Source organism: Ignavibacteriota bacterium (genome assembly GCA_016212665.1).
Classification (GTDB): Bacteria; Bacteroidota; Ignavibacteria; order UBA10030; family SZUA-254; genus FW602-bin19.
The window spans coordinates 1-57,671 of sequence record JACREZ010000027.1; the positions used below are offsets into that span (position 1 = coordinate 1).

The following is a 57,671-nucleotide window of genomic DNA, read 5'->3' on the forward strand; positions in this document are numbered from 1 at the left end:
TCAATTCATACAAAAAAAATATTGTTGATGAGATAAAATGCCTTGACTTTTCCCTAAAATTACGTTATCATCAATCGTTCGTTACCTCATTACTTTAAGGTGTATCTATGTTCTTCAAAAAATTTTTTCTCTTGAAAAATCTTTTGCTTCCAATAAGCATTTGTATTTTCCTATTCTCTTTCCATCTTGATGCTCAACCGTTAAGCGGAACATCCGGCAGAGAAGCCATGCGTGCAACAATTACGTGGCAACAAGCAGTAACCGCATCCGCAGTTTCGACGATTGGAATTACAAAGAACGCGAAAGTCCCGAAGAAACATAAACTTCCTCGTAATCTTCCAGTCCCGTTCGATGCCGGAAATGCAAGCGATGTTGCACAGCCGGAAGTTATCACGCCTGCAGAAATCAATTCTCCCTCTCCACCCACAGCCGCGAACTTTGAAGCGCTCCCCGATAACAACACTTCTATTCCTCCTGATGTCCATGGCGCTGTCGGGGTGAATCATTTGATGACGACATTAAACTCTCAGGTTCGTATTCAGGATAAATCAGGAGTAACAGTCAGCACTGCTTCGCTCGATGGTTTTTGGACGACGCTTGGTACGCCTGACGCGTTCGACCCGAAAATTATGTATGACCCGTACAACAACCGGTGGATGTTCACGTGCGTAGCGAACGCGTGGGAAGCAAATTCTGCCATCCTGATTGGAGTAACAGCAACGAACGACCCGACAGGTACTTGGTATTTATTTTCTGTTGATGCTCATGGAAGTAATTTGTCGTGGGCTGATTATCCGAGCATCGGTTTCAATAAGGATTGGATTGCTGTGCAAGTGAACATGTTCACGATGGGTGGGGCGTTTGATAATTCCAATGTTTATATTTTTAAGAAATCAGATTTGTATGCAAACGTTGCGGCAACACACACGCTTGTCGCGCTTGATGCGAGTTTTGGCGGCACTCAAGTTCCTGCGCATACGTTTGATAATTCGTTGACAACACTTTACCTCATTCAAGATTGGAACGGCAACTCAAGTGGAAGCGGATACTTACGCCTCTACACAATTACGGGAACTGTTGGTTCGGAAGTAGTAACTCCGGGCGCGTTTGTTGTAACAGCGAACCCGTGGCAGGAAGGCGCATCGAGCGGCACTGATTTCGCACCGCAACTTGGAACGGCAAATAAAATTGCTACCAACGATTCACGCATTCAAAATGTCGTTTATAGAAATGGTTCTCTCTGGACGACACACACAATATTTTTGCCGGCAAGCGGAACGACAACCCGCAGTTCTGTTCAATGGTGGGAAGTTTCAACTGCGGGTGCAATCGTTCAGCGTGGCAGAGTGGACGACGCAACGAATACAAACTTCTACGCGTTTCCAAGCATCGGCGTCAACAGCAGTGAAGAAGTAGTTCTCGGATATTCAAAATTTTCTTCTTCGATATATGCAAGTGCGTCTTATTCTTATCGTTCTTCTACCGATGCCGCAAGCACACTGCGTGATGAGGCATTGTTGAAAGCCGGTGAAAATACGTACTACAAGAAATTTACAGGTACGGAAAATCGCTGGGGCGATTATACAAACACCTGTGTTGACCCAACCAATGATTTGGATTTATGGACGATTCAGGAATATGCTTCGGCAACTGCCAATCGTTGGGGAACTTGGTGGGGAAAGATTGCAACGCCTGTTGTTCCGTTCAGCGGAGCGAGCGCGCCGGATTACAGGAACGACAACGCGTCGAGCGGAGTCATCAATCTTGGTTTTACTTTTACATTGTACGGAACTTCTTACACGCAGGCGTACATCAATAACAACGGTAATATTTCTTTCGGCTCGGCGGTTGCAACTGCTACGCCAACTACCTTTCCGGCAGTTTCTGCTTCACCGATGATTGCTCCTTTTTGGGCTGATGTTGATACGCGCGGCGCATCGAGTGGATTGGTGTATTATGTTCTTGGTTCTTCAAGTTTGTCAGTCATTTGGAACGGTGTCGGGTACAACAATCAACACGCTGACAAGGTGAATACTTTTACATTGACAATCACCGACGGGACAGATGCGACAATTGGTGTGGGGAATAATGTCCGATTCACCTATGGCGATATGCAGTGGACAACCGGGGATGCATCGGGAGGAAGCAGTGGCTACGGCGGAACTGCGGCGACGGCGGGAATCAATAAAGGAGATGGTTCTGCTTATATACTTCTCGGTCGGTTTGATAATTCATCGGAGGCGGACTTTCTTGATAATAAAACATTCACGTATGATGTTTCATCAACTTCAAGTATTGCTGATTGGACAAACCGGTACGATTATTCACTCAAGAAAGCGGAGGATGTTGGATTCGCAATTCCGACAGTTGCGAAGAAGTTAGCGCACAGTCTCGCAGTTGACGCGGCGGGGAACAGTTACGTTGCCGGTTACAGCGACGGCGGAACAGGGAAGAAGTTCGACTACGTAACAATTAAGTATGATGCGTTTGGAAATAAGTTCTGGTCATCACGGTACAATTACAGTTCGGTCAATAAAGATGATAAAGCGTATGCGGTTACAGTAGATGCAAGCGGAAATGTTTATGTAACCGGTGAAAGCGATGGAGGTACATCAAAAATGGATGCACTCACTGTGAAGTACGACCCGCTCGGAAACGAACTTTGGACGGCAAGATATAACAACGGTACTGTAAATAAGAAAGAAGCAGGATACGCTATCGGACTTTCACCCGCCGGAGATGTTGTTTATATCGCCGGAGAGACGGATGGCGGAACTGCAACAAAAAATGATTATTTGATTGTAGCGTATGCGACTTCTAACGGCACACAACTTTGGGCAACAACATACAACGGATCGAGTAACAAAGTGGATAAAGCATATGCGCTAGTTGTTGATAATTCCGGCAACGTAATCGTGACTGGGGAAAGCGACGGCGGAATTACGAAAACTGATTATGCAACAGTGAAATATACAGGAGGCGCGGGCGGTGGTTCGGTGGTTGCTGGATGGCCCTCACGGTATAATCAATCAAGCAAAAAAGATTATGGCTTTGCCGTTACGGTTGATGGTTCAGGAAATGTGTATGTTACCGGTGCGAGTGAAAGTTCAACCAAGTTTGATTATGGAACAGTGAAGTACAATTCAGGCGGAGTTCAACAGTGGGCGAGTGTGTATAACAGTTTTGCGAATAAGAACGATGCCGCCTACGCACTTACACTTGATGGAAGTGGAAATGTTTATGTAACTGGCGCGAGCGAAGGAAGTGTAACGAAATATGATTATGCAACAGTGAAATATAATTCTTCCGGCGCTCAACAATGGGAAGCACGGTATAATGGTGGGAAGAATGATTATGCCCGTTCAATCGTCGCGTGTGATGCTGAAGCGGCTGTATTTGTCACCGGTGGAAGTGAGCAAGGAAGTACAAAGAAATTTGATTACATCACCCAAAGACTTGCAATGATGGACGGAACATCCGAGTGGGTAGGGGATTACAACAGTGCTTCATCAAAAAATGATGTTGCATACAATATCGCTGCTGCCGCATCAACATGTGCGTTGATTGTTGCCGGCACAAGCGATGGAGGAACGACGAAGCTTGATATTGCAACTGTTCATGGTTCACCTGATGCGGCATTACCGGTTTCTAAAACAACACACAAAGATATTTCATCGGAAAGTGAATTAAACACAGAGGATTTTATTTTGTCAAGCAACTATCCTAATCCATTCAACCCTGTGACAGTTATAAGTTATCAGTTACAAGGTAAAAGTGTTGTCAGTCTTAAAGTGTTTAACGTGCTTGGACAAGAAATTGCTACGCTGATAAACAACGAGGAAATTGAAGGAGGTAGGCATGAAACAACCTTCAATGCAACCGGATTATCGAGCGGGGTGTACTTTTATCACCTACATGCTGGAAATGAATTTGCAGTCAGGAAAATGTTGCTCGTTCGATAAAGGTAAAAATCGCGGAGGGAGATTTCATTTAAGATGCAATTTCCCTCCAAAACAACGACATACTTTTTACAATCGGAAAACCGATTCTCATTTCTGAAATTTACAAAGGGAGTTTTCATCAGGAATGAAACAAATTTGTATTAAAACTAATATATTGTTTCATTTTTGTTCATTTTCATCTATAAAATTTCTATCCAGGTGGCACGTTATTAGGTTTATTTCAACCCTTTAGAACTACTTTTTTTTGAAAGAAAAATATGAAATGTTCCTTGTAATTTTATAAAAAAGCAGTTATACTTAATCGCGTTTTCAGGTTCGTTTAACGCAAGATTTTAGTCTTACTTATTTTAACTTACATTAATAACAATTTATACTCACGAGGAGAAAAACAATGAAAATAGTTACTCTCATTTTAGTGACTCTTCTTGCATTTAACTTTGTGTACGCGGATGATGTTGAATTCCGTGTGAACATGAAGATAAAAGCATTGAAAGGCACCTTTAATCCCACAACCGCGACAGTTTCTGTTCGTGGTAGTTTTACTGATTGGGGAACTAATCCCGTAACCATGTTAGATGGGAACAATGATTCCATCTATACAGTTACAGTTGATATTCCAGCTTCTACAGCAATCCAATTTAAATTCCATTACAATCCGGATGATCATTGGGAAGGCGTTTCTAATCGCCAGTACACTGTTCCAAGCGGCGGTGGTTTTTATGAAGCATATTTCGATAACGATGAATGTCCGCCAACAGTTGCAAAAGATATTGAAGTTACATTTTCCTGCAACATGGAATTAGAAAGACTTTCAGGAAGATTTAATCCCGGCACAAATGCAGTTCAGGTACGAGGAAACTTCAATGATTGGGGTGGCACACCAACTGTCATGACACCGAATCCATTAAATCCCGACATCTATGAAGCAACGATCACAAGAAGTTCGATGGTCTGTGATGAGCTTCAATTCAAATTCTGGTACCAGAGTGACAACTGGGAGAGTGTTGATAATAGAAAGATTGAAATCACTCAAGGTGTTTATGATGATGGATTTGTGAGCTTCGAAGGTTCGTTCAACAATGGAACATTAGAAACGGTCTTAAACCAACCTTGTATTGTAAAGTTCAAGGTTTATATGCCGGGTGCAATCTCTGCAATTTCTGGTAATCCATTTCCAGTTATCAATACAGTTCACATTGCTGGAAGCGCTGCACCATTACAGTGGCCCGGCACTGGTTGGCCCGATAGCCATGCAGTGAGAATGATTCAACTATATGATGACGCAACCAACGGTGATGAAACTGCTGCAGATGGTTGGTATTCAAAGGATTTGACAATTCCTGCTTATACTGTTCTCAGCGCTCAGTTTAAATATGGTGCCAATTTTGCTGATGCAGTTAATAATGGAGGTGGTAATGATAATGAGAACGGTTTCGGTAGTAATCATATCTTGAATATGACTCGCTACATGACTCAAGTTACCGTTTCTGATACATTCGGAAAGATGGGGAATTCACCTAAGTCAAATGCAAAATATGCTTATACATTTAATGTTGATATGAGCATAAAGGCATTAAAAGGAACATTTAATCCCGTAGGTTCTACTGTTAGTGTGCGAGGTAATTTTACAAATTGGGGCACAAATCCAATTACCATGACTGATGGTAATAACGATTCAATATATACTGTAACAGTGGATATAGCAGGGAACGAAGTTCTTAATTTTAAGTTTCATTATAATCCAGGTGATGTTTGGGAAGGAGACCCGCATCGTACCATCACAAACGTAGATGGTGGTTCGTTTACTGATTTCTTTGACAGAGATGCATGTCCGCCAACAACCGCAGTCAATGTTGACCTCGTCTTCTCCTGCAATATGGAATTGGAACGATTGTCAGGAAGATTCGACCCGAACACTGATACGGTTTCTGTAAATGGTAACTTCAATGGCTGGGCTTCTATGACTACTATTATGACTCCTAATCCATTGAACCCGGATATTTATGAAGCGATATTCCCCAGAATGTCCATGCTTTGTGATGAAATCCAATTTAAATTCTGGTATCAGGATAATAATTGGGAAAGTATTGACAACAGAAAGTTCAACATTTCACAAAGTCAATACGACGCAGGACTTGCAGAATATTCTGGCTCGTTTAACAATGGAACGTTGGAAACAGTGTTGAATCAGGCATGCACGGTAAAGTTTACAGTGTATATGCCGGGCGCAGTTTCTGCAATTAGTGGAAATCCATTCCCTGTAATTAATACTGTTCACATCGCCGGAAGTGCGTTACCGTTACAGTGGCCCGGTGATGGTTGGCCCGATAGTCATGCAGTGAGAATGATTCAACTCTATGATGATGGAACAAACGGTGACGTAACTTCATCTGATGGTATCTTCTCAAAGGATATTACCTTTAGCGCATATACAACATTACAACCGCAGTATAAATACGGCGCTAACTTCGCTGATGCAGTAAACAACGGAGGTGGCAACGATAACGAAAATGGATTTGGTAGCAACCACATACTGAATTTCACTCGCTTCATGGTCAGTGCGACCGTTGTTGATACCTTTGGTCAAATGGGTAGTTCGGAAATGACGAATGCAGTAGAAGGTACAGTCCTCTCAATTGCAGATAAATGGAATATGGTTTCCGTTCCTCGCGAAGTTACAAATTATGCAAAGACAGCAGTATTCCCGACAGCAACAACCGATGCATTCGGATTCAGTAATGCCGGTGGATATGCCGCAACTGCAACATTGGCAAATGGTCCAGGCTACTGGCTAAAATTCTCAGGCGCTCAATCTGTTCAGGTCAATGGTACAAGCATTCTTTCCGATGATTTTACAGTAGAAGCAGGTTGGAATATGATTGGTTCTATCAGCACGAACGTGTTGACAAATACCATCACCAGCACACCCGGTGGAATTGTAACATCACAATTCTTTGCATATGACAATGGCTACAACGTAGCAAGTGTTATTGAACCAGGAAAAGCATATTGGGTGAAATCTTCATCAGCAGGAACTCTGACTGTTTGCAATCCCTGCACGTTTAATGCAAAGAACGCAATCAAGATTGTCCCGACGAATGAATTACCTCCGCCTCCGCCTCAGGCATCAGAAAATGTAGTTGATGCAAAGCCGACAGTATTTTCACTGAGCCAGAGTTACCCGAATCCCTTCAACCCGACAACGTTGATTAAGTATTCATTACCAAATGATGAATATGTCACGTTGAAAGTGTTCAACCTCCTCGGTCAGGAAGTTGCAACATTGGTTGATGGAGTTCAAGAAGCAGGATACAAGTCGGTCGAGTTCGATGCATCGAATTTGCCGAGTGGTATTTACTTCTATAAATTATCCGCCGGTTCCTTCAGCGATTTGAAGAAGACCGTATTGATGCGGTAATTTACACTTGTTCTTTTTGAAACTATTGTGATGATGTTGTGTAAATTTCATTAATCACAATAATTACAAGTGAATGTTCTAACCCATCCCGTCCCGCTCCGCAGGACGGGATGGGTTTTTGTTTTGATAGTCCAACGAAATCTTTCTATATTTGACTCCCTTTTAATAATTACTCAGAATGTCCGAACAAACCCAAGAACAAAACACCATTCCATCTCACGTTGATGAGATGAACGAGTTGATGAAACGACGCCGTGAGGAGTTGGAAGAACTCAGACGGCAAAACATCAATCCCTATCCGTACGAATTTCCCAGAACACATTTCTCACACGAAATACTTTCTCAGTTCGAAGATGATGCCCCTCAACAGAATGTATCTGTCGCCGGGAGAATTATGTCCATACGTCGTATGGGAAAAGCCTCGTTTTGTCACGTTCAGGATTCTCAAGGGAAAATTCAGGTTTATCTGAAAAGGGATGAAGTAGGTGATTCATACGAATCATTCAGGTTGTTGGATATTGGTGACATCATCGGAGTGGAAGGTTATGTTTTCCGGACGAAAATGGGAGAAATTTCCATTCATGCAAAGAAATTCGAGTTACTTTCAAAATCGCTGAGACCACTACCGATTGTCAAAGAAAAAGTAGATGAGCAAGGGAACAAGCAAGTTTTTGACCCGTTTTCCGACAAAGAGTTGCGCTATCGTCAACGTTATGTTGATTTGATTGTGAATCAAGGAGTGAAGGAAGTATTCATCAAAAGAACAAAAATCATGAACACGATTCGGAAGTTCTTTGATGAACGAGGGTACCTGGAAGTTGAAACGCCTATTCTTCAGCCGATGTACGGCGGTGCGTTTGCCCGACCGTTCATTACCCATCACAACGCACTCGATATTGATTTGTACATGCGCATCGCGGATGAATTGTATCTCAAGCGACTCATCGTAGGCGGCTTCGATGCAGTGTATGAATTTTCCAAAGATTTTCGAAATGAAGGAATGGACCGTTCGCACAATCCTGAGTTTACGATGCTTGAACTCTATGTCGCATTTAAAGATTACAAATGGATGATGGATTTGGTCGAGCAAATGGTGAGTATGGTTGCGCTCGAAGTGAACGGTTCGATGAAGTGTAAGGTCGGAGAGAACGAAATTGATTTTACCCCGCCATGGAAACGCATAACAATGTTTGATGCAATCAAAGAATACACAGGAAGAAATCTTCGCGGAACGACTGAGGAAGATGTCAAGAAAGTGATGAAAGAATTGCATCTGGAAATTGAACCGGGAATGAGTTGGGGTTCAATGATTGATGAAATCTTCTCTGAGTTTGTCGAACCGAAATTAATTCAACCGACATTTATCACTGATTACCCGATTGAAATGTCGCCGCTCGCGAAACGCCATCGCACCGAAGCAGGACTTGTCGAACGGTTTGAGGTGATTGTCAATGCTCATGAATTGTGCAATGCATTCAGTGAGTTGAACGACCCGCTTGACCAACGGTATCGCTTTGAAGAACAAATGAAATTGAAAGACAAGGGAGATGAAGAAGCACAGATGCTTGATGAAGATTTCCTCCGGGCATTGGAGTACGGAATGCCTCCGACTGCAGGACTTGGAATCGGCATTGACCGACTGACAATGGTATTAACGAATCAGGATTCAATTCGTGATGTGCTGTTCTTCCCTCAGATGAAGCCGGAACATTGAGATGATAAAACATATATCTGTATTTTTTTCAATCCTGTTTTTAGGAGGTTTTCTCCATGCGGGAACGAAAGGAATTTTGGATGGGAAAGTAATTGATAAAGACACGGATGACCCTCTTATTGGCGTCAGCGTGTTAATCATCGGAACGAGTATCGGCGCTGCAACCGATGTCGAAGGAAGATTCATGATTAGTAATGTTGATGCCGGAACATACGATGTTCGATTTACCAGCGTTGGATACCAATCAACAGTCATGCGCGGCGTTGTTATTCGCCCTGATTTAAGGACGACCTTGACCGTTACGCTGTCACAATCTACTCTTGAACTGAAAGAGATGGAAATTACCGCCGAGCGCCCGTTAATTGAAAAAGATGTTACGAGCACGAATTTTTCCTACGGTGGTTCTCAGGTGGAAAAACTTCCCGTACGTGATGTTCAGGAATTAATGTCACTCTTTCCGAGTGTAACTGCTGAGGGGAACGTTCGCGGCGGTAAAGCGTCTGAGGTAGTTTATCTTGTTGATGGACTGCCGTTGCAAAATGTCATTTCCGGCGGGATGACTTCATCCCTTCCGAAAAGTTCTATTACGGAATTCTCTGTTCAGACAGGAGGTTACGAAGCGGAATATGGTAATGCCCTCTCAGGAATTGTGAACATCATTACAAAGCGCGGTAACGACAGACACTCTTCCATTCTTCGAATAGAAAAAGATAACTGGCTCGCAGGTGATTGGAATTCTCAACACAACAAAACAACAGAAGCCGAACTGACGTTATCCGGTCCGATTGTTCGCGAGCAATTGCATTATTTTAGTGCGAACACATATCACACGGATGATACACGATGGTGGCAGGACTTCACAAAGTTTTTTGATTCGCCCATTACAAATGATTTCAGTGGGATGACGAAATTGGATTATGGCATCACTTCGAAAATGAGATTGTCTGCCCAAACAATTTACTCATTCAGAAAATGGAAAGATTATGAATTTAGTTGGAGGTTTAACCTTGATGGTTTACCGGGACGGAGTCGAACATCTGACCGAACTTCAATACTGTTCTCACACACGCTTTCTGACGATGTACATTATTCACTGAATTTGAGTTACTCGTATTTATTTAACAGCATAGGCGATGGAGACAAAAATTCTCTTGACCTGACGCCGTATAATTATGATTTCTTTCTACAATATGTTGTGAGTGGAAACAGAGCGTGGTGGGCTGAGACGAAACAAAATATTATGACTGCGAAGGGCGACTTGGTAATTCAACCGAATCCACTCAACTTGCTGAAGTTCGGGTTTGAAATCAACCAGTATGATATTTTTTCCGACCTCGTAAAGTACGAACCTCAGCGAACATATTTCGGGAAAATTTTAGTTGATGAGCCGTTGTTGAATTTTAGTACAAGTTATCAATATTATCCTCGTTCGGGTGCAATTTATTTGCAGGATAAGTTACAGGTTGAAGCAGACGGAGCGACAGTGAATCTTGGTTTCCGATGGGATTTTCTTGACCCTTCGAGCGAACGGCCGGTTGTTGAAAATGTTCTTGTTGATTCGGCAAACGGTCAATATCAAACACAACTCACCAAGTTTGTGAAGGCATCAATGAAGCAACAACTTTCACCGCGTATGGGGTTGTCGTTTCCTCTGACATGGAATGTTTTGGTGGTGATGAATTACGGACACTATTTTCAATTTCCCTTGTTTGATTATTTGTATTCGGGAATTAATCCATCGCAGCTGCGGAGTGGCGTTAACGTACTTGTGGGAAATCCTGATTTGAAACCCGAACGCACACATGCCTGGGAAATCGGATTCAAGTATGGGTTTGATGAGAAAGACATGGTCAGTCTTACGTATTTCAAAAAAGAATTTATTGACCAGATAGATTCAAAAACGTTCCTGGCATCGAAAGCACGTTCTGCCGGTGACTATGGTTTTGCTGAGTACGTGAACAATGCATTTGCGAATGCTGAAGGAATCGAAGTGGTTTTTATGCGCCATCGAAGTGAAGATATTGCCGGTTCAATCGGGTACACGCTTATGCGAACGGAAGGCGTAAGCGATTATGTTGACCAAGGTATCAATTTGCATCAGTGGGGATTTCCGGTCGCGAACACTCCGTACCCGTTAAGTTGGGACCAGACTCACTCATTAAAAATTGAATTGGATTTGAATTTACCGTTCGATATTTCCGGGAACATCATGTGGTCGTACAGTACGGGTAAGCCCTACACATATTTCCCGACCCGCGATGGTTTTACAGCGCTTGATACAACAAGAGTGTTCATTCCGAACAACGAACGTCTTCCATCCAGTAGTACACTGAACATGAAATTCTCGAAACGACTTCTCCTTACTCCGGGAACTGCTCTGATGTTTTATGGAAGCGTCAATAATTTATTCAATTCGTTCAATGCTCGATGGGCTGATGCCAATGGCAAAATCGGAGGACAATTAGCCGATCCTTCAGCGTACTATGAATTACGAAGGGTTGCATTTGGCATTAAGTACGAAATGTAATCAGAGAATAGTGATGAAGCCGAGAATCAGTATTATCATCCCAACATTAAGTGAAGAAAGAGTTTTGGAGAAGACACTTTCTCAATTCACTCCACAATTACGAGAGCGTTTTCAACTTGAAATTATTGTGAGTGATGGCGGTAGTACAGACAGGACTCTTGAAATCGCTCATCAAAACGCTGATAAGGTTATTGACTCGAACGAGGTAACACCTCAGACGATTGCTATGGGGCGAAATCTCGGTGCTACAATTTCAGAAGGGGATATTCTCATGTTCATTGATGCTGATGTAATGATTGAAAACATCGAACATTTTTTTCAAACTCTCCATCAAACGCTCGAAAAACGAAATGCAATTGCTGTAACATGTAATGTTCGGGTGTATCATCAGGAAGAAACACTGGTCGATAAAGTATTTCATCAATTCTACAACAAATATTTTTATCTGCTGAATATTATTGGAATCGGAATGGGGAGAGGAGAGTGTCAAATCATAAAAAAAATTTATTTTGAACGCGTGGGCGGATTTAATGAACAAATGGTTGCCGGAGAAGATTTCGATATCTTTACTCGTTTGAAAAAATTCGGTAACGTTATTTTTGAACACGCTCTTACGGTTCGAGAGTCACCGAGAAGGTATCGGAAATTCGGTTACCTTTACATCAGTGGCTTGTGGTTTCTCAATGCGATGAGTGTGATGATATTTAGAAAATCTGCTGTCACACAATGGAAAGTAGTTCGATAGAAGAAATGACTATGATGAATTTTCAACACTCAACAACAACTCCTTTGCGTAGTGTTTTTCTTTTCTTTCTTTTCGTAGGAATGTTTTCACTCTCCTGTAAGGAAGAATTACCTGTGTATGTTCCACCGGAAAAAGTACTTTCAGTAAAGGTTGAACTTGTTGAACAACTTGCAGATAGAATTGCACCGCCGGGTGCACAGATGATTCGGATTAAACTTGTCGGTGAAAATATTTATGATGAAGTATTTTTCGATACTGTAAATATTCGCGGGACGATGAAAATCTCATGGCTTCGTAATCCAGGGCGGGAGCGGACGATTGAGTTTGGCGAGCGAGATTTTTTGAATCAAGATCTTATTTCAAACAAAAAAATGATGCTACTCCCCGGTCAACAGATTGGGTTTCAATTCTACTGGAATCTGAAAGGGGATGATAGCGTTTATTTTCCGAGAGAGATGAATTATGTCTATGCGTTTCGACGTGAATGTGCAAGACATCTCGGATATCAAGTTATCTGTTCAGACCCGGAAGAAATGATCGTTCAAGGTGAATTGTCAGTCTTTAAAAATCTCGAGGTAATTTCTGTGTCACCATTTCTCTTTACAGTTATCGGAAAAGCAATGGTCTACCCAAATGGTGGATTGCCCTGATTTAAGGTTGAATAAACTCAAATTAGACAATTGTCATTTTGGCTGTGACTTCTTCATTTGCCTTTCAAACGATTTTTAGATATACTCACATAGAATTTTTTAAAATATCATGAAAAAACGGTTTTCTTTCTCAATTACAGCCATATTGTGCATTCTTGCTCTTCTTTTAGGAATGCAACTCGATAGCCTGATTTCGGGCGATAATCTTTTCGAGCAGCTGAATAAATTTAAAGAAGTACTAAGCATTACTGAAAAATTTTATGTTGAAGATGTTGATACTCCGAAATTAGTTGAATCGGCTATCAACGGTGTACTGGGAGAACTTGACCCACATTCCATTTATATTCCACCTAAGCAATTAGAACGCGTTACAGAAGATTTTCAAGGCGCGTTTGAAGGTATCGGAGTAGAGTTTGATATCATCAATGATACGTTGCTTGTTGTTTCGCCTATTCCGGGCGGACCGAGTGAAGCGTTAGGAATAATGGCGGGTGATAAAATTGTCAAAATCAATGACTCAAGTTCAGTAGGAATAACACGAGAGAATGTTCCTAAAAAGCTACGCGGTCCGAAAGGAACTCATGTCAAAGTTTCCATAGTCCGAGCTGACGAAAAAGGGTTGATAGAATTCGATATTACACGTGACAAAATTCCGCTTTATAGTGTTGATGTTTCTTTTATGGTTGATGAAACAATCGGGTATATCCGTGTCAATCGTTTTTCAGCAACAACGCACGATGAATTTGTCAAGGCAGTTGATAAGTTACGCAGTAAGGGGATGAAAAAATTGATGCTTGATTTGCGTGATAACGGCGGTGGGTATCTTGAACAAGCGTTCAAAATGGCAAATGAATTATTACCCGGTAACAAGAAAATCGTTTATACAAAAGGACGGATTGAAAGATTCAATGAGGATTATTCAAGCGACGGAAGCGGAAAGATTACCGATGTTTCGCTCATCGTTCTTGTCAATCGCGGTTCTGCATCTGCAAGCGAAATTGTTTCAGGCGCAATGCAAGATTGGGACAGAGGATTAATTGTCGGTGAGACGACCTTCGGAAAAGGATTAGTCCAGCGTCAATTTGATTTACCTGACAAATCAGCGTTCCGTTTAACGATTGCAAAATACTATACGCCTTCAGGAAGACTGATTCAACGACCATACGATAACAAAGATAGAACTGCTTATCGTCATGCCGACATTGAAGAAGTAGAAGGGGAAAATGTAGAACATTCGGTTGAAAATGATTCGTCACGACCTGAATTCAAAACGTCGGGTGGAAGGACAGTGTTGGGTGGTGGTGGAATTACTCCTGACTATATAATTAAATCCGGGAAATTGACTAACTACACAGCAGAACTTCGCCGTAAAGTAATATTCCTTGATTACGGAACGAAGTACATGGAGAGAAACGGTAAAAAAATCCGTGATGAATTTGAATCTGATTTTTCAAAGTTTATGAAAGATTTCAAGGTAACGGATGAAATGGTTTCTGAGTGTATTGAAATTGCTACGAAGAAAGATATCAAGAAAAATGAAGAAGAATTTGTAACCGACACCGGGTTTATCAAGGCGTATATCAAGGCGCAAATTGCCCGAAACATCTGGGGTAATGAAGGCTCCTATCCTGTAATCCTTGCTGAAGATAGACAATTTCAAAAGGCATTGACGTTGTTTCCTGAAGCAGAAAAAATTGCAGGATTGCATTAAGTGTTAGTTTGAGAACTATGAAGAATATTACTCGTCAGAGTATAAATATATTTTTGATGATGCTGGTATTGCTGGCATCGAATCTCAATGCCGGAAATACAAAAAGTATTGAGTATAAGAGAACATGGGAATCGAGCGACTCATTACTGTTTCAGATCGGTGAGGAATTGACATACAACGTCAGTTACGCATTTCTTGACATCGGTCAGGTACGGATAAAGATTGTTGATAAATTTCAAGAAAACGGAAAAACTCTTTATAGCGCTATTGCATATATTGATTCTTACAAAGGCGTGCCATTTGTAGATTTGCATACAATTTATGAGACAAAAATAAGTCCTCCGCTTTGTTCGGATTGGTTTCGTGCGCGTACGAAAGATGAAAAAAAATGGTGGCACATTACGTACGAAATGGATTATGAAAAACATTCCATGGATATAACGCAAGGAGAGTTCGGGACAGAATCAATTCACAAACAGCAAACAGTTCCGTTAGATACTTTTTTTCAAGACGGATTATCATTGTTTTTCTTTGCCCGCTCGCATGTGAGGTATCAGCATAAGGTGACAGTTCCGACCATAATTCAGGAACAGAAGGTTAGTACATTCTTAAATTTTATGAATGAACGGACAACAGAGGAAATTGATGCTGTAGATTACCCTGTTGATGTTGTTCGTTTTGATGGTCGAGCAGATTTTGTCGGAATTTTCGGAATGACCGGAGATTTTGAAGGATGGTTTAGTAATGATGAGGCACGTGTCCCGATTTTGGCGAAGATGAAAGTCTTGATTGGAAACGTTCGTATTGAGTTGATGAAATGGAAACGCGCTGGTTGGAATCCGCCGCGCGGCGAGGATGATTGATGATTCACTCGTTCAAAGGGATAACACCAAAAATTCATCCGAGCGTGTTTCTTGTTGAGAGCGCGGAAATTATTGGTGATGTAGAAATTGGAAAAGAAAGCAGTGTCTGGTTCAATGCAGTCATTCGCGGAGATGTGAATTATATTCGCATCGGTGAAAACACAAATATTCAGGATGGATGTATTTTGCATGTACGGCATGAAACATACCCGCTCATTCTCGGCTCACATATTACGGTCGGTCATGGCGCGATTCTTCATGCTTGTACGATTCAGGATACATGTCTCATCGGTATGGGCGCTATCGTAATGGATAACGCACTCGTTGAATCGTATTCACTCATTGCCGCAGGAACAGTTGTTATGGAAAACATGAAAGTCCCATCCGGTGTTCTTGTTGCCGGAGTTCCTGGAAAAATTGTTCGCCGCTTACGAGACGATGAACGGAAGATGATTGAAGATTCTGCGTCGAACTATAAAGAATATGTAAAACAATATCGTCAACAAACCTAACGGTGATATTATGCGCCTAAAATTTTGGGGAACTCGCGGTTCAATTCCTACGCCCGGAAAACATACGGTTCGTTACGGGGGAAATACTCCTTGTATCGAACTACGGCTCAATGATGATAAACTCATCATTCTTGATGGCGGAACAGGCATCAGAAATCTCGGTGACAAATTGATGGAAAAAGGTGAATCCATCAACGCGTACATTTTCGTTTCGCATCCACATTGGGATCACATTCAAGGATTTCCGTTTTTCAAACCGGCGTTTGTTTCCGGAAATTATTTCACCATCGTTGGGGGTGAAAACAACAAAGTCACACTCCAAAAAATGATTGCTGACCAGATGAACAGTGTTTACTTTCCAATTCAATTAAATGAATTGAAAGCAACATTCAGTTTTCGTAAGGTTGTGGAGGAAGAGTTTGAAGTGTTCGGCGCGAAGGTTCAAACCTGTTATGTGAATCATCCTACGTTTGCAATGGGATATCGTATAACGCAAAACGGAAAATCTATCGTGTATATCAGTGATAATGAACCGTACGATAAGAGAGTTGCCCACGACTTGAAAAAAGTTGAGAAAGCCATCATCGAAAAATATTCGCGAAACCCAAGCAATCCAAACAAGGTCATTTTTGATTTTGTCAAAAATGCCGATGTTCTAATTCATGATGCAACATACACCCCGGAAGAATATGTTGACCGCGTTGGATGGGGTCATTCTCATTATCTCTTTACATTGAATGTAGCGGCAGAAGGAAATGTGAAGCGACTCATTCTCTTTCACCACGACCCGTCACACAGCGATGAACGAGTAGATGATATTTTGAAAAAATGTGAAAAAGAAATTGCAAACCGTCACTACAATTTTGATTGTCTTGCCGCCTCTGAAGGTCTGGAAATTGAAGTATAATCGTACACGGACTAATTATTTTTACATCTTTTTTATATAAAAGACTTGAAAACATCCTTGTAAGGTGTTATATTTGCACAAAAGTATTAGGATAAAAAGTGAGTGACTGAATTTTTAACAAATGTGCTGAAATCAAACAGAATTACAATAACAATTATTATTAACCCCGATAGTCTGACCTGTCAAGGCTACTGTCGGGTTTTTTCGTCTTAGCAATTGGTTTAAAAACAATGGCATTTGAATTTAAAAAATCTGATTTTAAAAAACTGGCAAAAGCATTAGGAGTCCCGGCGAAACAAATGGGAAACAATATTCGTTTTGTTGTGAAACCGAATGACCCTTCGCGGAAACTTGCTCTTGAAATATATCCAAATATTTCCATCGGAAGTTCTATCGGAAACTTAATTTCCGTATATACGCCGACGGCACATCTGCAACTTCATTTTTGTTCTGGGTTTGTCATTAGTGAATTGTTGAATGAAGTCACGTTCATCGGTGAGCAAGATGGAAAAATGTCGGGATTGATTATTGAGAAGGAAGGCGGTTGCTCGCTTTATGCAAATGTTGACCGGACGATCCTTTCGGGTGACTTTACCAAGTTAGGACCACAGGTGATGCTATCGGGAATTGCTCTTTCGCTTACCGAGCCGTTGTTCGAGGAAAAAAAAACTTCAAAAAAGAAAATCAAAAGGAACAAATAGTAACCGTCTTTTCAATGCAGAAACAATTTGATATTAGTACTCAGGAAACCATTAAATTAGTTCAAACTGTTTTATCCGGTGAAGCAAATCGAAATGCAGAAGTTAATGTTGTTTTTATAGACGATAACGTGATGACGAAATTAAATACAGAATATTTACAGCATCACTATACAACCGATGTTTTAAGTTTTTGTTTGTCAGACAAACAAGAAACGAAACTTGAAGGGGAGGTTTATGTAAATGTTATACAGGCAAAAAGACAAGCGAAGGAGTACGGGGTCTCGCTCATCAATGAACTTGGGAGATTGGTAATTCACGGGACCTTGCACTTACTTGGATATGAAGATGACACTCCGAAGAAAAAACTTCGTATGAACAAAAGAGAAGAGTATTATTTAGGGAATTCAGGATTGGAATATTTCCATGCATGAAAAAATAGTTGAAATATTAATTTATGTACTAAATGAAGTTCGGAAATCGAATAAGCCGATTGGCGAGATAGATTTCAAAGCGCTTGAGCGGAAAGGATACACGCAATCCGAAATCAGTACTGCGATTAGTTGGTTGTACGAACGCCTTAAACCGGAGCGCGACATCGCTGATAGAAAACCGGATTTTCGTCCGCCATCGTTTCGGGTTCTACATCCCGCAGAACGGTATATCTTAAGTCAGGATGCGCATGGTTATCTGATTCAACTACGCGAATTAAATATCCTGTCTGACCATGAATTGGAATTGGTGATAGAGCGGGCAATGTTAAGCGGGTATGAGCAATTGACTTCGCCCGAAATTCAATCAATTGTCAGTTCGATACTCTTCACAAGCGTGGAATCGTTCGACCAACGCCGCGGGCAAATCATGCTCAGCGGTAACGATACAATTCAATAGCGGTAATTACAAGGGAAATGGAAAAATCTTTAATCATTGTTGAGTCGCCTTCGAAAGCGAAGACGATTAATAAATATTTAGGCAAAGAATATATTGTCCATGCTTCTGTCGGACATATAAAAAATCTTCCGAAAAGTAAAATCGGAGTAGATATAGAAGCGGGATATGTCCCCACGTTTCAAACGATTGAAGGAAAAGAAGAAGTCATTCAAAAGTTGAAAGATGCCGCAGAGAAATCTGAATCTATTTATCTTGCAACCGACCCTGACCGCGAAGGAGAAGCCATCGCAGCCGACATTGCCGAAGAAATTAGCGGTAACGGTAAACCGATTTACCGTGTGTTGTTTCATGAGATAACACAAAAAGGGGTCACGGAAGCGATGAAGCACCCGGAAAAAGTCAATGAGAATTTAGTTGCGTCGCAACGCGCACGACGTATCATGGATAGGATTGTTGGATACAAAGTCAGCCCGCTTGTCTGGAAAACATTTTTCTTCGGGTTATCAGCAGGAAGAGTACAGTCGGTTGCCCTTCGTTTGATTTGTGAACGCGAGGAAGAAATTCGTGCCTTCCGTGCGCAGGAATATTGGTCTATCGTCGGTGAATTTGTTACAAGTCAGAAGAAGCCGTTCTACGCGAAACTCTTTAAGATTGATGGAAGAGATTTAATTGTTCCTGCAAAAGAAACGTTGCTCGAAATTGAACACAAAGGAACGAAAGACAGATATACATTCATTCCCTCGGAAGACGAAGCGCAGAATTATCTTGAAGATATAAAACAGCAATCGTACGAGATTGCAGATTATCAGAAGCGCGAGTCGAAACGAAATCCACTGCCACCGTTTATCACGAGTACGATGCAACAAGAGGCATCGCGGAAACTTCGCATGTCCGCATCGAAGACGATGAAAGCCGCACAAAAGTTGTATGAAGGTATTGCAATCGGTGAAGAAGGTTTAGTTGGTTTGATTACCTATATGCGTACCGATTCGACACGTATCAGCGCTGATGCTGTGAGTGAAGTGCGGGAATATATTTTCAATAACTATGGCAAGGACTATTTACCGTCGCACGCGAATGTCTATAAAAAGAAAGCATCGCAGGATGCGCACGAAGCAATCCGACCGACCTCGATGAAATACACACCGAATTTTGTCAGGAAATATTTGGACAAAGATGTGTTCCGACTGTACGAATTAATTTGGAATCGGTTTGTTGCGTGTCAGATGGAAGCCGCAGTGATTGAGACAACGACAGTAATTGTTGAAGGGGGAAAATATCAATTCAAAGCAACAGCATCAAAGTATTTGTTCCGTGGTTTCCTGCAAGTGTACGATGATAGCCGGGACGAAACTGATGTTGTGGAGGATGAAGACGCAGAAATGATAGACGAGATTCTGCCGGAAAATCTGACGAAAGGGCAGGATGCGAAATTATTGAGCGCTGTGCCACATCGCCATGAGACGAAGCCGCCGCCACGTTATACGGAAGCAAGTTTAGTGAAAATGCTTGAATCGCTTCGTATCGGGAGACCAAGTACATACGCATCCATCGTCGGAACAATTCTCGACAGAAAATATGTCGAACAGCAGGAACGAAGGTTGTTTGCTCTTGAACTCGGCATGGGCGTCAACAAAATGTTGACTGCAACATTTCCCGATATTTTCAATGTGAAATTCACGGCGAAGATGGAGGATGAACTCGACACAATCGCAAACGGTAAGCAAGAGTACAAAGAAGTGATGGACGATTTTTATTTACCGTTCAGCAAATCGTTAGATAAGGCAACGCTGAAAGTTGCTGAGATGAAAAAAGCCACACAAGAAAAAACGGAAGAAGTTTGTGAGAAGTGCGGCAAGCACATGGTTATCAAGTGGGGAAGAAACGGACGGTTTATGGCGTGTTCCGGGTATCCAACCTGTAAGAATGCTAAACCGTTACCGGGAGAGCAAGCGGCACAGCAACATCTTGTCGGATTGAAATGCGAACTTTGCGGCGGCGACCTGTTGGTGAAGTCAAGTAAGTTCGGGACATTTTTAGGATGCTCGAACTATCCGACGTGTAAAAATATCAGACCAATTGGTTTAGGGATTCCATGTCCGAAGTGTACGACCGGTGACGTTATTGAACGGAAGACAAAGCGTAAACGAGCATTCTACGGTTGTTCTCGTTACCCTGAATGCGATTTTGCTTCATGGCACAAGCCGGTGAGCACGAAATGCGATACGTGCGGTTCTTCATATATGTTAAGCAAGTATTCTGCAAAACGCGGTGAATATCTTGTTTGTCCCGAATGTAAAGCGGAAGTTGAAAAGGAACCACTTGCCAAAGCAGGATAAAAAATATCTGCAGAATCTGATGTTCGATTTCTTCGATTATCTTTTGAAAGAAAAGCAATATTCATCGCACACTGTTGTTGCCTATGAAGATGATTTGAATCAGTTCAGGGATTACATCATGATGGAATCCATCGAACTGGAATTAGTGAGTCATTACACGGTGAGAGATTTCCTTTGGGATTTACAGGACAAAGGGTTGAGTAAGCGAAGCGTCGCCCGGAAACTTGCCGCCGTTCGCTCGTTCTTCAAATATTTGAAAAAGAAAAAGATTGTTGAAATAAATCCTGCATCGAATGTCGTTTCTGTAAAGTTAGAGAATCATCTTCCTGTGTTCGTTGAAGAATCATCAATCAACAACATGATGGAAATGGTGGATACTTCAACCACGGAGGGATTGCGAGATAAAGCAATTCTGGAATTGCTCTACGGAACGGGAATTCGTTTGAATGAACTTGTCGGGTTGAACATCTATCATCTTGATGTATTCGACGGAACCATGAAAGTTCTCGGTAAAGGAAACAAGCAACGAGTCGTTCCCGTCGGAAGAAAAGCGATGGAAGCGTTGAAACTCTATCAGGCACACCGGCAGGAATTGTATTCCGAAAAAACTGATGACGATGACAGAGTAGCATTTTTTTTGACGAAGCATGGCAAACGAATTTATCCAGAAGCAGTGTACCGTCTCGTTCGCAGTTACATTGGCAAGGTTTCCGAGATTGAAAAGAAAAGTCCGCATGTGTTACGTCATACGTTTGCGACGCACATGCTAAACCACGGCGCAGATTTGAGAGCCGTGAAGGAATTATTAGGTCACGAAAATCTTTCAACGACTCAATTGTACACGCATGTTACAGTCGAGCGTTTGAAAAAGGTGTATGAGTTAGCTCATCCCAAAGCATAAAAAAATAATTATAACAGGAGTTCTTTATGGACATACATTTTACAGCAAGAAGATTTAAACCACATCAAGACATCCGCGATCATGCATTGACCGCACTGAAAAAATTAGACAAACATTACGACGGAATCGTTCGGAGCGATATCATTCTTAGTTATGAAGGCAAAGACCCAAGCGTTAAAGTCGCGGAAGTGAAAGTACATGTACTGAATGCCGTACTGACTGCAAAGGAAAAATCGAAAGAATTTCATAAATCCATTGATATGTCAATTGATAAAATCGAACGTCAGTTGGGTAAGCATAAAGCGAAAAAGATTATGAAAAATAAAAAGACGCTTCGGAAAGTCAAGGAGAAAACGCCCGTGGATGTTTCCGGAGATGATGAATGAAACTGAACAACATCAAGGAAACGCGGAAAAAGAGTATCACCGTTGGATTTTTCCTTGAGGCGAACAAAGAAAGACTGAAATTAGCTCCGTTAACCGGTGATGTCGGATTACATCGCGAAATTACAGACAATAATATTCACCGTCCTGGGTTAGCATTAGCCGGGTATGTGCAACTTTTTACTTTCGATCGCGTACAGATATTCGGGAATACAGAGATGAAATATCTCCAACAATTGACGAAAGAAGAACGCCTGAATTCGATTCGGACCTTGTTGCAGTTTGAGTTACCATGCATCATTATCACCAATAATAATCCTGTGGAAGAAGAGTTTGTAGCCCTTGCAAAAGAAAAGCAAGTTGCCATTTTTCAAACTCCCCTCGAAACGACAAAGTTAGTGTACATCCTCAGCGATTTTCTGGATGACCAATTTTCCCGGCAGTGTGTGTTACATGGTTCTTTCGTTGATGTGTATGGTATTGGTTTGATGGTAGTCGGACGTTCGGGAATCGGGAAAAGCGAAATTGCTCTCGACCTTATCGAACGCGGTCATCGCCTGGTTGCTGATGACGTAGTAACTGTGACGCGCAAAGGAGAAGGTATTCTCATGGGCGCAGGAACAGACCTCGTCAAGCATTTCATGGAGATTCGCGGGCTTGGATTGATAGATGTGCGAAGCATGTTTGGAATCAGGGCTATTCGCTTCCAAAAGCGGGTTGAAATTGTCGTTGAATTGATGGAATGGCGTCCCGACGAAGAATACACAAGAACGGGCCTTGATGATGAGACGATAATGCTCTTAGATGTCCCGATTCAATGGATAAAACTGCCAATTTTCCCCGGAAAGAACGTTACTGTCATTTGTGAAGTCATCGCGTTGAACTATTTACTCAAACATTACGGTTATGATGCAGCAAAAGAGTTCTCAAAGCGTTTAGATAAAGTACTTGCTCAGAAAAGTAAACACATTGAAGATAGGGTTATTGACTATTTTGAGCATGATTTTGAATAAAATCACAAAAATTATTAAAACCCTTGACTTGCAAGAAATATTTTATTACCTTTGACCAACTTTTTTAGAAAGTCTAACTAAGTTACACAATACTCAATCTATGAAACGAAAATTCAAATATTATTTTTATTCTCCTGAGCAGTTGGGGTTAAAAGAAATCCGTTGGTTCCGTTCGAAAGTCATCGGTGGTATATCGGTAGCAGTGGTTTTGTTTTTAATCTTTCTCTTAGGTGCGGATTATTATGTGTTTGATTTTCTGGGATTCAGCCATGAGCGGGCTGCCCAATTATCAATTGAGAATAAAATGTTACAAGAAAAACTTCTGACGATGAAACTCCAAGTAGAAGAATTGCAGAAATCGTTAGAGAAAATTGACTCGCAAGGGAATGAACTTCGTTTGAAAGTCAACTTATCGCCATTGAACGACGATATGAAACTTGGAGGTACTGGCGGTTCATTACAATATTCCAATGACGGCGTAACTACATCTGCGTTCGATGATGTGTTGAATTCTACATTCACGATGTTGGAAAAAATATCCGGCGAAGTAAAAGTGCAGCAAGAAAGTTATGCAGAAATTCTCAGGAAGCAACAATCCAATCAGGAATTCTTTAGGCATTTGCCTGCATTGTTGCCGATGGTTGGTAATTATGAACGTGGAGATTTCGGGATGAGGAAACATCCCGTTCTCGGTGTTACGAAGTTTCACGAGGGGGTTGATATTATTAATGATATCGGAACACCGGTTTACGCCCCTGCAGATGGTGTTGTAGAATTTGCCGGTCATAGCGGCGGTGGGTACGGATTGATTCTTCTTATCAAACATGGTTATGGTTATGAGACTCTTTATGGGCACCTCTCCAAAACTATTGTAAAAGAAGGTCAGCGCATCAAACGCGGAGATTTGATTGCGAAAAGCGGTAACAGTGGACTTGTCAGCGGTCCGCATTTGCATTATGAAGTGCATTACAACGGCGTGAGACAAAATCCCCTGGATTATTTCTTTAACGATTTAACACCTCAGCAATATAACAAGCAAATCGCTTCAAAATAATTCTGAGGTAATTGAAAAAGTGAACCTTTTTCAAGTATGAACAGTTTTGTAATTGAATTTTAAAAGTTGAAAGGAAAACAATGATTTGGACAATGGAACTTGCATCCTATTTGGATGACGCACCATGGCCCGCAACGAAAGAAGAACTGATTGATTATTCTATACGCACCGGTGCGCCGGTTGAAGTGATTGAAAATCTTCAGGAATTGGAAGATTCCGAAGAACCGTATGAAAAGATGGAAGATATATGGCCCGATTATCCTACGGACACAGATTACTTTTTCGGAGACGAAAGCGACGAATACTAACGTGTCTCTTGTGTACTTTGTTCAGTGTAACGGATAATTAAATCAGAAGAGTTCTATCAAACCCATCCCTTGTATTCTGAGGATGGGTTTTTTGTTTATGCCAACCTTGTGTTAATACGTCAGACAAATATTTCCTACCGGAATGTATGCAGATTGTTTTTTCAATCCGCGTTCTTCCTGTTTACCGTAGTGACTTGTGCAAGCAGTAAATTATTTGCTCAAGAGTCAACTCCAATTTCTAATTTTGAAATTGTTTCGATTTCTTTTGAAGGGAACAATGCGTTCGATGATGACCAATTAGAGGAAGTTATACTTACGAAAGAAACGCCAGGCGCTGTTTCCAAGTTTTTCTTTTCGGTGTTGGGTGAAAAATTCGGGTCAAAGCCGGAACACCTTGATGTAACCATTCTTGATGAGGATAAAGAGCGCTTACTTCTCTTCTACAAAAATCATAGTTACTTCAGAACAACGGTGGCGATAGAAACTATGTTCGATTCACTTGATGAATCGTGTTCTCTAATCTATAACATTATTGAAGGGAACAATTCGCTGATTGACAGTCTTGAATATTTAGGACTTGATAGCATTGCCACAGACTTGAGGGAACAGATTGCATTTGAGCCAATTGTCATGAAAGGAATGGCATACGAACCGCCGAAAGCACAATCTGAAATTGCAAGAATCCTGAACATCCTGTCTGAAAACGGGTACCCGCAAGCACGATTTGATAAGGAACGCTCGGGCGCATTTCATCGCGCTTCGACAAATAATTTTCAATTGACGATTACAATATTGCCAGGAAAACGTTATGCTTTTGGTGATGTTACTGTCCATGTCGAACCTGCACGAGAAGATATTACTCCCGAACTTATTATCCGGCAACTTGATTTTGAGCAGGGAGAGTTGTATAGCAAGCGGAAAACAATATCAAGCGAACGAAGTTTGAATCGCCTTGATTTGTTTGAGTCTGTGCGTATTGACCACCCACGGTTTTCCGATTCATTGACGAGTACAATGATACCGACAGATATTTTTGTCCGTCCGCGAGACCGGCATGAAATTTCTCCTGAACTCAGTGTTTCCGACGAAAACAATACCTTTAATCTTGGACTTGGACTTGGTTATACTAACAGAAATTTTCTTGGTGATGCGCGATTGTTTACCGTTCGAGCAAGAGTTCGCGCTCAATCATTGCTTGAATGGAATCTCGGCGATGTAGTGCTGAAAGGAAACGGACTCAGCGATGAATCTGTCATCGGAGCAGTCGAATTACAATTCCAATTACAGCAACCATATTTCTTTTCAAGACGACTCAGCGGTTCATGGACTTCATCCATCATTTCTGAAAAACAAATAGAATACAAGCAGGCAATCCTGCGAAATAAAATAGGATTGAGCAATCAGTTTGCAACATATACATACGGACTGGCAGAGTGGACGCTTGAACGAGTTAGTCCTGAGTTCAATGATACTTCAAAAATCCCTCTGATATTTACTTTACAGGAAAATCAAAAACAGTTCAATTCAATTTTAACTCTCACACTTCAACGCGATAAAACGAACGACATTTTTTCTCCGACAGAAGGATTCTTCAACAGCATCACGGTCGAAGAATCAGGAATCCTTCCGAGAGTGTTGCCTTCGATTAAAGGAGACTTGCCATTTACTCAATATTACAAACTGATTTTATTTGGCAGGTGGTACGATGATTTAACAACGAGTAAGTTTAACATTCTCGCGATGAAGGGACGTGCAGGATATCAGGATAAATACGGTGACAGTTATACGAGCGGAGTGAACATCCCGTTGAACAGAAGATTTTTTGCCGGAGGGAGTGGAAGCGTGCGTGGTTGGCGGGCGAGAGACCTCGGCACTATGCCCGATTCACTCCTTCCGTTGGGCGGAAATTTTATTTTTGAAGGAAATCTTGAACTGCGCATCAATCATTTTCGCGGATTTGGTAAAGCGCTTTGGTTCGACCTTGACAATGTTTGGGGCGTGTATTATTTAGACGTAGGGAATGTGTGGAGTGACCTGAAAGATTTTACTCTCAAGGATTTAGCCGTTGCCGCAGGCATAGGGTTCAGGTATGAAACGCTGTTCGGTCCGTTTAGGATTGATTACGGTTTCCGCGTCTATGACCCGAAAGAACCGGCAGGACATCAAACAATTTTTCAAAAAAGATTTTGGGGTGATGTTTTCTCCAACGGCGTTCTTCACTTCGGAATCGGTCACGCGTTCTAATTACGAATCACAAATCACGAGTCACTAATTAACCAATCACAAATCACGAATTAACGAATCCATGTCTTGGAAATCAATCATAGGGCAAGAGCGGGTAAAGAATCAACTGACGACGATTCTTGAACAGAACCGCCTCGCGCACGCGTATCTTTTCACAGGTCCCGATGGAGTCGGTAAAGATGCAACTGCGATTGAACTTGCAAAAATAGTCAATTGTGAAAAGCAAAAAGCAAAGGCGTGTGACAAGTGTTCGAGTTGTCTTCAGGTGATTTCTCTCCAGCATCCAAACCTCCATTTGATATTTTCTTTGCCTGTCGGAAAAGGTGAAACATCGGAAGATTCGCCGATTGAAAAACTTTCGAACGATGACATTCAGGCGATTCAGGAACAGATTGAATTAAAAAGTAAAAATCTGTATTACGACATAGTTGTTGCAAAAGCGAACAACATCAAAGTGAACAGCATCCGCGAAATGCGAAGACAATCGTCCATGTCAACGCTGACGAATGGGAAGAAAGTATTCATCATTCTTGATGCAGAAAATCTGAGGGAAGAATCTGCAAACGCGATGTTGAAGACGCTTGAAGAACCACAGTCGAACACGCTTATCATTCTCACCTCATCCCACAGCGACCAACTGAAAGCGACCATTGTTTCGCGCTGTCAGTTGGTAAAGTTTGATTATTTATCGGAAGACGAAATAAAATCGGCATTAGTCGAAAACAAAGAGATGAAAGAAGTAGAGGCAGAGAGTGTTGCCCGTATGGCGAACGGAAGTTATGCCCGCGCACTTGAGTTGCTTGAAAGTGATTTCCTTGAGATGCGAAAATTGGCTGTTGATATTCTTCGCACGATGTTGTATCGTTCGAAGGAAGATTTGTTCAAACTGATTGAGCAGATTACTTCGCAGTACGAGCGTTCGGATGTCGAGCGATTATTCGGGTTGATGCAATCGTGGTTGCGCGATTCGATGTCGCTACAATCCGGGAACGAGCGTATCGTTAACGTGGATGATGAAGCGGCAATCAAAAAATTTTCAGCCGTACACTCGAACGTTCAATACGGAAAAGTCTTCGAATCGCTTGAAAAATCGGTTTCCCTTCTGAACAAAAATGTGTATATTCCGCTCGTTATGTTGAATCTGACGGCTGATTTACAACAGCACATTCTCAAACCAAATCTCAAACCCCGAAACTAACAGAGTCATCAGTGGAAAAACAGTTCAAACGAATTCTTATCACAGCGGCATTGCCGTACGCAAACGGAAAAATTCATCTTGGTCATCTTGCGGGAGCGTATTTGCCTGCCGATATTTATGCGCGCTTCCAACGCTCGAAGAAACGCGATGTGTTGTTCATTTGCGGTTCGGATGAACACGGTGTTCCGATAACTATCACCGCCGAAAATGAAAAGACAACTCCGCAAGCAGTGGTTGACCGTTACCACGCGTTAAACAAGGAAGCGTTTGATAAATTCGGGATGACGTTTGATAATTATTCCCGCACGTCGTTGCCGTTGCATCATGAAACGGCGAAAGAGTTTTTTGTAAAGATGCACGAGGCGGGAATCCTCAAAGAGAAAAAAGAGAAGCAACTGTTTGATGAAAAAGCACAAATGTTTCTTCCTGACCGTTACGTCGAAGGAACGTGCCCGAAATGCGGAAGCACGGATGCGCGCGGCGACCAATGTGAAAAATGCGGAACGTTTCTCAGCCCGCTTGATTTAATCAACCCGAAAAGTAAAATTACCGGTGAAACACCGACCGTGCGAGAAACGACGCATTGGTATTTTCCGCTTGGAGCGTATCAGCAGAAACTCGAACAATTTGTTCGCGACTCAAACGAACGGGATGGGTGGAAAGATAACGTGCTACAATATTGTCAGAGTTGGTTCAAAGAGGGATTGCAGGATAGAGCGGTAACACGCGATTTGAATTGGGGTGTTCAGGTTCCAATCAAAGGATTTGAAAATAAAGTTCTCTACGTTTGGTTTGATGCAGTGCTTGGCTACATTTCGGGAACGAAGGAATGGTCGAATAATATTGGTAAGCCGGACAAATGGAAAGAGTATTGGCTTGACGATGCAACAAAGTACATTGCATTCATTGGCAAAGATAACGTGGTATTTCATTGTATTGTTTTTCCGGCGATGCTGATGGCGTGGAACGAGAACAGCAAAGACAAATATATATTTCCTGAGAATGTTCCGGCTAATGAGTTCTTAAATTTTCAGGGACAGAAGTTTTCTAAAAGCCGCGGTTGGGGAATTGATGTTGATGAGTTTCTCGCAGAGTTTCCCGCCGACTCGCTCCGCTACACGCTGACGATGAACTTACCGGAATCCCGTGATGCTGATTTTTATTGGAAAGATTTTCAAGCGCGGCACAACAACGAACTTGCGGATATTCTCGGTAACTTTGTCAATCGCACGCTGACGTTTGTTCAAACAAAATTCGGAGGGAAGGTTCCTTCCATTCCCAATGCAAAATCACTTTGGACGAACGAAGGTGAATCGTCTGATGAAGCGTTGATGAACCAACTAACTTCATGCAAGGATAAAGCGGCAGCGTTCTTTGAAAAGTATAAATTCCGTGATGGCGTGTTAGAAGTAATGAATCTTGCCCGATACTGCAACAAGTATTTCAATGATAACACGCCGTGGAAAACAATCAAAGAAAATCCAGAGCGTTGCGCATTGACAATCAATCTTTGTTTGCAGATGGTTCGCAACTTGGCAATTCTTGTCGAGCCGGTGATTCCATATTCAGCAAATAAGATTTGGAAAATTCTCAATCTCGAAGGTTCTCCATCGCAAGCGGGATGGGATGCATTTTCATTAAATGGATTAGTAGACAACCATCTTTTAGGTCATCCGGAAATTCTTTTTGCAAAGATTGAAGATGAAGTGATTGAAAAGCAAATTGCCAAACTTCCATCTCCAACTCAGGAAGTCAAACCTCAAACCACGAACCTCAAACCGACAATCACAATTGATGACTTCAAAAAGATTGACCTCCGTATTGCAAAGGTTCTCGAAGCCGAAAGAGTCCCGAAGTCGGAAAAACTTTTGAAACTCCAAATTTTGGTTGGTGATGAAAAGCGGCAACTCGTGGCAGGTATTGCACAACACTACAAACCGGAAGAATTGGTTGGAAAGAAGATTGTTGTTGTTGTAAATCTTCAACCTGCAAAAATTATGGGACAGGAATCCCGTGGTATGTTACTCGCCGCTTCCGATACCGACGGACATCTCACGATACTTTCTGTGGAGAAAGATATTGGTGAGGGGAGTGTGGTGAAGTAATGCTATGCTAATAAGTATGTTTGTTTAGATTTTGATTAGTAATATATTTAACTATGGATATACTTTGGGACGAGGAGAAAAATCGAAAACTTAAAGAAACTCGCGGAATTGCTTTTGAAGAAATATCTCAGATAATACTCGATGGTAATTATCTCGCTATTCTCGAAAACCCTTCCCGACCAGAGCAAATGATTTTTGTGTTACCTTACAAAGGATACACACATGTTGTTCCATTCATTGTTGATAATGATGAGAATATCGTTTTAAAAACTGTATTTCCAAGTAGGAAATTCCATAAAATGTATGCAAAGTAAAACCATGAAAACTAAACTTGATTCTTTAGAAAGACAAATTGAAAACTCTGCGGATGAATTTCGCCCATTATCGGAAAAGAAGCAGCGAAGAGTAGAAACTATTATTCGGCACGCTCGGAAAAGCAGAAGTGTAAGTATTCGGATTGCCGAAAGCATACTTGAAGAACTCAAACGACGTTCGGCACGAGAAGGACTTCCTTATCAAACATTAATTGCAAGCATTTTGCATAAATATGTAACAGACCAATTAGTTGATGAGACGATAATACGAAAATCATTGAAATACATTTCTACACCTCAATAATATTTTGTCTGGTAAAAGATGGAGGCTGTCCGAATAGTCCTTCATCATTCGACATTCATTGTTCGACATTTGATATTTGAGTAAATAACTAATATCGAATGACGAATTCTGAACTCCGAACTACTTTTTGGACAACCACCATCTAACTTCGGTTCCAAATCATCGTGAACCCCATTCCCAAAGTCCGTATTGAATCTTTTGGTCAACCGCGTGACCGGATTGTTTCAGGGTAAGCATAATCTGTCCCCGGTGATGGCTTTCGTGGGAAACTAAATACCCGAAGAAAGCGGCTGGATGCGGCTTGAACCCTTTGATTTTTCCTTCCTTAAAACCATTCTCTAATAACAACGCAATTGCTTTTGCGCTTTTGGTTAATTCCGTTGTGAGAAGTTTTTTAGAAAGTTTGGTCTCTTTTTCAATTTTTGTTTGTCCTATAAGCAAGTCGGGATTTGCCGCTTTCAGCCACATCAATCGCACGTTGTGAATGTGCGCGAATTGCTCTCCGACATTTCTTCCTTTTGAGGCAGAGATGTCAGCCAAATGTTCTTCTTTGATTGCATCTAAGAGATACAGATTGATTCTGTTGTGGATGCCCCACGTTTCGAGAATTTGTTGTGTCATTGTTTTTACTCCTACGGTTTATCTGGTACGCGCAATCTGGGAGGCAGTTGTACTGCCGACCCCGCTTTATGATTAATGTAAACATTCAACATGAAAAACAGTATTATCGTTATGAACATAATTTCGTGCGCTGGAATAAACCCAATGTTCAGGTTGATCAACATATCCTTTTCTCACCGGATTGTCATGGAGGTATTTCAACTTTTCCTGAAACATAAATCCGTCTTCAACAAGAATAGGGTGGTTGCCGTCAATCCAAACTTTATGCTCATTGCCACGTTCTTCTAAAAGAGCCGCTTGCTGAAATATCATGAGCGTTGAGGTGCGATGATCTTCCTGAAGCGTTTCAATAATCTTTCCCGCTGTGAAGCGTTTGAAATCTCTCATCGTATCGGAGAGCCGATGAGTGAGGGAGCCGGCAGCAATCAGATGAATATGATTCGGCATTATGACATAACCGGCAACACGCAGTTCCTTCTTCTCCTGGCAGTGTTTCAGACTTTGAATCAATATTTCAAAATATTTGTGAGAGAGAAAGATTGCCGTCCAGTCAACTATTGTTGCAGTGAGAAAGTAGAATTCAGTTTCTTTTTCTTCAATTATTTTCCAATGAGACATGGTTTTTATGTGTTAGTTCGGAATGTAATTCTAATTTCTATTTCTGGGAGGCAGTTGTACTGCCGACCCGACTGTGGTCGGGAGTGCAACTCCCTCCCAGATGAGGGAACGCAAAACAATAATCAATTAGTTGGAGAATTTGATGAATCGATTTGGATGAGTTGTTTCCCATTCCAGATGTAATACCGCGTCATCAACCAAACCGGATTCTCATTACCAAATTCTTCAAAAGTTTCTTTGTCTATTGGGTCTGTAATTAGCAAATTGCTATAAGTTTTAAATGAAGTACCATAACTTGTCGCAGGGGTGTCCATATATACATCACCTGTTTGAAGGTTAATGATAGCAAATTGCTGACAAGATGATCCGCATCCCCAATCGACGACAACATAATGCCCAGCAAAATTTGGACCTCCTGTTGCCGCTTCTTTCAAACGCGTCCGAAATTTTCGAGCATCTGGATGACTCTTTAAATTTACTTTTACTCCTTGTCCCTTGAAAATATCATCAACGAGATAATCATTAAATTCTGGATAGCGACGTGTTTGGAATCCGGTTATAAAAAGAAATACAAAACACAACAAGAAAATTACAATTTTGTAAATAACCATATTACTTAGGTACTCCTGATTACTTTTTTAATACCAATGAAGTGGTTGGGGATTTTGGCGCACTTATTTTTCTTTATTACAGAGATTCTCATTTTGATTCTGCCATAGTTTACTAATCATTTCAATATTTTCAAAGAAAAAGAACTCTTTTGCATTTCACTCCTAGCTTACTTATTTTGGCATCGCTGTTTTACATGCGATGAAATTTTACTCTCACATATTGACAACTGTCGTTTTCGTCTTTGTCTGTTGTTTGTTAGTCATACAAGCCGGCTGTGACCATGGACTTTCTCCCGAACCGGTTCCTCTGTACGGAATTTCGGGGACGATTTATTTTTCTCACTGGATTCCGGAGGATAGTGTGTTGCAACTTCGTGTCGTGTTGTTCAAATCGGAACCAACGAATATCTTGCTCGATGTTCTTCAAGGGAAGGCAATCTTTACCGATTCACTGAAGCCATACGGAGCGGCTTCAATTCCGTATTCGTTAACCGTTTTACCGTTGCCTGCGGGAAGATATTCGTATCTTGCCGTTGCGCTTCAGTATGGAGCGAATATCTTTTCTGATTGGAGTGTTGTGGGTGTGTATACGACTCCGGCAGATAGCGGACACGCCTCTTCGTTCTTTGTTCCTGCTAATGAAATGCTTCAAAGCATTAACATCAATGTGGATTTTCAAAATCTTCCGCCACAGCCGCTCATCGTACCATGAAGCATATAGTTTTTAGTTTTGGTTTTTGGTTTTTGGTTTCTTTGTTCATGGTTGATTCATGGGCACAAGGGAGTAGTGGAGTGGTGGAGGGTTGGATTGTTAATGGGGAGACCAAGGAGAAGATTGTCGGTGCGAATGTGAGTATTGCCGGAACGTTATTGGGAACGACGACGAACAGTGAGGGGAAATTTGTGTTGACGAATCTTGAAGCGAAATCGTATTCGCTTGTTGTTTCGATGATTGGATTTCAACGGAAGATTGTCGCTGATGTTGTTGTGGATATTGGAGCACCAGCAACATTGACAATTGAATTGGAGCCGATGCCTGTTCAAACACAACCTGTTATTGTTACTGCGAGCAAGCGAGAGCAAAGTATTTCAGAAATTCCTGTTGCATTGAGTGTGATTGATGAGAAACTTCTCTCGCAACGAAACTCCGTTGCTGTGGATGATGCGTTACGGTATGTTCCGGGAGTGAGTTTTGTTCAATCGCAGGTGAACATTCGCGGCTCGACAGGGTACAGCAAAGGAGTCGGAACGCGTGTGCTTATCCTTGTTGACGGCTTGCCGATGTTGAGCGGTGATACGGGGGAAATTATCTGGGAAAGTTTTCCTGTAAACAACATCGAGCGGATTGAAATTGTGAAAGGAGCCGGTTCGGCGTTGTTCGGTTCGAGCGCGCTTGGCGGCGTTATCAACATCATTACAAAATCTCCACATGAAATTTCTGAAACACGATTGCAGTTGTACGGAGGAATGTATGATTCGCCGTATCATCCTGAATGGAAATGGAGTGATGAAACACAATTTGTGAACGGAATTCGATTAAGTCATCAAAGAAAAATCGGAGATGTGAGCGTACTTGCAGTAGCAAACAGAACGGAAGACGACGGCTATCAGATGAACAATTATTGGACGAGATGGAACGGTTGGTTGAAGATTGGATATGAGGCATCGCCGTTTGAATCGTTCTCTTTTTCGGGCGGTCTGCTTGACCAACGACGAGGAAATTTTCTCTACTGGAAAAATCTGGATAGCGCGTTGATTCCTCCTGCCAATCAACTTGACGACAGGGTTGAATCGTTTCGATGGAATTTTGGAGGAACGTATAAACGAATTCTTTCTCCTGAAACTTTTATAACGTTCAAATCAAGTTTGTATCAGACAAAATGGGAAGATAACATTCCGAACGCTCTTGACTCGAATGGGAATCGTTCAACTTCGAGCGCACTGAATTTTGAAGGACAAATCGTACATCAATTTTCATTGTCGAACATTTTTACAGGAGGTGTTTACACAAACTTTAGTTCAGTCGAGGCAGATACTATTTTCGGAAAGCATCGTAGTACCTGTTTTGCCGGTTTCGTTCAGGATGAAGTTAAAATCAGTCAGAAACTTAGTTTGACCATTGGCGGACGATTAGATTTTCATCGGCTTGAAGGAACCGAGAGCGAGCAACATTTCAATCCGAAGTTTGGTTTGACGTTCAACCCGAATGAAGGAACGAGCGCACGATTTGCAGTCGGACGTGGTTTCCGTGCGCCATCGGTTGCGGAAGTGTTTTCAACAACGGAAGCGGCGGGTGTTTCAATCATTCCTAATCCGATGCTTCGCTCGGAACATAGTTGGTCGTATGAAGTTGGAGGGAGACAGATTCTTGGCAACAATATGATGGCTGAGGTTTCGTTGTTCAGAAACGAGTTTTGGGATTTGATTGAGCCGACGTTCAATACTTCCGGACAAGTGCAGTTTCAAAACATTACACGAGCAAGAATTCAAGGGGCGGAACTCAATCTCAAGTCGAGTTGGTTCAATGGTTTACTGACGGGAGATTTTGGTTACACCTACATCTATCCTGAAGATATTTCAAAAAATGATTTGATGAAATATCGTCCGAGACATTTGCTGTACGTGAACGGAAATGTTTCTCTTCATCCCGTTCAACTCGGCATTGATTTTCGTTTCATCAGCAAGCCGGACAGGATTGATGAGGAGTTTGCTGTTCTTGGAATTATCAGGCAGGGAGAGAAGCGTGTGCCCGCGTATGTTACGGATCTGCATCTCAATACGGATTGGAGTTTTGCCGGGCTTCCGCTTTCGTCATCGTTCCATGTGAATAATATTTTCAATTACAATTATGTTGAGTTGATTGGGAACATCGCACCGATTCGGAATTTTGTGTTGACGGTGGAGGGGAAGTGGTAAACTGTCGTCGCATCACCGTGAACGGTGACGCTAAAGTTTTCAAGTTGGATAAATCCGACTGTCGTTTTCCACCTGCCTCAGGCTGTCATTCCCGCGAACGCGGGAATCCAATTAAGGGTGTTGTATTGAGGACGAATGATTGGATACCTGCTTACGCAGGTATGACACAATTCGCTTTGGTGTTTAGTGTCTAAACCAACAACGCTACACTTCTGCACTTCTCAATCGTGGGGAGGATTGGAGATTTATGCCTGCTCGATGATGGTTGAAATTCAGAAGCGGGGATGGAAAGTTTGGGCGGTTTGTTATCCTGATTCTAAGGTGGAAGAATTCCTGAGGGCAAACAATATTTTCGTGATGGATGTGCCAAGTTATTTCAAATTGAGTCTCCGCTCGATATTCTCCATCAGGTCGTTGATAAAGCAAGAAGAAATTTCTGTCGTTCATGTTCATTTTCATCGGGATATTTGGCAGGCATCACTCGCGTTGCTTGGCAATTCAAAACGAACGTTGCTGATGAGCATTTACATGGGAGTGAACAAGAAGCGGGATATATTTCATCGCTTCATTTACAATCGTGTGAATGCGTTTTTCTCTTCGTCGAAGGAATTGAACAGAGTTTTGCCGGAGCGTTATCCTGTTCCTGCGGAAAAATTTCATTATCTTCCGTACGGAAGAAATGTCGGTCATTACAAACGAGACGAAGCAAAGAGAGCGAAAATCCGGATGCAATATGGAATTGATGAGCAGGATATTGTTGTCGGTGCGATGATGCGTATTGACCCGGGAAAATGTGTATTCGATTTTGTGGAAAGTTTTCTCCATCTTCCCGCTGAGTTTCGTGAGCGCGTGAGGTTTCTTATTGTCGGTGAGCCGACACGAAAGCGGAAATCAACACTCAACGAATCTCCGTTTGAAGCGCATTGTGAAGAATATTATTTTCAGATAAAAGAGTTCATCGCGAAAAATCAATTGGAAAAGAGTATCTTCCTGTGTGGATTTCAGAGTGATGTGATTGGATATTTGAGTGCGATGGATGTGTTCGTGTTTCCGAGTCGTGATGAGTTGTTCTCGCTGGTGGTGCTTGATGCAATGGCGATGAAGTTGCCTGTCGTTGCGGCAAATGCAGGCGGGAATGTGTATCAGGTGGAAGATGGAGTTTCCGGATTCCTGTTTTCTGTTGGGAAGAGTCAGGAATTGGCATCAAAGATTCAAGCATATTTGATTAATCCTGAATTAATGAATCGTCATGGGAATTCGGGACGTGATTTTGTTGTTGCACACCATGATATGAAAAGAGCAGTTGAGCAATTACTTCAATTTTATACATAAACCTTTGTGTACTTCGTGCAATCTTTGTGTTCTTTGTGGTAAAAAAACACAAAGAGCGCTAAGAAACCACAAAGAACCACAAAGAACTTAGATGAAATAAATGGAACAAAACAAGAAAAATAATATCCCATTTAACAAACCTTTCATTGACCAGACAGTCGCTGATTATCTGCACAAAGTTTTTGATTCAGGCAAACTATCCGGCGATGGAGTGTTCTGCAAAGAAGTTGAAACAGAATTGGAACGACTTTTCGGAATGAAACACGCCTTGCTGACAACTTCATGCACGCACGCGATGGAAATTGCGACGATGATACTTGACCTCAAACCGGGTGATGAAGTTATCGTTCCAAGTTTTACTTTTGTTTCGACGGCGAATGCTGTGTTGCGTGCGGGTGGCACTCCGGTATTCTGTGAAATTAATGATAAGACGTTCACTCTTGAACCATCGGATCTAGAGAAACGGATTACTTCTAAAACGAAAGCAATATTTCCTGTTCATTATGCCGGTGTTTCGGCAGAGATGGATGAGATATTATCGTTAGCTAAAGCGCATAATTTATATGTGATTGAAGATGCGGCGCAAGGCGTGAACGCAAAGTACAAAGGGAAATATCTCGGAACAATCGGTCACATGGGGGCATACAGTTTTCATGATACAAAAAACTATGTGAGCGGTGAAGGGGGTGCGTTTATCACCAATGATGAAGCAATTGCAAGACGTGCAGAGATAATCAGGGAGAAAGGGACGAACCGTGCGAACTTTCTCCGAGGCGAAGTGGACAAATATACATGGGTTGATTGTGGAAGCAGTTATGTGCTTTCTGATATTCTCGCGGCGGTGCTTCGTTGTCAGTTGGATAAACTTGAACAGATTCAACAACGAAGGAAACAGATTCACAATCTTTATGTGAACGGATTGAAAGAGTTGGAACAGCGTGAGTTGCTTCGCCTTCCAATCATTCCGGAGTACTATGAATCAAATTATCACATCTTTTGCATTTTGCTGAGGAATGAAGATGAGCGCAACCGATTGATGAAGAATCTCAAAGAGGCAGGAGTCGGCGCTACGTTTCATTATATCCCATTACATTCTTCACCGTACGCAGTGAACTCACTTGGAACGAAGGATATACGATTGCCTGTTACCGATAGAGTTGCAAGTACGTTACTTCGACTTCCGATTTATCCGCATCTTTCGGATGAGGATGTTTTTTATGTGATTGAAAATGTTAAGAAATCTATTCACCACGGATGACACGGAAATCGCACAGATACTCGCTGATAAATCAATTTGTGCAAATCAGTGTTTTTTCCGTGACATCAGTGGTTAATTCATAGAATAAAGAATATGTTTGTAGATTCACACGCACATTTATTTTTCAAAGATTTTGAAAACGATTTGGATGATGTTATCAAGCGCGCGCAAGATGCAGCCGTTGAGTACATCATCAATCCCGGAACGGATGTTCCGACAAGTAAAAAATCCATCGAACTTGCAGAGAAGTACGAGATGATTTATGCGGGAGCCGGATTTCATCCGCACGACGCGTCGAAAGCAAATGACGAATCACTTGAGGAAATTGAACGACTTTCTCACCATCCGAAAGTTGTTGCCATTGGCGAGATTGGTTTGGATTATCATTATGATTTTTCACCGAGAGAGAAACAGCGTGATGTCTTTTCAAAACAAATTGATATTGCTATCCAACGAAATCTCCCTATCATCATTCACAGTCGTGAAGCGGAAGAGGATACGCTTGGAATTGTAGAAGAGAAAGTAAAAGCACATCCTGATTGGAGAAAACATTTAGTTCAGCCGCACAACCGTTATCCTTCACCGAAAGGAGTGTTTCATTGTTTTCCCGGTGATTCAAAGATGGCATGGAAAGTTATTGATTGGGGATTTTATATTTCTCTTCCGGGATTTGTAACGTTTCCCAATAAGCCGACTCGACCGAACTCGATGGTGGAAGTTGCGCAACATGTTTCTGCTGAACATATCCTGCTTGAAACGGACAGTCCGTATCTTTCCCCCGCGCCGTTTCGAGGGAAGCGGAACGAACCAGCGAACATTCCATTCATCGCACAGAAGATTGCAGATTTGCAAGGACTTTCAGTTGAAGACATTGGACGGGCGAGTAACTTCGGTGTATATAATTTGTTTGGTGTTGGAAAATACCCTGAGCCGACGATTGCCTACAAGTTGAAAAATTCGTTGTATCTCAACATCACGATTCGATGCAATGCCGATTGTGTTTTTTGTGACAGAAAAGGAGAGGCGGTTATCAAAGGACATAATTTGAAAATCGAAAAGGAACCGACAGGTCAGGAAGTTATTCAGGCAATCGGTGACCCGACGAAGTACAATGAGATTGTTTTTTGTGGATTCGGTGAGCCAACAATTCGTCTTGATGTTGTGAAGGAAGTTTCTTCGTGGGTGAAGAAGAACGGAGCGAAGGTTAGACTCAACACAGACGGACATGGGAACATTATCAATCATCGGAACATTGTCCCGGAACTTGTCGGGTTAGTAGATTCAGTTTCCATCAGTTTGAATTCAATTGACCAAAAGCAATACGGAGAACTGATGCGAATTGACGGAGCGAAATATTTTCCTGCAATGGTTGACTTTGCAAAGGAGTGTGTCAGGCACAAACTTGATACGACATTGACAATAGTTGAACTCGATGAAGTTGATGAACAGAAAGCGCGGGAGTTTGTCGAGAAAGAAATTGGGGCGAAGTTTAGGAACAGACCATTCTTTTAGAAAGGAGTTTTATGGTTAGTAACATGATTTGTGGTTTGTGGTTTGTGGTTTGTTTGTTTATGACAGCCTTTCCACAGGAAAACCATACTGAGGTAACAAAAGAACGGAGTGAAAAAATTGAACAAATTCTCCGCCTTCAAGATACACGAACGCCGCACGATGCGCGGCTGAAGGAGTTCCTTACCGATAGAGATGAACTGGTTCGTGAACGTGCAACGCTTGCGTACGGTAGTATTCAGGATACTTCCGTGTTGCCGCTTCTGGTTACAAATATGTTGGACGAAAATGAAGATGTCGGATTTGCGGCTGTGTTTGCCATCGGTCAAACTGCTTCAATACTTTCGAGAAAGGGGAGAGAAAAGTTTGAACACGACCTCATCTGGATTCGACTTGACCAAATTCAATCGAAGAACAAAAAAGCGCATGACAGAATGATTGAAGAAATTGGAAAGTTTGGTACGGACGCGGCGCTGAAAGATTTGATGCTGAGATTTGGTTCACAGAACACTCATCAAGCGAATCTTCCGTTCGTGATGTCTGTTGCGCGATTTGCTATTCGAAACGTTGTGAGGGAAGAGGCGACACGATATGTAGTCGGGTTAGCAAAAGGAAATGAACCGGTGTCATGGCAGGTGGTGTATGCGTTGCAACGAATCGGGAATAATCAGGAAACAAAAAATGAAATTGATAATCTTGTTGGATTGTACCGTCATCCTGACCCGCTTGCGAGAATGCATCTTGCAGTGTTGCTGGGAAAAATCAAAGATGAAAAATCTTCTGTCGGACCGTTGTTGAACTTAGCGGAGTTTGATTCCGATTGGCGCGTTCGTGTCAACGCGCTGAAGGCATTGGCAAACTTCTCAACTAAACAAAATGAAAATATTGTGGATGCGTTTCATCGTGCGTTCTTTGATAAAAATGAGTATGTAGGATTGATTGCGCTGGAATATTTCGGGAATACAGATGCACGCGAACAGGAAGGTGATAAAACTGTAACAGAGACATTCGCAGACCTGAAGAAAATATCACTCAATAGGGAAAACAGTTTTCTTTGGCAATATCAAGCGACCGCGGCAAATGCGTTAGCACGCTTAACAGGGACAGCCGCATCGGAATATATTCAAATCGGTGAACGACAAGAGAAATTATTGCAATCATATTTATTGAAGTCGCTCGGTGAAACGGGTGACAAAAATGCAATACCGATTGTTGAGCAATATGTTTCTTCCGAACAACCTATGGTTGCACGATTTGCTTTGGAGGCGTTGGACGCATTGACACACAAACATCAAAGTGATTCCGATCGCGTTGAACAAACATATCGAGCAGTTATTCGTGCGTTGCAAAGCGATGACGTTGCATTGGTAACTACTGCGTCTGAGATTTTGGCTGATTCAATTTTCAGAAAGCCCGAATCGGTCGTATTGTTGATGGATAAACTTACACAGTTACGAATTCCTGACGATGTAGAAGCGATGCAGGCAATTTGCGGAACACTTGGCAAATATCAGGATACTCGCGCTGTTGGTGTTTTGGAAGATGTTCTCAAATCAACTGACCGTTCAGTTGCATTTGCGGCGGCAGATGCATTGTATCAAATCACCGGAAAAGATTATCGAAACGACTTACCGGAATGGATTCAACCGTTGTGGACTGATTTTGATTTCAAATATTTGGATGCCTTGCCTGAGACAATCAATGTGAACATGGAGACAACTCGCGGCGATGTGCAGATGGAATTATACAAAGGCGTTGCCCCATTTACAGTGATGAGCATTCTGAAACTCGCAACACAAAAAGGATATTTCAGGGGTTTGACATTTCATCGTGTCGTTCCGAATTTTGTTATTCAAGGAGGCGACCCGCGCGGCGATGGATGGGGCGGACCCGGTTTCTCAATCCGTTCTGAATTCTCTCCACTTTCATTTGAAACCGGAATGTTGGGAATGGCAAGCGCCGGAAAAGATACAGAAGGTTCACAGTTTTTCGTGATGCAATCACCTGCACCACATTTAGATGGGAAATACACAATCTTCGGCAAGGTCGTTTCGGGGATGGATGTTGTCAATCGGATTCGGATTGATGACAGGATTTTGGATGTGAAGATTATTGATTGACGATTTACGATTGAATCATTGAGTCGTTGAATCATTTAATCATCAATGATTCAATCGCACATGACAAAATTGTCAATGTCAAAAAGGTTGTTTGTTAAAGGAAGATTTCTTACAATCATCCTGCAATAACAATATGAAACTAACCCGACATACGCTGTTCTTTCTTTTGATGGCGTTCAACTACTTCGCCTATCAGGTTGAGTTGTTTGAGGAAGAACATAAAGAGAAGTATAGGGAATTGTCATCGGTCGTATCGTTTGCGTCATTTGGTGTTACATGGGAGTCATTCGGAAAAACGAGCGCGCAAAAAGCATTCGTTTATCTTGTTGATGTTCAAATAACACTACTCGGATTACTTCCGAAGGAGGACATCAGCAATCTCCACACACATCCCCCCTTTGAACTTATCAGAGATAAATCGCCTCCCTCTTATTACTTACATAAAATTTAATTCATGACAACGCCCTGATTCTTAGTTTCATCAGAAGGCGTTGCTATTTCTATTTATTTTTTTATGGAGTAACTTATGAACAAGTTTTACTTACTTGTCGTAGTGTGCTTACTCTATTTTGTCGATTTGTTACAAGCGCAAAGTCTGTACATCCTTGATGATACGACTAAGACATTTCAGATTGACGAAGTAGTAGTAACAGGCACTCGTACGACGAAAAAGATTATTGACATTCCGTATTCCGTCGAACGGATTGACAACACACAATACAAATTTGATAAGAAAGTTTCCGTCAACGATGTGTTGGAGGGAATTCCGGGACTCTTTCTTCAAAATCGCTATGGAAACCATGATGTACGCGTTTCGATTCGCGGGTTCGGTAGCCGCTCGAATTCCGGTATCCGCGGCGTGAGAATATTGCTCGATGGAATTCCCGAATCTGAGCCGGATGGACAAACGCGTGTAGAGGCAATTGATTTTGAGTCTGTTGGTTCGATTGAAGTGGTGAAGGGAAATTCTTCATCGCTCTACACAAACGCGCCGGGCGGTGTTATTAATTTCATCAATGATATACATTTCCCAAGAACGTTCTTCAGTAGTTTCAATAATTTCGGCTCGTTCGATTTTCGCAGTAACGGATTCAAAACAGGAATAAAGGCGGAGAATTACAGTCTTCTGACGACCTACAATTATCATACATATCAAGGATACCGACCACACAGCGAAGATTATTGGAACATTCTCAATTCCGTCATCGAAATCAAGCCGAATGATTTATCAACGTTTTCCGTCTTCAGTTATTTTGTTGATGGATTGATTCGTCTTCCCGGTTCACTTACGAAAGAAAAATTTGAGCAAGACCCGTTTCAGGCGAACAAGAGAGAGGTAGATAGAGATGCAAAACGAATTACAAAGAAGGGGCGTGTCGGTTTACAATTCGATACGTTTTTCGGTGAAGAAAATCAGAACGAAGTGGAATTGACCGCATACGGCACGATGAAATATTTTGAGCGGACTGCTCGAACCTATCGCATCATGAATAGAAACGGTGTTGGAGCAAGCGCACGGTTTGTTCATCACACGAAAGTTGCTGAGATGCCATACGAGTTTTCGGTGGGAACGGATTTGTTTTATCAGTCAGGTCCGATTGAAGAGTATAATAACATCAACGGAAAAAAGAGTGACGCTCTTCTTGCATTAACGGATGAAGTCATTGCTAATTCAGGAATATACTTTCAAAACACACTCGGATTGGTCGAGAATAAAGTTGATTTGATGGTGACAGGAAGATATGATAATGTAGTCTTCGATGCACGAAATCAATTATTCGAAGTGCAAAGCGATTTGAGAAAATTTGGAGCGTTTACACCCAAAGCCGCGTTGAATTATAAGTTAACGCCGACAGTTGCTTTGTATTCATCGTACGGATTGAGTTTTGATACGCCTGCGGGAAACGAACTGGAAAATTATCCCACAAGCACTAAGCCAAATTCGTTATTGAATCCTGACCTTGAGCCGCAAAAATCGAAAAGTTTTGAACTTGGTATAAAAGGAAATCTTATTGATTTTGATGCTGAGATGTTCAGAACTATTTATTTCGATGCGACATTCTTCAACACGAAGATTAATGACGAGATTGTTCCGTTCGAAGTGTTCGGCGATGTATTCTATCGGAACGCAGCGAGAACGAACCGGACGGGATTGGAATTAGGTGCGAATGCGGAAATCGTTCATGGATTTCAGGCAAAGGCATCATACACATTTTCCGATTTTAGTTACGATTCATTCAATGCGGGAATTGTTGCATCTGATAACGATGGGAACATTGCTATTGTTGAACATACGTTTGATGGTAACTATGTTCCAAGCGTACCGAAACACAATTTTTCTCTGACATTAGCTTACGATAGGAAATTCTATGAATCGCTTACGGGATTTGCAAAAGCATCATACACGCAAGTCAGCGGAATGTATGTTGACGATGGCAACAGCGAAATGTCCGACGGATATTCGCTCTTTAATTCAAATATCGGCATGGAATGGATAGTGGATAGATTTCAGTTTGTTGCTTCGTTCGGCGTAAATAATATTTTTGATAAAACATACGTCGCATTCGTGAACATCAATTCGACACAAAAAGAATTTTATGAAGTCGGTGAGCCGAGGAATTTCTTTGCAGGTGTTAATCTTGGTTATACATTCTGAATGAAACATACGTTCTCTAAATATTTCGAAATCAGTACGTTATACGTTCTACTTTGTACGTTCTTCTTTGGTGAGTTGGAGGGAGGCTCGCCAAAGAAGAAATCCGTCTTTGTAGGAGTGGGGCAGAGTTTTAGAATTTATCCAAGTGCAATCGTTCAAACAGAACCTGTCATTGCGCGTCATCCGTTGAATCAAAATATTTTGTTTGTCAGTGCGAATACATTTAATCTCAATTCGGGCTTTCAGAGCGAAGGTGTTTACTCAACAACTGACGGCGGCGCTAATTGGCTTGGCAATGATACATGCAGAGGATTTCTTATCACAGACCATCGCGGAAATCCGGGAATTGCGATTGACAAAAATGGAGGTTTTATAATTACAAGACTTGGCGTTTCGCCGGGGCTTTACTCACATTACTCGACGAACAACGGTCTGAATTGGTCGACATTCAAAACTATTACCACTGAGGATTTGTACAAGGCTACCCTGACTTCAGATGGTGGTTTAACAAGTAATTATTTCGGCAGAACATACGCTGTGTGGACTTTGTTGAGTGCGCAGCCTTTTCCAACAGTCTTTTCTTATACAGATGATGGCGGACTAAATTGGAGTTCACCTATACAAATCAACAATCCAGCGAACGGAAAAATCGGGAACGGAGGGGAAGCAGACATCATGGCGAACGGAACAATTGGTGTTTGTTGGGTAAGAGCAAATAATAGTTCTCCGTTCACCGCCGACTTTGTTGGATTCGCTTTATCAAATGATGGTGGAACAAGTTGGACAGTAAATGAGAATGCGTTTGATGTCAACGGAATAAACGGCTATATCACCACGAAAGCAAACCTTCGAGTGAAGGATTTACCACATATTGCAATTGATAAAAGTGGTCTATCAAATAACAATTCGATTTACATCGTCACTGCGCAAAAGGGATTATCTCCGGCGGGAAATGACCCCGATATAATTTTAAATCGTTCTACCGATAGCGGTAAAACATGGTCATCAGGAATCCGGGTCAATCAGGATGTGCTCAACAATGGAAAGTATCAATACTTCCCGGCAATTCATGTTGATGATGGTGGCGGTGTGAACGTATTGTATTACGATGACAGAAACACAACGAGTGATTCGGTCGGAGTATTTCTTTCCCGCTCGATTGATGGCGGAACGACATGGAAAGATTTTGAAGTGAGCGAACACAATTTCAAACCGGCACAAATTCCCGGAATGACGGTTGGTTACCAAGGAGATAACATTGCTCTCACATCTGTCGGTAATACATTGCACGCATTTTGGATGGACAACTCTACAGGCATCTATCAAATATGGTCATCTCAAATTGAACTTTCTGCACTCGGAGTTGATAATGGTTCCGTCGAGATTCCTTCGGAATTTGAACTGTCTCAAAATTTTCCGAACCCGTTTAATCCTTCTACGAATTTCGGATTTCGGATTACCAATTTCGGATTTATTACATTGAAAGTGTACAATGTGTTAGGGGAAGAAGTTGCAACATTAGTAAACGAAAAGAAAGCTGCAGGAAAATATTCAGTACAGTGGAATGCTGAGGGATTGCCGAGCGGTGTTTATTTCTATAAACTTTCATCGAAGGATGGTGTAAAAGCGAGGAAGATGTTGTATCTCCGATAAAACTGTAATCCGAAACCCAAAACTGAAACCACGAACCCGTAACCACTTTTCGTTTGCATGACGTGTGAAATTTGCTTAAATTAAGCCCGCTTTTTGAACCTATCGTTTGAAGCGCGGTAGGCTTTTTTATTGTCATACATGCTTATTTCAGCGTTTCAATCCCCGTGTTTGAAGATTTATCACAAAAATTAGAGAGTGTTTTTAAGAAACTTCGTGGTCAGGGCAAGATTACGGAGTCGAATATCACCGAGTCGCTACGCGAAGTTCGTCGTGCTTTATTAGATGCCGACGTCAACTACAAGGTCGTCAAGCAGTTTATTGACGACGTTCAACAACGTGCGATAGGTCAGGAAGTCTTACAAAGCATTACGCCGGGGCAACTCATCGTCAAAATTATTTTTGATGAAATGGTGAAGTTGCTCGGAACATCTGCAACGCAAATATCGTTTGCACCGATGCCGCCGACTGTTATTATGGTGGCGGGGTTGCAGGGTTCAGGTAAGACAACATTCAGTGCGAAACTTGCAAACTTTTTAAAGTCAAAGGGTCGTTACCCGATGTTGGTCGCTGCGGATGTGTATCGTCCGGCGGCAATTGACCAACTCGAAATGCTCGGCAAGCAGATTCAGGTTCCGGTTGTTGCAGAGCGCGGAAAAGGCGCTATCGAAATTGCAATTGGTTCGATTGAGCAAGCACGAAAAGGTGCAAGAGATGTAGTCATCATTGACACTGCCGGTCGTCTTCACATTGATGAAGAGATGATGCGGGAAGTCGAAACAATCAAACAAAAACTCAACCCGCATGAGATACTTTTTGTGGTTGATTCGATGACCGGGCAAGACGCAGTCAACACAGCGAAAGCATTTCATGACCGTCTGAATTTCGACGGCGTTGTTTTAACAAAACTCGATGGTGATTCACGCGGCGGTGCGGCTCTTTCGATTCGCTCCATTGTTACGAAGCCGATTAAGTTTGTCGGCATCGGCGAAAAACTTGATGCGCTTGAACAGTTCCATCCCGACCGGATGGCTTCGCGCATTCTCGGCATGGGCGATATTGTTACGCTTGTTGAAAAAGTTCAACAGCAGGTAACAGAAGAAAAAGCCCAAAAGTTAGAAGAGAAACTTCGTAAGTCTCAGTTCACGCTTGAAGATTTTATGGACCAACTTCATGAAATCAAAAAGATGGGTCCGCTTCAACAGGTGCTTGGGATGATTCCCGGAATGAACAAACTTCCTGCAAACACGCAAGTGGATGAAGGCGCTCTTGTTCGGGTTGAAGCAATCATACAATCAATGACAAAAGAAGAGCGGATGAAACCGAACATCATCAACGGTTCGAGAAGAAAACGGATTGCCACCGGAAGCGGAACATCAATTCAGGAAGTCAATAAATTGCTCAAACAATTTTTTGAAATGCAGGATATGATGAAACGGCTTTCGAGGGGGAAGATTCCCCGCATGTTTAGAAACATGCAAAATGCACGATAATAGATTTTAGATTACAAATAAAAACACTAAAGGAGAAAATCAACATTGGTTAAATTACGCTTACGGCGTATCGGCAAAAAGAAACAGCCAGTCTATAAAATTGTAGCGGCACATTCTGAGTCACCGCGCGACGGAAAATTTCTTGAAGCGATTGGTACATACCATCCGCAACAAAATCCGGCAGGGATTGAATTTAAAGAGACCCGCCTGTTCTATTGGTTGAAACGCGGCGCAAAAGCGACTGACACTGTTCTCGGGCTAATGAAACAAAAAGGCATGTGGCTTAAGTGGCAGTTGATGAAGAACGGCAAAGACGAAGCAGCGATTGCGGCGGAATTAGAAAAATGGCAAGTTCTTCATGCATCAAAATTAGTTCGGAAAGCTGATAAAAAAGCGAGCCTGAAGAAAAAGAAGAAAGCAGCTGCTGAGGTTGCTTCTGCCGCTCCACCGACTGAAGCGCCAGCCGCTTAATTTTATTGAACCCAATATTTTCTTGTCTGTAATTTGAAATTATTGGGTGAAGGATTTTATCGCATGCAATCAACTGACTTATTCGCGATTGCTCAGATTGTCGGTTTCTTCGGAGTAAAAGGATACTTAAAAATATATCCTTTAACTCACTCCCCGAAACGTTTGAATAAACTCAAAACTATCAGGGTCGGGTTGAAAGCAGAGTCAATCCATACTCAGGAAGTCGAAGATGTTGAGTTTCAACACAAAACGATTTTACTGAAGTTAAAGGGATTTGACGATAGAACTGTTGTGGAACAGTTCATTCATCATTACATCTTTGTAGAGAAGGATGAACTTGTAAAGCCGCCAAAAGGTTCGTGGTTTATTCATGACATTCTCGGGTGTGAAGTGTTCACAGAAGATGGAACGAACGTAGGAACTATTCAGGACGTTCTGAAAATTTCAAGCAACGATATTTGGGAAATCAGGAATGGTGAACGAAGTTTGCTATTTCCAGCGGTAAAAGAGTTTATCAAAAAAGTTGATGTGAAAAACCGAAAGATTCTGATTTTGCCGCCTGATGGTTTATTTGATTTGTAACCGATGAGAATCGATGTCGTAACCGGATTCCCGAAAATGTTCAGAGGACCTCTGAACGAAAGCATCATCAGACAGGCAAAAAAGAAGAAACTGTTGCAAATCCGGGTTCATTACCTGCGACGGTTTACGCATGATAAACACAAAACGATAGATGATACACCGTTCGGCGGCGGCGCAGGAATGGTGTTAAAGCCTGAGCCGATTTTCGAATGTATCGAATCGCTTCAATCAAAACGCAACTATGATGAAGTGATTTATCTGACAGCAGATGGTGAAACTCTCACACAAAAGATTGCAAATGAGTTATCACTTAAAAGTAATCTTATCATGCTGTGTGGACATTACAAAGGTGTTGATGACAGAGTCCGCCAAAAACTCATCACACGTGAAATATCAATTGGCGATTATGTGTTGACGGGCGGAGAAACAGCCGCTCTTGTGTTAATAGATACAATTGCCCGCTTAGTTCCCGGTGTCATCGGTGATGCCGAATCGTTGTTGAGCGATTCATTTCAGGAAGGATTGCTCGATTGTCCGCAATATACCCGACCGGCAGAGTTCCGCGGAATGAAAGTTCCTGATGAGTTGCTTTCGGGAAATCATAAAATCATCGAGCGATGGCGACATCAACAAAAACTTGAGAGAACGAAAGCACGAAGAAAAGATTTATTATCATAATTTTGTAAATTGATTTTGTACAAACAAGGAGAATCAAAAAAATGGAAAAGTTAAAACTCGTAGAAGCAATGCAAATGAAGACTGACCTCCCGTCGTTCAAGCCGGGGGATACAATCAATGTGCATGTGCGTGTTATTGAAGGAGACAAGGAACGTATTCAGCAATATCAGGGAATCGTGATGGCGCGACGCGGTGCAGGAATGGGTGCAACATTCACCGTGAGAAAAGTTTCCGACGGAGTCGGCGTGGAAAGAATTTTCCCGCTCCACTCGCCGCGTATTGCAAAAATTGACCTTGTCAAACCCGGCAGAGTTCGTCGTGCGAAACTCTATTACATCCGTGAACTTGCTTCAAAGAGTGTTCGCCAAAAAACTTCGGCGTAACATTGAAGCGGCTTGGAATTATCAGACACAACTATGTGCAACCGTTATTCGACGGTTTGCGCATGTCTGCCCCTGAATCCTCCGCCCGCTTTGAGTTGGTTCAAGATGCACCGGCTCAACTTGTTCTCAAACTTCTGCAAGATGAAATAGACGGGGCATTTTTATCTCCTCTTGATTATGCAAGATATTCGACAGGACTGCGCATTGTCCCGGATGTTTGCGCCGCTTCTTTCGGTGAAAGCGGTATCATTGAATTACACTTCCGTGATGATTTGACTGATGTCTCGTCAGTTGCAGTCAATCCTGAATCAAGTTCGGAAATTATTCTTGCTCGAATGATACTCGAAGAAAAATTTTCCCTCACACCGAAATTTGTTCTTTTGCAAGATGCATTACACAGTGGTTTGGAAAAGGCGGAAAGTCTATTAGTCGTCGGCAACGATTGTGAAGAATGGAGTGACCACGCCAATAAACTTGACCTCGTTGACGAATGGTTTGATATAACCGAACATCACTATGTCCACGGATTTTGGGTGACAAAGGAGGGCGCTCTATCAGAATCAGAACTTTTGCATCTGAAAAAAATCAAAGAGAAAACAGCCGAAAATAATTTTTCTGTATTCTACAATTTCCATGATGAAGCCATCGAAGGTTTGAACGAGTTTTACAGAATGGCGTATTATTATGGGGCTTTGAAAGATATTCCTGATTTGAAGTTTACATCGTTACGTAATTAGATGTATCCCTTTACCAACTTCATCAATTGATATTTTACTTCTTGAGACCATGAAAAAAGAATTCAACGTAATTATTGAAAAAGATGCCGACGGATATTTTGTTGCCACTGTCCCCGAACTCCGGGGATGCCATACACAAGCAAAATCGCTTGATGTTTTGATGAAGCGAATACGCGAAGCAATTGACCTCTGCCTGGAAGTTCAAGAAGGAACAATCAAATTCAATGAATTCGTTGGTGTACAACGAATCTCAATTCCCGCATGAGAAAAAGTCCACGACTTCGAGGTCGTGAAATTATTAAAGCATTACAAAAGGCTGATTTTACAATTCAGCGAATACGGGGAAGTCATTATTTTTTACAGCATGACGATGGCAGATGTACTGTCGTTCCGGTTCACTCCGCCGAAATAATTGGTCCGGGGTTATTTTCAAAAATTCTTCGTGATTGTGAATTATCAATTTCTGAATTTCAAGATTTGTTGTAACTTATTTTTCTGCCTTGCTCAAATCACTCAACATCAAAAACTACGCGCTTATTGATGAACTCAACATTGAGTTCGAAAATGGGCTGACTATCTTGACGGGGGAAACGGGCGCAGGAAAATCAATCATCATTGATGCGCTCAGTATGATTCTCGGTGAACGTGCGGATAGCGGGGTTGTACGCAAAGGAAGTGAGAAGGCGATTGTTGAAGCGGTATTTCTAATTCAGCATCAGTTTAAATTGAAACAACTTCTTGCTGAGCAAGAGATGGATAGTTCGGACGAATTAATTATCAGGCGGGAAATTTCAACTAAAAGTCAAAGCAGATGTTTTATCAATGATTCCCCTGCGACCATAAGTTTGCTGAAACAAGTCGGGGACTTGCTCGTTGATTTACATGGACAACACGAACATCAATCGCTTCTCAGAAAAGAAACGCATATCGAGATGCTTGATGATTTCTGTGGGCTGAACGAATCGGTAAAAAGTTTTGCAAAACTCTACGTAAACGCTTCTTCAATTTTGAAAGAGATTGAAACGTTACAGTCCAAAAAAGAACACGTGGATGAAAAGCGTTCGCTCTTAGAATTTCAGTTGAATGAAATTCTTGCAGTTAATCCGTCGCTCAATGAAGAAGAATCGCTCGAAAAAGAATTGAAGATTTTAGAAAACTCCGAGCGGCTTTCTCTTGAAGCAGACCAACTATACCAACTTCTCTATGATGGTGAGCAATCTATCGTTGACAAATTTGGCGTAGTACGGAAACATGTTGAAGCGTTGCAAAAGATTGATGAATCATTTTCAGAATCAGTTAAAGAACTTGAGTCGGCGACTTCTATCATCAATGAATTAACTTCATTTGTGCGAAACTATCGTTCGAACATTGAGTTCAAACCTGAACGATTGGAAGAAATCAGAACTCGGCTTGGAAAGATTTCTCTCCTCAAAAAAAAGTATGGCGGAACAATGGAATCTGTACTTCGGCAAAAAGAATCAATCGAGAAAGAATTATCCATTGCCGACAATTTTGAAACAGCGTTAGCCGAAAAGAAGAAAGAATTGGAGCAAGCAAGAGTTATTTGCTCGAAAGCGGCTCAAGAACTTTCCAAGAAACGACAGGATGGAGCGAAGAAACTCAACAAGAAAATTGTCCAAACGCTGATACAACTTGGAATTCAAAACGGGCAGTTTGAAACAAACATCGTTCAACAAAAAAGCAATCAACAGGATACAGCAATTGTGAAAATCGGTAAGGATTGTTTTGATTGTTCGTCTCAGGGAATTGATGAGATTGAGTTTTTCATCTCGACGAACGTTGGTGAATCGCCAAAGCCGTTAGTGAAAGTTGCATCAGGCGGAGAAGTTTCCCGCATCATGCTTTCATTGAAGATGAATGTTGTGACGAAAGAAAGTGTCCCGCTATTGATATTTGATGAAATTGATGTTGGAATATCGGGTAGAATTTCTCAATCAGTCGGTCAGGCAATGAAAGAACTCGCGGCGCATCATCAGGTAATTGCAATTACGCACTTGCCGCAGATTGCCGGTTTTGCCGATGCACATTTCGTCGTCGAAAAAATTGAAGATGGAAAGCGTGCCATCACGAAATTGAAAATGTTAAACGAGAAAGATCGGGTCATGGAAGTTGCCCGACTGATGAGCGGTGAAGAAGTTACTGAAGCCGGTTTGCAAAGCGCCCGCGAGTTGATTGAATTTTCAAACAGTTAATTTTAGAAAGAAATAGTATGAAGTCGAAATTATTTTTCTTAGTTATCATCCTGATTGCAACGCAGACTCTTTTTGCTCAGGGAGGAAAACCGCCCGTCGCAAAAAGAGTCCCGAAGGTAGATGTGCTTCATGGCGATGAACGAATTGATAATTATTTTTGGCTCCGCGATGAAGAGCGAACAAACACGGAAGTTATAGATTACTTAAAATCGGAAAATTCATACACGCATGCTGTTATGAAACCGACGGAGGCGTTGCAGGAAACATTGTACAATGAAATGATTCGCCGCATCAAAGAAACTGACCAGGACCCGCCGTATCGTGACGGAAATTATTTTTACTACACACGAACGGAAAAAGGAAAACAATATCCAATTTTTTGCAGGAAGAAAGGAAGTCTAGATGCGAAGGAAGAAATTTACCTCGACCAGAACGAACTTTCGAAGGGCTATCGTTTTTATAGAATCGCTGCGATGGATATTAGTCCCGATGAGGAATGGCTTGCATTCTCAGTAGATACCAATGGTTCGGAAAATTATATTCTACAAATTATGAACATGGATGATGGGGACATCATGCGAGAACAGATTCCGAACACACAATCAGTTGTGTGGGCGATGGATAATCAGACATTGTTTTACACCGTTGAGGATACAGCGAAGCGACCATACCGCGTCTATCGTCACACGTTCGGGGAAGATGTGAAATATGACAAAGTTGTGTTTGAAGAACCTGATGCACTCTACACGGTTGGTGTGGGACGAACACGAAGCGACCAATATATTTTTATCGGTTCATCGGCAAGTAACTCCGATGAATGGCGATACATTTCGGCGGGAAATCCGGATGAACAATTTAAGTTGATTGCTCCTCGCCGTCCTGAGTTTGAGTATTCGGTTGACCATCACGGCGACCATTTTTACATCAGAACAAATAAGGATGCTAAAACTTTCCGCCTGATGAAAGCGCCTGTTTCTGACCCAAGTGAACAAAATTGGACTGAAGTTCTTCCGTACCGGAAAGATGTTACCTTAGAAGGAACGGATTTCTTTGCCAACCACATGGTTGTATATGAGAGGGAACAAGGTCTGCAGAAAATGCGCGTCACCGATTTGCGAACAAACGCGACTCACTACATTGAGTATCCTGAACCTGTGTACACAGCATTCGGCAATGTGAACAGAGTATTTAACACAAATGTTTTTCGTTACAGTTATCAATCGCTCGTCACGCCTGCTTCGATTTATGATTACAACCTTGACACAAAAGAGCGGGTTCTTGTGAAGCAACAGGAAGTTCTTGGCGGGTATGATGCTTCGCAGTATCAGTCGGAAAGAATTTTTGCAAAAGCAGAGGATGGCACAATGATTCCGATTTCGCTTGTGTATAAAATGGGGGTGAAGTTCGATGGAACAGCGCCGCTTCATTTAACAGGGTACGGCTCGTATGGTTCATCAACGCAACCGACGTTCAGTACGGCTCGATTGAGTTATCTTGACCGTGGAGTTGTTGTTGCCCTTGCACATATTCGCGGCGGCGGAGACATGGGACGTGAATGGTACGACAACGGAAAATTATTGAAAAAGAAAAATACGTTTACCGATTTTATCGCCTGTGCCGAACACCTCATCAACAATAAGTACACAAGCAAAGAAAAGTTAACAATCTCCGGCGGAAGCGCGGGCGGTTTGTTGATGGGCGCAGTGACAAACATGCGACCCGATTTATTCAAAGCAGTGATAGCGAGCGTTCCGTTTGTGGATGTCATCAACACCATGCTTGATGAAGGATTGATGTACACCGCGCAGGAATTTCTCGAATGGGGTAATCCGAAAGAAAAAGAATCGTACGAGTATATGAAAACATATTGCCCGTACACAAATGTATCGGCACAGAATTATCCGAATATTTTAGCAAAGGTTGGATTCAACGACCCGCGAGTAAATTATTGGGAAGGGGCAAAGTGGGTCGCCAAGTTGCGTGAACTAAAAACGGATAACAACACGGTTTTATTGAAAGTGAATATGGGGGCAGGTCACGGCGGTTCCTCCGGACGATACGAACGTCTCCGGGAAATTGCTTTTGACTATGCGTACATTCTCAGTCAATATGGATTGACATCGTTGGAGAAAGCAAAGGAAGAAGATTGGAAGAAATAAGATAACATTAAAATAAGGATTGATATGTCAGATAATGTTAAATATGTTGTTGATGCAAAAGGGAAACCAAAGGAAGTTATTATTCCGATAGATCTATGGAATAAATTAGCTACTTCGATAAATGCGGAAGACAAGAAAATGATGAGCAAGAAAAAACTTGGTAATTACTTCGGTGTGTTGAAATTATCTGTGGACCCTTTGAAATATCAAAAAGAGATTCGGAATGAATGGCAATAAATATTTGCTCGATACGAATATCGTTTTGTATCTGCTTGGAGGGAAAATATCCAATAGGGAAATTCGCGAGGGAGAATATTTCGTTTCATTTGTGACTGAGTTAGAATTGCTTTCGTATCCCAATATGACTGATACAGAGGAAAACTCTATCAGGAAATTTCTCGAAAATATCCGGATTGTAAATCTTTCACCTCAGATAAAAGAACAATCAATATTCTTTAGAAAGAAGTACAAATTAAAATTACCGGATGCAATAATTTCAGCAACTGCATTTTTCTCAAATGCTGAATTGGTGACAAACGATAAATCCTTAACAAAGATTTTAGAAATCAAATCACGGGTCATTTCATAAACAACATGCCGCTTCAATTCTACAACACCCTTACCCGTCGCAAAGAAGAATTCAAACCGCTCACCGAAGGTTTTGTTCGCATGTACGTGTGCGGACCGACCGTGTATGGTCATTCGCATCTTGGACATGGGAAAAGTTATGTTTCGTTCGATACAATCATCAGATACTTACGCTACGTTGGATATAAAGTAACTTATGTTCAGAACATCACCGATGTCGGACATTTACTTGGTGAAACGAATGAAGGCGAAGACCGTCTCATCAAACAGGGAAAACTTGAGCAGAAGCATCCGATGCAAATCGCAGAGGAATATACTCGAAGTTATTTCGAAGACATGGATGCACTTGGCGTTCAACGACCGGATATTTCTCCGAGAGCGACGGGACATATCACTGAGCAAATTGAAATCGTACAACAATTGATCGAAAAAGGATTTGCTTATGAAGTGAATGGCTCTGTCTATTTTGATGTCTCGAAAGATAAAGAGTATGGAAAACTTTCAGGACGTAATACCGATGAAATGGAAAGCGGAACCCGTGTTGACGTTAAATCGGAAAAGAAACATCCGAATGATTTTGCTTTATGGAAACGTGCTGAGCCGGAACACATTATGCAGTGGACAAGTCCGTGGGGATTAGGTTTCCCCGGGTGGCATGTCGAGTGTTCAGCAATGTCCATGAAATATTTGGGTGAGACGTTTGATATTCACGGGGGCGGAATGGACAACCAATTTCCACATCACGAGTGCGAGATTGCTCAGAGCGAATGTCTGACAGGAAAACCGTTTGTAAAGTATTGGATTCACAACAATCTAATCACGGTGAACGGACAGAAGATGAGCAAGTCGCTTGGCAATTTTACGTTGCTGAAAGATTTGTTCAAGAAATACAATCCGCTCGTCATTCGTTTTTTCATTTTGCAGAGTCACTACAGAAGCACGCTCGATTTTAGTGAAGAAGCGATTGCCGGAGCAGAGAAGGGATATCAAAAATTAATTAATACAGTCAAACTCGTTAGGGATGGTTTGAATAATCTCAAACCACAAACCTCAAACCCCGAACCGAGCAAGTATTTTAAGTTCTATTCTGATTTTTCAAATGCTATGAACGACGACTTCAACACTGCACAGGCAATCGCAGTGTTGTTTGAGTTGAGCCGTGAAGTGAATGTCGGTCTGTCGAAGAATGAATTATCAAAAGAAACTTTGCAGTCAGTTGATGATTTATTCAATGAACTTGGCGGTCAGGTTTTGGGAATTATTCCAAATGATGTAGAAACACAGTCAGGCGAAGGGAATCAAACAAAAGAATTAATGCAACTATTGATTGATGTGAGAGCAGAAGTGCGCAATCAAAAACTTTGGTCGCTTTCAGATAAAATACGTGATGGACTTCAGAACATTGGAATTAGTCTTGAAGATAAGAAAGATGGGACGACGTGGAAAAGGAATTAACCTTGCGAAGGTTAATCTCAAATACGAACGAAAAACCTTCGCAAGGTTATGAGTTACCAAAAGAAGCTCTTCGGACTTGACTTTGCAAGATAATAATCAAGCCCGGTGATGCGACCGGAACGAGCAAGAAACAACATCAGGAAACAAATTATTACAAGCGCTGCCCATGGACTTTGAAAGAAACTCAAAGAATATAAATTTCCATTCGCGGCGTGAAGGTTTACAACTAAGAATATTCCGACAAGAGAAGAAAATCGTGCAAGTAAACCGAGAAGAAGTGACGCACCGATTGCCGCTTCACCGAGCGCAATAAGTTTTGACCAAATATCAGGATAAGGAAGAGCAACAACATCTAAGTAATTCAAATGAAATCCCGAGGCAGTTTCCTTGTACTTTGTTAACGAGGAGACTAAATCTTCGGAATTGGACAACCACCCGCTATTGATTTTATCAATGCCGATGCTGAGGAACAATGCACCGAGTGCAAGTCGAAGGAAAAGTATTTGAATGTCAAAGGATTTCATAACAAATTTCAGAATAAGGTGAGGCAAAGATACAAAAATTTTATCAATACAAAATGAGAACAGAAACATTTACCCAACATAAAAAACCAAACTTAACATTTGCACAAGCCGTGGCTTCGGGTGTGCTTGAAATAGACCAGCGACACGGAGGATTCCTTCGTCAGATTTCTATAGAAATGCAACCGAAAGAGACAGACCCGCACATCAATTTCCGGATGATTGACCAAATGGATTTACGTCCCGGTTCAATGCTCGAATGTCTTGTGCGCCGGCAAGGAAGAGGAGGACCGGAAGTCGCACGTGTTTTGAAAATCAACGGCAAAGACCCGATGGAGT

52 protein-coding genes (1 of these 52 running past the window's edge) are annotated in these 57,671 nt (G+C 41.8%); 48 read left to right on the forward strand and 4 right to left on the reverse strand.

Features of this window, described 5'->3' with window-relative positions:
• The first annotated feature begins 107 nt into the window (after positions 1–107).
• From HY960_09330 to HY960_09445, 24 genes are all read left to right on the forward strand, one after another.
• Complete coding sequence (locus HY960_09330; protein MBI5215944.1) at positions 108–3,962, forward strand: T9SS type A sorting domain-containing protein; 3,855 nt, start codon at positions 108–110, stop codon at positions 3,960–3,962.
• A gap of 391 nt (positions 3,963–4,353) precedes the next feature.
• Positions 4,354–7,380 carry a T9SS type A sorting domain-containing protein gene (locus HY960_09335; GenBank protein MBI5215945.1) on the forward strand — a complete coding sequence of 1,009 codons (3,027 nt, stop codon included), beginning with the start codon at positions 4,354–4,356 and terminating at the stop codon, positions 7,378–7,380.
• 178 nt (positions 7,381–7,558) lie between these two features.
• Complete coding sequence (gene lysS / locus HY960_09340; protein ID MBI5215946.1) at positions 7,559–9,094, forward strand: lysine--tRNA ligase; 1,536 nt, start codon at positions 7,559–7,561, stop codon at positions 9,092–9,094.
• A 1-nt stretch (position 9,095) separates the two neighbouring features.
• Entirely contained in the window at positions 9,096–11,621 is a 2,526-nt protein-coding gene (locus HY960_09345; protein MBI5215947.1) for a TonB-dependent receptor, read from the forward strand.
• Between the two features lie 13 nt (positions 11,622–11,634).
• Positions 11,635–12,366 carry a glycosyltransferase gene (locus HY960_09350; GenBank protein MBI5215948.1) on the forward strand — a complete coding sequence of 244 codons (732 nt, stop codon included), beginning with the start codon at positions 11,635–11,637 and terminating at the stop codon, positions 12,364–12,366.
• 11 nt (positions 12,367–12,377) lie between these two features.
• Positions 12,378–13,016, forward strand: coding sequence for a hypothetical protein (locus HY960_09355; GenBank protein ID MBI5215949.1), 639 nt, complete (start codon positions 12,378–12,380; stop codon positions 13,014–13,016).
• Between the two features lie 109 nt (positions 13,017–13,125).
• A complete protein-coding gene (locus HY960_09360) occupies positions 13,126–14,727 on the forward strand; it encodes a S41 family peptidase (GenBank protein MBI5215950.1) in 1,602 nt (533 codons plus the stop codon).
• Between the two features lie 17 nt (positions 14,728–14,744).
• Entirely contained in the window at positions 14,745–15,590 is an 846-nt protein-coding gene (locus HY960_09365; protein ID MBI5215951.1) for a DUF3108 domain-containing protein, read from the forward strand.
• Entirely contained in the window at positions 15,590–16,102 is a 513-nt protein-coding gene (locus HY960_09370; GenBank protein MBI5215952.1) for a gamma carbonic anhydrase family protein, read from the forward strand. Before HY960_09365 ends, HY960_09370 begins: the two co-directional genes overlap by 1 nt.
• A gap of 10 nt (positions 16,103–16,112) precedes the next feature.
• A complete protein-coding gene (locus tag HY960_09375) occupies positions 16,113–17,009 on the forward strand; it encodes an MBL fold metallo-hydrolase (GenBank protein ID MBI5215953.1) in 897 nt (298 codons plus the stop codon).
• Between the two features lie 230 nt (positions 17,010–17,239).
• Complete coding sequence (locus HY960_09380; GenBank protein ID MBI5215954.1) at positions 17,240–17,710, forward strand: hypothetical protein; 471 nt, start codon at positions 17,240–17,242, stop codon at positions 17,708–17,710.
• Positions 17,711–17,724: 14 nt separating this feature from the next.
• Positions 17,725–18,141 carry an rRNA maturation RNase YbeY gene (gene ybeY / locus HY960_09385; GenBank protein ID MBI5215955.1) on the forward strand — a complete coding sequence of 139 codons (417 nt, stop codon included), beginning with the start codon at positions 17,725–17,727 and terminating at the stop codon, positions 18,139–18,141.
• Positions 18,134–18,598, forward strand: a complete 465-nt coding sequence (locus tag HY960_09390; protein ID MBI5215956.1) for a DUF494 family protein — start codon at positions 18,134–18,136, stop codon at positions 18,596–18,598. The genes ybeY and HY960_09390 overlap by 8 nt, the downstream gene beginning before the upstream one ends.
• Before the next feature lie 17 nt (positions 18,599–18,615).
• Positions 18,616–20,937, forward strand: a complete 2,322-nt coding sequence (topA, locus tag HY960_09395) for a type I DNA topoisomerase (GenBank protein MBI5215957.1) — start codon at positions 18,616–18,618, stop codon at positions 20,935–20,937.
• Positions 20,921–21,838 (forward strand): tyrosine recombinase XerC, encoded by a 918-nt coding sequence (locus HY960_09400; GenBank protein ID MBI5215958.1) that lies wholly within the window; start codon positions 20,921–20,923, stop codon positions 21,836–21,838. The genes topA and HY960_09400 overlap by 17 nt, the downstream gene beginning before the upstream one ends.
• 26 nt (positions 21,839–21,864) lie before the next feature.
• Positions 21,865–22,224, forward strand: coding sequence for a ribosome-associated translation inhibitor RaiA (gene raiA / locus HY960_09405; protein ID MBI5215959.1), 360 nt, complete (start codon positions 21,865–21,867; stop codon positions 22,222–22,224).
• A complete protein-coding gene (locus HY960_09410; protein MBI5215960.1) occupies positions 22,221–23,234 on the forward strand; it encodes an HPr kinase/phosphorylase in 1,014 nt (337 codons plus the stop codon). Before raiA ends, HY960_09410 begins: the two co-directional genes overlap by 4 nt.
• A 100-nt stretch (positions 23,235–23,334) precedes the next feature.
• Positions 23,335–24,288, forward strand: coding sequence for a peptidoglycan DD-metalloendopeptidase family protein (locus HY960_09415; protein MBI5215961.1), 954 nt, complete (start codon positions 23,335–23,337; stop codon positions 24,286–24,288).
• Between the two features lie 80 nt (positions 24,289–24,368).
• Positions 24,369–24,596 (forward strand): DUF2795 domain-containing protein, encoded by a 228-nt coding sequence (locus HY960_09420; protein ID MBI5215962.1) that lies wholly within the window; start codon positions 24,369–24,371, stop codon positions 24,594–24,596.
• A gap of 153 nt (positions 24,597–24,749) precedes the next feature.
• Entirely contained in the window at positions 24,750–26,840 is a 2,091-nt protein-coding gene (locus tag HY960_09425) for a BamA/TamA family outer membrane protein (protein ID MBI5215963.1), read from the forward strand.
• A gap of 61 nt (positions 26,841–26,901) precedes the next feature.
• On the forward strand, positions 26,902–28,038 hold the full coding sequence (locus HY960_09430) for a DNA polymerase III subunit delta' (protein MBI5215964.1): 1,137 nt from the start codon (positions 26,902–26,904) through the stop codon (positions 28,036–28,038).
• Positions 28,039–28,049: 11 nt separating this feature from the next.
• On the forward strand, positions 28,050–30,143 hold the full coding sequence (metG, locus tag HY960_09435; GenBank protein MBI5215965.1) for a methionine--tRNA ligase: 2,094 nt from the start codon (positions 28,050–28,052) through the stop codon (positions 30,141–30,143).
• Positions 30,144–30,196: 53 nt separating this feature from the next.
• The gene (locus tag HY960_09440; GenBank protein ID MBI5215966.1) at positions 30,197–30,457 is read left to right on the forward strand and encodes a BrnT family toxin; all 261 of its coding nucleotides are present in this window, start codon (positions 30,197–30,199) and stop codon (positions 30,455–30,457) included.
• A 4-nt stretch (positions 30,458–30,461) separates the two neighbouring features.
• The gene (locus HY960_09445; protein ID MBI5215967.1) at positions 30,462–30,761 is read left to right on the forward strand and encodes a hypothetical protein; all 300 of its coding nucleotides are present in this window, start codon (positions 30,462–30,464) and stop codon (positions 30,759–30,761) included.
• Positions 30,762–30,920: 159 nt separating this feature from the next.
• Here the strand turns inward: HY960_09445 and HY960_09450 are convergent, their stop codons facing one another.
• The 3 genes from HY960_09450 to HY960_09460 all read right to left on the reverse strand — a co-directional run bounded on the left by HY960_09450 (position 30,921) and on the right by HY960_09460 (position 32,611).
• Positions 30,921–31,382 (reverse strand): hypothetical protein, encoded by a 462-nt coding sequence (locus HY960_09450; protein MBI5215968.1) that lies wholly within the window; start codon positions 31,380–31,382, stop codon positions 30,921–30,923.
• Between the two features lie 72 nt (positions 31,383–31,454).
• Positions 31,455–32,000 carry a transposase gene (locus HY960_09455; GenBank protein MBI5215969.1) on the reverse strand — a complete coding sequence of 182 codons (546 nt, stop codon included), beginning with the start codon at positions 31,998–32,000 and terminating at the stop codon, positions 31,455–31,457.
• Positions 32,001–32,122: 122 nt separating this feature from the next.
• Entirely contained in the window at positions 32,123–32,611 is a 489-nt protein-coding gene (locus HY960_09460; GenBank protein MBI5215970.1) for a hypothetical protein, read from the reverse strand.
• A gap of 220 nt (positions 32,612–32,831) precedes the next feature.
• On the opposite strand from HY960_09460, the gene HY960_09465 reads away from it, so the two are divergent.
• The 23 genes from HY960_09465 to HY960_09575 all read left to right on the forward strand — a co-directional run bounded on the left by HY960_09465 (position 32,832) and on the right by HY960_09575 (position 56,811).
• Complete coding sequence (locus tag HY960_09465; GenBank protein MBI5215971.1) at positions 32,832–33,323, forward strand: hypothetical protein; 492 nt, start codon at positions 32,832–32,834, stop codon at positions 33,321–33,323.
• Positions 33,320–35,527 (forward strand): TonB-dependent receptor, encoded by a 2,208-nt coding sequence (locus HY960_09470; GenBank protein MBI5215972.1) that lies wholly within the window; start codon positions 33,320–33,322, stop codon positions 35,525–35,527. The genes HY960_09465 and HY960_09470 overlap by 4 nt, the downstream gene beginning before the upstream one ends.
• The gene (locus HY960_09475; GenBank protein MBI5215973.1) at positions 35,521–35,721 is read left to right on the forward strand and encodes a hypothetical protein; all 201 of its coding nucleotides are present in this window, start codon (positions 35,521–35,523) and stop codon (positions 35,719–35,721) included. Before HY960_09470 ends, HY960_09475 begins: the two co-directional genes overlap by 7 nt.
• Positions 35,714–36,859 carry a glycosyltransferase family 4 protein gene (locus tag HY960_09480; GenBank protein ID MBI5215974.1) on the forward strand — a complete coding sequence of 382 codons (1,146 nt, stop codon included), beginning with the start codon at positions 35,714–35,716 and terminating at the stop codon, positions 36,857–36,859. Before HY960_09475 ends, HY960_09480 begins: the two co-directional genes overlap by 8 nt.
• A 100-nt stretch (positions 36,860–36,959) precedes the next feature.
• The gene (gene rffA, locus HY960_09485) at positions 36,960–38,117 is read left to right on the forward strand and encodes a dTDP-4-amino-4,6-dideoxygalactose transaminase (GenBank protein MBI5215975.1); all 1,158 of its coding nucleotides are present in this window, start codon (positions 36,960–36,962) and stop codon (positions 38,115–38,117) included.
• A gap of 93 nt (positions 38,118–38,210) precedes the next feature.
• Positions 38,211–39,629, forward strand: a complete 1,419-nt coding sequence (locus HY960_09490) for a YchF/TatD family DNA exonuclease (GenBank protein MBI5215976.1) — start codon at positions 38,211–38,213, stop codon at positions 39,627–39,629.
• A 59-nt stretch (positions 39,630–39,688) separates the two neighbouring features.
• The gene (locus HY960_09495; GenBank protein MBI5215977.1) at positions 39,689–41,746 is read left to right on the forward strand and encodes a peptidylprolyl isomerase; all 2,058 of its coding nucleotides are present in this window, start codon (positions 39,689–39,691) and stop codon (positions 41,744–41,746) included.
• A 133-nt stretch (positions 41,747–41,879) separates the two neighbouring features.
• Entirely contained in the window at positions 41,880–42,197 is a 318-nt protein-coding gene (locus tag HY960_09500; GenBank protein MBI5215978.1) for a hypothetical protein, read from the forward strand.
• A 75-nt stretch (positions 42,198–42,272) separates the two neighbouring features.
• On the forward strand, positions 42,273–44,402 hold the full coding sequence (locus HY960_09505; GenBank protein ID MBI5215979.1) for a TonB-dependent receptor: 2,130 nt from the start codon (positions 42,273–42,275) through the stop codon (positions 44,400–44,402).
• Positions 44,403–46,055, forward strand: coding sequence for a T9SS type A sorting domain-containing protein (locus tag HY960_09510; protein MBI5215980.1), 1,653 nt, complete (start codon positions 44,403–44,405; stop codon positions 46,053–46,055).
• 164 nt (positions 46,056–46,219) lie between these two features.
• On the forward strand, positions 46,220–47,545 hold the full coding sequence (gene ffh, locus HY960_09515; protein MBI5215981.1) for a signal recognition particle protein: 1,326 nt from the start codon (positions 46,220–46,222) through the stop codon (positions 47,543–47,545).
• A gap of 45 nt (positions 47,546–47,590) precedes the next feature.
• Complete coding sequence (gene rpsP, locus HY960_09520; GenBank protein MBI5215982.1) at positions 47,591–48,016, forward strand: 30S ribosomal protein S16; 426 nt, start codon at positions 47,591–47,593, stop codon at positions 48,014–48,016.
• 63 nt (positions 48,017–48,079) lie between these two features.
• The gene (rimM, locus tag HY960_09525) at positions 48,080–48,598 is read left to right on the forward strand and encodes a 16S rRNA processing protein RimM (protein ID MBI5215983.1); all 519 of its coding nucleotides are present in this window, start codon (positions 48,080–48,082) and stop codon (positions 48,596–48,598) included.
• A 3-nt stretch (positions 48,599–48,601) separates the two neighbouring features.
• Entirely contained in the window at positions 48,602–49,276 is a 675-nt protein-coding gene (gene trmD / locus HY960_09530) for a tRNA (guanosine(37)-N1)-methyltransferase TrmD (GenBank protein MBI5215984.1), read from the forward strand.
• A 41-nt stretch (positions 49,277–49,317) separates the two neighbouring features.
• A complete protein-coding gene (rplS, locus tag HY960_09535; GenBank protein MBI5215985.1) occupies positions 49,318–49,659 on the forward strand; it encodes a 50S ribosomal protein L19 in 342 nt (113 codons plus the stop codon).
• 2 nt (positions 49,660–49,661) lie between these two features.
• Positions 49,662–50,396: a hypothetical protein gene (locus HY960_09540; GenBank protein MBI5215986.1), complete on the forward strand. Its 735-nt coding sequence runs from the start codon at positions 49,662–49,664 to the stop codon at positions 50,394–50,396.
• 49 nt (positions 50,397–50,445) lie between these two features.
• Positions 50,446–50,661, forward strand: a complete 216-nt coding sequence (locus tag HY960_09545) for a type II toxin-antitoxin system HicB family antitoxin (protein ID MBI5215987.1) — start codon at positions 50,446–50,448, stop codon at positions 50,659–50,661.
• On the forward strand, positions 50,658–50,882 hold the full coding sequence (locus HY960_09550; GenBank protein MBI5215988.1) for a type II toxin-antitoxin system HicA family toxin: 225 nt from the start codon (positions 50,658–50,660) through the stop codon (positions 50,880–50,882). The genes HY960_09545 and HY960_09550 overlap by 4 nt, the downstream gene beginning before the upstream one ends.
• Before the next feature lie 14 nt (positions 50,883–50,896).
• Positions 50,897–52,609 (forward strand): DNA repair protein RecN, encoded by a 1,713-nt coding sequence (gene recN / locus HY960_09555; protein MBI5215989.1) that lies wholly within the window; start codon positions 50,897–50,899, stop codon positions 52,607–52,609.
• 17 nt (positions 52,610–52,626) lie between these two features.
• On the forward strand, positions 52,627–54,768 hold the full coding sequence (locus tag HY960_09560) for a S9 family peptidase (GenBank protein MBI5215990.1): 2,142 nt from the start codon (positions 52,627–52,629) through the stop codon (positions 54,766–54,768).
• Between the two features lie 24 nt (positions 54,769–54,792).
• Positions 54,793–55,005, forward strand: coding sequence for a hypothetical protein (locus HY960_09565; protein MBI5215991.1), 213 nt, complete (start codon positions 54,793–54,795; stop codon positions 55,003–55,005).
• Complete coding sequence (locus tag HY960_09570) at positions 54,992–55,357, forward strand: type II toxin-antitoxin system VapC family toxin (GenBank protein ID MBI5215992.1); 366 nt, start codon at positions 54,992–54,994, stop codon at positions 55,355–55,357. The genes HY960_09565 and HY960_09570 overlap by 14 nt, the downstream gene beginning before the upstream one ends.
• A 5-nt stretch (positions 55,358–55,362) precedes the next feature.
• Complete coding sequence (locus tag HY960_09575) at positions 55,363–56,811, forward strand: cysteine--tRNA ligase (protein ID MBI5215993.1); 1,449 nt, start codon at positions 55,363–55,365, stop codon at positions 56,809–56,811.
• Between the two features lie 53 nt (positions 56,812–56,864).
• Here the strand turns inward: HY960_09575 and HY960_09580 are convergent, their stop codons facing one another.
• Positions 56,865–57,335 (reverse strand): DoxX family membrane protein, encoded by a 471-nt coding sequence (locus HY960_09580; GenBank protein MBI5215994.1) that lies wholly within the window; start codon positions 57,333–57,335, stop codon positions 56,865–56,867.
• A gap of 53 nt (positions 57,336–57,388) precedes the next feature.
• On the opposite strand from HY960_09580, the gene rho reads away from it, so the two are divergent.
• Positions 57,389–57,671, forward strand: the start of a protein-coding gene (rho, locus tag HY960_09585; GenBank protein MBI5215995.1) for a transcription termination factor Rho. Its footprint extends 881 nt past the window's final position; the window shows 283 of its 1,164 coding nt (coding positions 1–283); the start codon lies at positions 57,389–57,391; the stop codon falls past the right edge of the window.

Excerpts from the sequence above, each read along its gene's own strand:
- HY960_09330 (MBI5215944.1), top strand. The coding sequence starts at position 108 with ATGTTCTTCAAAAAATTTTTTCTCTTGAAAAATCTTTTGCTTCCAATA.
- HY960_09335 (MBI5215945.1), top strand. The coding sequence starts at position 4,354 with ATGAAAATAGTTACTCTCATTTTAGTGACTCTTCTTGCATTTAACTTT.
- lysS (MBI5215946.1), top strand. The coding sequence starts at position 7,559 with ATGTCCGAACAAACCCAAGAACAAAACACCATTCCATCTCACGTTGAT.
- HY960_09345 (MBI5215947.1), top strand. The coding sequence starts at position 9,096 with ATGATAAAACATATATCTGTATTTTTTTCAATCCTGTTTTTAGGAGGT.
- HY960_09350 (MBI5215948.1), top strand. The coding sequence starts at position 11,635 with ATGAAGCCGAGAATCAGTATTATCATCCCAACATTAAGTGAAGAAAGA.
- HY960_09355 (MBI5215949.1), top strand. The coding sequence starts at position 12,378 with ATGATGAATTTTCAACACTCAACAACAACTCCTTTGCGTAGTGTTTTT.
- HY960_09360 (MBI5215950.1), top strand. The coding sequence starts at position 13,126 with ATGAAAAAACGGTTTTCTTTCTCAATTACAGCCATATTGTGCATTCTT.
- HY960_09365 (MBI5215951.1), top strand. The coding sequence starts at position 14,745 with ATGAAGAATATTACTCGTCAGAGTATAAATATATTTTTGATGATGCTG.
- HY960_09370 (MBI5215952.1), top strand. The coding sequence starts at position 15,590 with ATGATTCACTCGTTCAAAGGGATAACACCAAAAATTCATCCGAGCGTG.
- HY960_09375 (MBI5215953.1), top strand. The coding sequence starts at position 16,113 with ATGCGCCTAAAATTTTGGGGAACTCGCGGTTCAATTCCTACGCCCGGA.
- HY960_09380 (MBI5215954.1), top strand. The coding sequence starts at position 17,240 with ATGGCATTTGAATTTAAAAAATCTGATTTTAAAAAACTGGCAAAAGCA.
- ybeY (MBI5215955.1), top strand. The coding sequence starts at position 17,725 with ATGCAGAAACAATTTGATATTAGTACTCAGGAAACCATTAAATTAGTT.
- HY960_09390 (MBI5215956.1), top strand. The coding sequence starts at position 18,134 with ATGCATGAAAAAATAGTTGAAATATTAATTTATGTACTAAATGAAGTT.
- topA (MBI5215957.1), top strand. The coding sequence starts at position 18,616 with ATGGAAAAATCTTTAATCATTGTTGAGTCGCCTTCGAAAGCGAAGACG.
- raiA (MBI5215959.1), top strand. The coding sequence starts at position 21,865 with ATGGACATACATTTTACAGCAAGAAGATTTAAACCACATCAAGACATC.
- HY960_09410 (MBI5215960.1), top strand. The coding sequence starts at position 22,221 with ATGAAACTGAACAACATCAAGGAAACGCGGAAAAAGAGTATCACCGTT.
- HY960_09415 (MBI5215961.1), top strand. The coding sequence starts at position 23,335 with ATGAAACGAAAATTCAAATATTATTTTTATTCTCCTGAGCAGTTGGGG.
- HY960_09420 (MBI5215962.1), top strand. The coding sequence starts at position 24,369 with ATGATTTGGACAATGGAACTTGCATCCTATTTGGATGACGCACCATGG.
- HY960_09430 (MBI5215964.1), top strand. The coding sequence starts at position 26,902 with ATGTCTTGGAAATCAATCATAGGGCAAGAGCGGGTAAAGAATCAACTG.
- HY960_09440 (MBI5215966.1), top strand. The coding sequence starts at position 30,197 with ATGGATATACTTTGGGACGAGGAGAAAAATCGAAAACTTAAAGAAACT.
- HY960_09445 (MBI5215967.1), top strand. The coding sequence starts at position 30,462 with ATGAAAACTAAACTTGATTCTTTAGAAAGACAAATTGAAAACTCTGCG.
- HY960_09450 (MBI5215968.1), bottom strand. The coding sequence starts at position 31,382 with ATGACACAACAAATTCTCGAAACGTGGGGCATCCACAACAGAATCAAT.
- HY960_09455 (MBI5215969.1), bottom strand. The coding sequence starts at position 32,000 with ATGTCTCATTGGAAAATAATTGAAGAAAAAGAAACTGAATTCTACTTT.
- HY960_09460 (MBI5215970.1), bottom strand. The coding sequence starts at position 32,611 with ATGGTTATTTACAAAATTGTAATTTTCTTGTTGTGTTTTGTATTTCTT.
- HY960_09470 (MBI5215972.1), top strand. The coding sequence starts at position 33,320 with ATGAAGCATATAGTTTTTAGTTTTGGTTTTTGGTTTTTGGTTTCTTTG.
- rffA (MBI5215975.1), top strand. The coding sequence starts at position 36,960 with ATGGAACAAAACAAGAAAAATAATATCCCATTTAACAAACCTTTCATT.
- HY960_09490 (MBI5215976.1), top strand. The coding sequence starts at position 38,211 with ATGTTTGTAGATTCACACGCACATTTATTTTTCAAAGATTTTGAAAAC.
- HY960_09495 (MBI5215977.1), top strand. The coding sequence starts at position 39,689 with ATGACAGCCTTTCCACAGGAAAACCATACTGAGGTAACAAAAGAACGG.
- HY960_09500 (MBI5215978.1), top strand. The coding sequence starts at position 41,880 with ATGAAACTAACCCGACATACGCTGTTCTTTCTTTTGATGGCGTTCAAC.
- HY960_09505 (MBI5215979.1), top strand. The coding sequence starts at position 42,273 with ATGAACAAGTTTTACTTACTTGTCGTAGTGTGCTTACTCTATTTTGTC.
- HY960_09510 (MBI5215980.1), top strand. The coding sequence starts at position 44,403 with ATGAAACATACGTTCTCTAAATATTTCGAAATCAGTACGTTATACGTT.
- rimM (MBI5215983.1), top strand. The coding sequence starts at position 48,080 with ATGCAATCAACTGACTTATTCGCGATTGCTCAGATTGTCGGTTTCTTC.
- trmD (MBI5215984.1), top strand. The coding sequence starts at position 48,602 with ATGAGAATCGATGTCGTAACCGGATTCCCGAAAATGTTCAGAGGACCT.
- rplS (MBI5215985.1), top strand. The coding sequence starts at position 49,318 with ATGGAAAAGTTAAAACTCGTAGAAGCAATGCAAATGAAGACTGACCTC.
- HY960_09545 (MBI5215987.1), top strand. The coding sequence starts at position 50,446 with ATGAAAAAAGAATTCAACGTAATTATTGAAAAAGATGCCGACGGATAT.
- HY960_09550 (MBI5215988.1), top strand. The coding sequence starts at position 50,658 with ATGAGAAAAAGTCCACGACTTCGAGGTCGTGAAATTATTAAAGCATTA.
- HY960_09560 (MBI5215990.1), top strand. The coding sequence starts at position 52,627 with ATGAAGTCGAAATTATTTTTCTTAGTTATCATCCTGATTGCAACGCAG.
- HY960_09565 (MBI5215991.1), top strand. The coding sequence starts at position 54,793 with ATGTCAGATAATGTTAAATATGTTGTTGATGCAAAAGGGAAACCAAAG.
- HY960_09570 (MBI5215992.1), top strand. The coding sequence starts at position 54,992 with ATGAATGGCAATAAATATTTGCTCGATACGAATATCGTTTTGTATCTG.
- HY960_09575 (MBI5215993.1), top strand. The coding sequence starts at position 55,363 with ATGCCGCTTCAATTCTACAACACCCTTACCCGTCGCAAAGAAGAATTC.
- HY960_09580 (MBI5215994.1), bottom strand. The coding sequence starts at position 57,335 with ATGAAATCCTTTGACATTCAAATACTTTTCCTTCGACTTGCACTCGGT.